At 62.2% G+C, this 55,501-nt stretch carries 58 protein-coding genes, 3 tRNA genes and 1 pseudogene (1 of these 62 cut by a window edge); 46 read left to right on the top strand and 16 right to left on the bottom strand.

Annotation, left to right across the window (positions count from 1 at the left end):
- Nucleotides 1–403: the 5' end (the start) of a TIGR01777 family oxidoreductase gene (locus ACJRW5_RS20590; protein WP_484572348.1), read on the bottom strand. The gene continues 500 nt to the left of window position 1, outside the view; only the first 403 of its 903 coding nucleotides appear in the window; it begins with the start codon at nt 401–403; its stop codon lies off the left edge, out of view.
- Between the two features lie 190 nt (nt 404–593).
- Between ACJRW5_RS20590 and ACJRW5_RS20585 the strand changes: the two genes are divergently transcribed.
- The 11 genes from ACJRW5_RS20585 (at nt 594) to ACJRW5_RS20535 (ending at nt 10,297) form a co-directional block, all read left to right on the top strand.
- Nucleotides 594–1,580: an NAD(P)/FAD-dependent oxidoreductase gene (locus tag ACJRW5_RS20585; protein WP_484572347.1), complete on the top strand. Its 987-nt coding sequence runs from the start codon at nt 594–596 to the stop codon at nt 1,578–1,580.
- On the top strand, nt 1,577–1,807 hold the full coding sequence (locus ACJRW5_RS20580; protein WP_484572346.1) for a TIGR02450 family Trp-rich protein: 231 nt from the start codon (nt 1,577–1,579) through the stop codon (nt 1,805–1,807). The genes ACJRW5_RS20585 and ACJRW5_RS20580 overlap by 4 nt, the downstream gene beginning before the upstream one ends.
- A 155-nt stretch (nt 1,808–1,962) precedes the next feature.
- Complete coding sequence (locus tag ACJRW5_RS20575; protein ID WP_484572345.1) at nt 1,963–2,913, top strand: YbgA family protein; 951 nt, start codon at nt 1,963–1,965, stop codon at nt 2,911–2,913.
- 4 nt (nt 2,914–2,917) lie between these two features.
- Entirely contained in the window at nt 2,918–3,874 is a 957-nt protein-coding gene (locus ACJRW5_RS20570) for a MerR family transcriptional regulator (RefSeq protein WP_484572344.1), read from the top strand.
- Entirely contained in the window at nt 3,862–5,298 is a 1,437-nt protein-coding gene (phrB, locus tag ACJRW5_RS20565) for a deoxyribodipyrimidine photo-lyase (protein WP_484572343.1), read from the top strand. Before ACJRW5_RS20570 ends, phrB begins: the two co-directional genes overlap by 13 nt.
- Nucleotides 5,295–5,717, top strand: coding sequence for a nuclear transport factor 2 family protein (locus ACJRW5_RS20560; RefSeq protein WP_484572342.1), 423 nt, complete (start codon nt 5,295–5,297; stop codon nt 5,715–5,717). The genes phrB and ACJRW5_RS20560 overlap by 4 nt, the downstream gene beginning before the upstream one ends.
- The gene (locus ACJRW5_RS20555) at nt 5,714–6,469 is read left to right on the top strand and encodes an SDR family NAD(P)-dependent oxidoreductase (RefSeq protein WP_484572341.1); all 756 of its coding nucleotides are present in this window, start codon (nt 5,714–5,716) and stop codon (nt 6,467–6,469) included. Before ACJRW5_RS20560 ends, ACJRW5_RS20555 begins: the two co-directional genes overlap by 4 nt.
- Nucleotides 6,466–7,713 carry an NAD(P)/FAD-dependent oxidoreductase gene (locus tag ACJRW5_RS20550; protein WP_484572340.1) on the top strand — a complete coding sequence of 416 codons (1,248 nt, stop codon included), beginning with the start codon at nt 6,466–6,468 and terminating at the stop codon, nt 7,711–7,713. The genes ACJRW5_RS20555 and ACJRW5_RS20550 overlap by 4 nt, the downstream gene beginning before the upstream one ends.
- A complete protein-coding gene (locus ACJRW5_RS20545; protein WP_484572339.1) occupies nt 7,713–8,513 on the top strand; it encodes a DUF1365 domain-containing protein in 801 nt (266 codons plus the stop codon). Before ACJRW5_RS20550 ends, ACJRW5_RS20545 begins: the two co-directional genes overlap by 1 nt.
- The gene (locus tag ACJRW5_RS20540; protein WP_484572338.1) at nt 8,500–9,774 is read left to right on the top strand and encodes a class I SAM-dependent methyltransferase; all 1,275 of its coding nucleotides are present in this window, start codon (nt 8,500–8,502) and stop codon (nt 9,772–9,774) included. Before ACJRW5_RS20545 ends, ACJRW5_RS20540 begins: the two co-directional genes overlap by 14 nt.
- Complete coding sequence (locus ACJRW5_RS20535) at nt 9,767–10,297, top strand: DUF2878 domain-containing protein (protein ID WP_484572337.1); 531 nt, start codon at nt 9,767–9,769, stop codon at nt 10,295–10,297. The genes ACJRW5_RS20540 and ACJRW5_RS20535 overlap by 8 nt, the downstream gene beginning before the upstream one ends.
- A gap of 136 nt (nt 10,298–10,433) precedes the next feature.
- Here the strand turns inward: ACJRW5_RS20535 and ACJRW5_RS20530 are convergent, their stop codons facing one another.
- The 6 genes from ACJRW5_RS20530 to hemA form a co-directional block, all read right to left on the bottom strand.
- Nucleotides 10,434–10,949: an acyloxyacyl hydrolase gene (locus ACJRW5_RS20530; RefSeq protein WP_484572336.1), complete on the bottom strand. Its 516-nt coding sequence runs from the start codon at nt 10,947–10,949 to the stop codon at nt 10,434–10,436.
- 87 nt (nt 10,950–11,036) lie between these two features.
- Nucleotides 11,037–11,828, bottom strand: a complete 792-nt coding sequence (gene murI, locus ACJRW5_RS20525; protein ID WP_484572335.1) for a glutamate racemase — start codon at nt 11,826–11,828, stop codon at nt 11,037–11,039.
- A complete protein-coding gene (locus ACJRW5_RS20520; protein WP_484572428.1) occupies nt 11,818–12,570 on the bottom strand; it encodes a molybdopterin-synthase adenylyltransferase MoeB in 753 nt (250 codons plus the stop codon). Before ACJRW5_RS20520 ends, murI begins: the two co-directional genes overlap by 11 nt.
- Before the next feature lie 4 nt (nt 12,571–12,574).
- Complete coding sequence (gene prmC / locus ACJRW5_RS20515; RefSeq protein ID WP_484572334.1) at nt 12,575–13,408, bottom strand: peptide chain release factor N(5)-glutamine methyltransferase; 834 nt, start codon at nt 13,406–13,408, stop codon at nt 12,575–12,577.
- Nucleotides 13,409–13,512: 104 nt separating this feature from the next.
- Nucleotides 13,513–14,595: a peptide chain release factor 1 gene (prfA, locus tag ACJRW5_RS20510; protein WP_484572333.1), complete on the bottom strand. Its 1,083-nt coding sequence runs from the start codon at nt 14,593–14,595 to the stop codon at nt 13,513–13,515.
- Nucleotides 14,592–15,872, bottom strand: a complete 1,281-nt coding sequence (hemA, locus tag ACJRW5_RS20505; protein WP_484572332.1) for a glutamyl-tRNA reductase — start codon at nt 15,870–15,872, stop codon at nt 14,592–14,594. Before hemA ends, prfA begins: the two co-directional genes overlap by 4 nt.
- Nucleotides 15,873–16,080: 208 nt before the next feature.
- Between hemA and ACJRW5_RS20500 the strand changes: the two genes are divergently transcribed.
- The 15 genes and pseudogenes from ACJRW5_RS20500 (at nt 16,081) to ACJRW5_RS20430 (ending at nt 27,183) form a co-directional block, all read left to right on the top strand.
- On the top strand, nt 16,081–17,808 hold the full coding sequence (locus ACJRW5_RS20500) for a tetratricopeptide repeat protein (RefSeq protein WP_484572331.1): 1,728 nt from the start codon (nt 16,081–16,083) through the stop codon (nt 17,806–17,808).
- Nucleotides 17,808–18,422, top strand: a complete 615-nt coding sequence (gene lolB, locus ACJRW5_RS20495) for a lipoprotein insertase outer membrane protein LolB (RefSeq protein WP_484572330.1) — start codon at nt 17,808–17,810, stop codon at nt 18,420–18,422. The genes ACJRW5_RS20500 and lolB overlap by 1 nt, the downstream gene beginning before the upstream one ends.
- 204 nt (nt 18,423–18,626) lie before the next feature.
- Complete coding sequence (gene ispE / locus ACJRW5_RS20490; RefSeq protein WP_484572329.1) at nt 18,627–19,496, top strand: 4-(cytidine 5'-diphospho)-2-C-methyl-D-erythritol kinase; 870 nt, start codon at nt 18,627–18,629, stop codon at nt 19,494–19,496.
- A gap of 26 nt (nt 19,497–19,522) precedes the next feature.
- Nucleotides 19,523–19,597: transfer RNA gene (locus tag ACJRW5_RS20485), tRNA-Gln, on the top strand.
- A gap of 55 nt (nt 19,598–19,652) precedes the next feature.
- A tRNA-Gln gene (locus ACJRW5_RS20480) sits at nt 19,653–19,727 on the top strand.
- Nucleotides 19,728–19,773: 46 nt separating this feature from the next.
- Nucleotides 19,774–20,715 (top strand): ribose-phosphate pyrophosphokinase, encoded by a 942-nt coding sequence (locus ACJRW5_RS20475; RefSeq protein ID WP_037046880.1) that lies wholly within the window; start codon nt 19,774–19,776, stop codon nt 20,713–20,715.
- A 105-nt stretch (nt 20,716–20,820) separates the two neighbouring features.
- A complete protein-coding gene (locus ACJRW5_RS20470; protein ID WP_484572328.1) occupies nt 20,821–21,435 on the top strand; it encodes a 50S ribosomal protein L25/general stress protein Ctc in 615 nt (204 codons plus the stop codon).
- 57 nt (nt 21,436–21,492) lie between these two features.
- Entirely contained in the window at nt 21,493–22,083 is a 591-nt protein-coding gene (gene pth / locus ACJRW5_RS20465) for an aminoacyl-tRNA hydrolase (RefSeq protein WP_484572327.1), read from the top strand.
- A 27-nt stretch (nt 22,084–22,110) separates the two neighbouring features.
- Nucleotides 22,111–23,211, top strand: a complete 1,101-nt coding sequence (ychF, locus tag ACJRW5_RS20460; protein ID WP_484572326.1) for a redox-regulated ATPase YchF — start codon at nt 22,111–22,113, stop codon at nt 23,209–23,211.
- Between the two features lie 864 nt (nt 23,212–24,075).
- The gene (locus ACJRW5_RS20455) at nt 24,076–24,990 is read left to right on the top strand and encodes a Kiwa anti-phage protein KwaB-like domain-containing protein (protein WP_484572325.1); all 915 of its coding nucleotides are present in this window, start codon (nt 24,076–24,078) and stop codon (nt 24,988–24,990) included.
- 10 nt (nt 24,991–25,000) lie between these two features.
- Nucleotides 25,001–25,270: a hypothetical protein gene (locus tag ACJRW5_RS20450; RefSeq protein WP_484572324.1), complete on the top strand. Its 270-nt coding sequence runs from the start codon at nt 25,001–25,003 to the stop codon at nt 25,268–25,270.
- 585 nt (nt 25,271–25,855) lie between these two features.
- Nucleotides 25,856–26,062, top strand: coding sequence for a type II toxin-antitoxin system RelE/ParE family toxin (locus ACJRW5_RS20445; RefSeq protein WP_484572427.1), 207 nt, complete (start codon nt 25,856–25,858; stop codon nt 26,060–26,062).
- Nucleotides 26,063–26,074: 12 nt separating this feature from the next.
- Nucleotides 26,075–26,371 (top strand): HigA family addiction module antitoxin, encoded by a 297-nt coding sequence (locus ACJRW5_RS20440; protein ID WP_484572323.1) that lies wholly within the window; start codon nt 26,075–26,077, stop codon nt 26,369–26,371.
- Nucleotides 26,372–26,458: 87 nt separating this feature from the next.
- Nucleotides 26,459–26,698 (top strand): annotated as a pseudogene (locus ACJRW5_RS20435) (helix-turn-helix domain-containing protein); the annotation flags it as partial.
- Between the two features lie 116 nt (nt 26,699–26,814).
- Nucleotides 26,815–27,183 (top strand): hypothetical protein, encoded by a 369-nt coding sequence (locus ACJRW5_RS20430; protein ID WP_484572322.1) that lies wholly within the window; start codon nt 26,815–26,817, stop codon nt 27,181–27,183.
- Nucleotides 27,184–27,261: 78 nt separating this feature from the next.
- Here ACJRW5_RS20430 and ACJRW5_RS20425 read toward each other — a convergent pair.
- Nucleotides 27,262–27,338: transfer RNA gene (locus tag ACJRW5_RS20425), tRNA-Met, on the bottom strand.
- A 223-nt stretch (nt 27,339–27,561) separates the two neighbouring features.
- Here ACJRW5_RS20425 and ACJRW5_RS20420 point away from each other — a divergent pair.
- Nucleotides 27,562–27,789, top strand: coding sequence for a hypothetical protein (locus ACJRW5_RS20420; RefSeq protein ID WP_484572321.1), 228 nt, complete (start codon nt 27,562–27,564; stop codon nt 27,787–27,789).
- 155 nt (nt 27,790–27,944) lie between these two features.
- On the opposite strand, the gene ACJRW5_RS20415 is transcribed toward ACJRW5_RS20420, so the two are convergent.
- Nucleotides 27,945–28,295 (bottom strand): excalibur calcium-binding domain-containing protein, encoded by a 351-nt coding sequence (locus ACJRW5_RS20415; RefSeq protein ID WP_484572320.1) that lies wholly within the window; start codon nt 28,293–28,295, stop codon nt 27,945–27,947.
- A gap of 137 nt (nt 28,296–28,432) precedes the next feature.
- On the opposite strand from ACJRW5_RS20415, the gene ACJRW5_RS20410 reads away from it, so the two are divergent.
- Nucleotides 28,433–28,606, top strand: coding sequence for a hypothetical protein (locus ACJRW5_RS20410; RefSeq protein ID WP_484572319.1), 174 nt, complete (start codon nt 28,433–28,435; stop codon nt 28,604–28,606).
- A 27-nt stretch (nt 28,607–28,633) separates the two neighbouring features.
- Nucleotides 28,634–29,080 (top strand): hypothetical protein, encoded by a 447-nt coding sequence (locus ACJRW5_RS20405; RefSeq protein ID WP_484572318.1) that lies wholly within the window; start codon nt 28,634–28,636, stop codon nt 29,078–29,080.
- Between the two features lie 130 nt (nt 29,081–29,210).
- Here the strand turns inward: ACJRW5_RS20405 and ACJRW5_RS20400 are convergent, their stop codons facing one another.
- Both ACJRW5_RS20400 and ACJRW5_RS20395 read right to left on the bottom strand, forming a co-directional pair.
- Nucleotides 29,211–30,125 (bottom strand): DMT family transporter, encoded by a 915-nt coding sequence (locus ACJRW5_RS20400; RefSeq protein ID WP_484572317.1) that lies wholly within the window; start codon nt 30,123–30,125, stop codon nt 29,211–29,213.
- Nucleotides 30,126–30,414: 289 nt separating this feature from the next.
- A complete protein-coding gene (locus ACJRW5_RS20395; protein WP_484572316.1) occupies nt 30,415–32,346 on the bottom strand; it encodes a bifunctional metallophosphatase/5'-nucleotidase in 1,932 nt (643 codons plus the stop codon).
- Between the two features lie 173 nt (nt 32,347–32,519).
- Here ACJRW5_RS20395 and ACJRW5_RS20390 point away from each other — a divergent pair, with 173 nt between their 5' ends.
- Entirely contained in the window at nt 32,520–32,684 is a 165-nt protein-coding gene (locus ACJRW5_RS20390) for a hypothetical protein (protein ID WP_484572315.1), read from the top strand.
- 112 nt (nt 32,685–32,796) lie between these two features.
- Here ACJRW5_RS20390 and moaE read toward each other — a convergent pair whose 3' ends face one another.
- The 5 genes from moaE to ACJRW5_RS20365 all read right to left on the bottom strand — a co-directional run bounded on the left by moaE (nt 32,797) and on the right by ACJRW5_RS20365 (nt 35,957).
- Nucleotides 32,797–33,252 carry a molybdopterin synthase catalytic subunit MoaE gene (gene moaE / locus ACJRW5_RS20385; RefSeq protein WP_484572314.1) on the bottom strand — a complete coding sequence of 152 codons (456 nt, stop codon included), beginning with the start codon at nt 33,250–33,252 and terminating at the stop codon, nt 32,797–32,799.
- 83 nt (nt 33,253–33,335) lie between these two features.
- A complete protein-coding gene (locus tag ACJRW5_RS20380) occupies nt 33,336–33,578 on the bottom strand; it encodes a MoaD/ThiS family protein (RefSeq protein WP_484572313.1) in 243 nt (80 codons plus the stop codon).
- A complete protein-coding gene (gene moaC / locus ACJRW5_RS20375) occupies nt 33,575–34,051 on the bottom strand; it encodes a cyclic pyranopterin monophosphate synthase MoaC (protein ID WP_119694652.1) in 477 nt (158 codons plus the stop codon). The genes ACJRW5_RS20380 and moaC overlap by 4 nt, the downstream gene beginning before the upstream one ends.
- A gap of 267 nt (nt 34,052–34,318) precedes the next feature.
- Entirely contained in the window at nt 34,319–35,710 is a 1,392-nt protein-coding gene (locus ACJRW5_RS20370) for a PhoH family protein (RefSeq protein ID WP_484572312.1), read from the bottom strand.
- A complete protein-coding gene (locus ACJRW5_RS20365) occupies nt 35,703–35,957 on the bottom strand; it encodes a hypothetical protein (protein ID WP_484572311.1) in 255 nt (84 codons plus the stop codon). The genes ACJRW5_RS20370 and ACJRW5_RS20365 overlap by 8 nt, the downstream gene beginning before the upstream one ends.
- Nucleotides 35,958–36,131: 174 nt before the next feature.
- On the opposite strand from ACJRW5_RS20365, the gene yaaA reads away from it, so the two are divergent.
- From yaaA to ACJRW5_RS20285, 16 genes are all read left to right on the top strand, one after another.
- Entirely contained in the window at nt 36,132–36,911 is a 780-nt protein-coding gene (gene yaaA / locus ACJRW5_RS20360; protein ID WP_484572310.1) for a peroxide stress protein YaaA, read from the top strand.
- 719 nt (nt 36,912–37,630) lie between these two features.
- Nucleotides 37,631–38,941 carry a GDP-mannose 6-dehydrogenase gene (algD, locus tag ACJRW5_RS20355; RefSeq protein ID WP_484572309.1) on the top strand — a complete coding sequence of 437 codons (1,311 nt, stop codon included), beginning with the start codon at nt 37,631–37,633 and terminating at the stop codon, nt 38,939–38,941.
- A 46-nt stretch (nt 38,942–38,987) separates the two neighbouring features.
- A complete protein-coding gene (gene alg8 / locus ACJRW5_RS20350; protein ID WP_484572308.1) occupies nt 38,988–40,469 on the top strand; it encodes a mannuronan synthase in 1,482 nt (493 codons plus the stop codon).
- A 26-nt stretch (nt 40,470–40,495) separates the two neighbouring features.
- On the top strand, nt 40,496–41,659 hold the full coding sequence (locus ACJRW5_RS20345; RefSeq protein ID WP_484572307.1) for a PilZ domain-containing protein: 1,164 nt from the start codon (nt 40,496–40,498) through the stop codon (nt 41,657–41,659).
- A gap of 10 nt (nt 41,660–41,669) precedes the next feature.
- Nucleotides 41,670–43,046 (top strand): alginate biosynthesis TPR repeat lipoprotein AlgK, encoded by a 1,377-nt coding sequence (gene algK / locus ACJRW5_RS20340; RefSeq protein ID WP_484572306.1) that lies wholly within the window; start codon nt 41,670–41,672, stop codon nt 43,044–43,046.
- A gap of 14 nt (nt 43,047–43,060) precedes the next feature.
- Nucleotides 43,061–44,500 carry an alginate export family protein gene (locus ACJRW5_RS20335; protein ID WP_484572426.1) on the top strand — a complete coding sequence of 480 codons (1,440 nt, stop codon included), beginning with the start codon at nt 43,061–43,063 and terminating at the stop codon, nt 44,498–44,500.
- An 11-nt stretch (nt 44,501–44,511) separates the two neighbouring features.
- Complete coding sequence (gene algG, locus ACJRW5_RS20330; RefSeq protein ID WP_484572305.1) at nt 44,512–46,047, top strand: mannuronan 5-epimerase AlgG; 1,536 nt, start codon at nt 44,512–44,514, stop codon at nt 46,045–46,047.
- Between the two features lie 11 nt (nt 46,048–46,058).
- A complete protein-coding gene (locus tag ACJRW5_RS20325; protein WP_484572304.1) occupies nt 46,059–47,489 on the top strand; it encodes an alginate O-acetyltransferase in 1,431 nt (476 codons plus the stop codon).
- 10 nt (nt 47,490–47,499) lie between these two features.
- Complete coding sequence (locus tag ACJRW5_RS20320; RefSeq protein WP_484572303.1) at nt 47,500–48,573, top strand: mannuronate-specific alginate lyase; 1,074 nt, start codon at nt 47,500–47,502, stop codon at nt 48,571–48,573.
- 134 nt (nt 48,574–48,707) lie between these two features.
- Entirely contained in the window at nt 48,708–50,159 is a 1,452-nt protein-coding gene (locus ACJRW5_RS20315) for an MBOAT family O-acyltransferase (protein WP_484572302.1), read from the top strand.
- Nucleotides 50,160–50,172: 13 nt separating this feature from the next.
- Nucleotides 50,173–51,306, top strand: coding sequence for an alginate O-acetyltransferase (locus tag ACJRW5_RS20310; protein ID WP_484572301.1), 1,134 nt, complete (start codon nt 50,173–50,175; stop codon nt 51,304–51,306).
- Nucleotides 51,307–51,331: 25 nt separating this feature from the next.
- Nucleotides 51,332–51,982, top strand: a complete 651-nt coding sequence (locus ACJRW5_RS20305) for an alginate O-acetyltransferase AlgF (RefSeq protein WP_484572300.1) — start codon at nt 51,332–51,334, stop codon at nt 51,980–51,982.
- Nucleotides 51,983–52,077: 95 nt separating this feature from the next.
- Complete coding sequence (locus ACJRW5_RS20300) at nt 52,078–53,514, top strand: mannose-1-phosphate guanylyltransferase/mannose-6-phosphate isomerase (RefSeq protein ID WP_484572299.1); 1,437 nt, start codon at nt 52,078–52,080, stop codon at nt 53,512–53,514.
- A gap of 145 nt (nt 53,515–53,659) precedes the next feature.
- On the top strand, nt 53,660–54,124 hold the full coding sequence (locus tag ACJRW5_RS20295; RefSeq protein ID WP_484572298.1) for a multidrug transporter: 465 nt from the start codon (nt 53,660–53,662) through the stop codon (nt 54,122–54,124).
- 73 nt (nt 54,125–54,197) lie between these two features.
- Nucleotides 54,198–55,028: an SDR family oxidoreductase gene (locus ACJRW5_RS20290; protein WP_484572297.1), complete on the top strand. Its 831-nt coding sequence runs from the start codon at nt 54,198–54,200 to the stop codon at nt 55,026–55,028.
- Nucleotides 55,025–55,393: a hypothetical protein gene (locus ACJRW5_RS20285; RefSeq protein WP_484572296.1), complete on the top strand. Its 369-nt coding sequence runs from the start codon at nt 55,025–55,027 to the stop codon at nt 55,391–55,393. Before ACJRW5_RS20290 ends, ACJRW5_RS20285 begins: the two co-directional genes overlap by 4 nt.
- The last annotated feature ends 108 nt before the right edge of the window (nt 55,394–55,501 follow it).

Here is a 55,501-nt window from a genome sequence, read left to right as displayed (position 1 = left end):
CATCGGTGACCGGCTGGGCCTGCTCATCCAGCTCACGCTCACCGCCGTTGCCGTACCAGCCGACTGCCGAGCCCGAAAGCAAAACGGCCGGGCGCTGCTGGCGGCCTTGCAGCCAAGCCAGCAGCTGTTCGGTGAGCCCGATACGACTGGCCCATAACAGCGCCTTGCGCTTGCTACTCCAGGGCTTGTCGGCAATCGGTGCACCGGCGAGATTGATCACGGCATCCAGAGGTTCTTCACCCAACTCTTCGAGCTTGGCGATGCCGCGCACATCCTCACCACAAAGCGCCGCGACCTGACTCGGTCGGAGACTCCAGACAGTCAGGCGGTGGCCCTGCTCGGCCCAGTGCGCGCAAAGCGCGCGACCAATCAGTCCGGTACCGCCGGTCAGCAGGATATGCATGGCATCGTCCTCGCATGGCAATGGAAGAAACTTCACCTTTAGTCTGGTTTATGCCGCGCAGACGTGCTGCGTTTGTCCTAAACCTTAAGGAAAGGAGTACCACGTTCGGCACAGCTATACATGAAAACATTCTTGTATAGCTTTTGTCCAAACCGTAGCCTGTAAAGCATTCAGCGCTGACGAGGTAACCATGAACGCACCCATCGCCATCATTGGCACCGGCATCGCGGGGCTCTCCGCGGCCCAGGCCCTGCATGCCGCAGGGCTGGAGATTGAACTCTTCGACAAGAGCCGCGGCAGCGGCGGACGCATGGCCAGCAAGCGCAGCGACGCTGGCAGCCTGGACTTGGGCGCGCAGTACTTCACCGCCCGTGATCGCCGCTTCGTCGAGGTCGTCCAGCAATGGCAAGCCCGTGGCTGGGTCGCGGAATGGACGCCAGGTCTCTACAACGCTCAGGACGGCCAGCTCAGTGCCTCGCCGGACGAGCAGCTGCGTTGGGTCGGCACCCCGCGCATGAGTGCGATCACCCGTGCCTTGCTCGGCGCACTGCCGGTGCATTTCAGCTGCCGCATCACTGAAGTCTTCCGTGGTGACCGTCATTGGAGCCTGCAGGATGCCGACGGCAACAGCCACGGTCCCTACAGCCACGTAATCATCGCCACGCCTGCCCCGCAGGCCAGCGCCCTGCTGGCCGCCGCGCCGAAGCTGGCCGGTGCCGCTGCAAGCGTGATCATGGAACCGACCTGGGCAGTGGCATTGGGCTTCGAGCATCCATTGGCCACGCATGTCGAAGGGTGCTTCGTGCAGGACAGCCCGCTCGACTGGCTGGCGCGCAACCGCAGCAAACCCGGGCGCGATGATCGTCTCGACACCTGGGTGCTGCACGCCAGCAGTGCCTGGAGCAAACAGCACCTGGATCTATCCAAGGAAGCAGTCATCGAGCAGTTGCACGGCGCCTTTGCCGAACTCATCGGCTGTGCCGTGCCGCCACCGAGCTTCACCATGGCACACCGCTGGCTGTATGCCCGCCCGGCGCAAGCGCACCAATGGGGCGCACTGGCCGATGCCGACCTGGGTCTCTACGCCTGTGGCGACTGGTGCCTGTCGGGACGGGTGGAGGGTGCTTGGCTCAGTGGCCAGGACGTTGCCCGGCGCCTGCTCGAGCACCTGCAATGAGTCTGCCTGGCACACGCAGGCTCAATCCGCGCAAGCTGCTTCTATCGAAATGGACGGCAGCGCAGCCGCGCAACCGCGAACGTCATTTCCTGGTCACCGAACTGCTGCGGGATGAAGAAGACAACATCCTCGGCGTTGAGCTGCAGGCCGTACTCACCCGTCGCAGCCAGCAACTCGACTGGCGGCAACTGCAAGACACCGAGCGCTGGCTGCAAGGCTGGCGCTAAGCGTCCCCCGCTCGCCCGTTCTGGGCGAGCGCATTCATCGTCGCGCAAAACAGTACCAAAGTTATACAAACAGATTGACTTGTATAACGGCACTTCTAAGATATACATAAATTGTACATAGATAAGTTTATGTACAAGATCTTGGAGGTCAGGTCATGCAAGCGAGCAAAGCCAAACTGGGCATCAGCGCCTGCCTGCTGGGCGCCGAGGTGCGCTACAACGGCGGGCACAAGTTGTCACGCCTGTGCAGTCGCAGCCTGAGCGAGCATTTCGACTTCATCCCCGTCTGCCCCGAGGTCGGCATTGGCATGTCGATTCCCCGCGAGCCGATTCGCCTGGTCGGCGACCCACTGGCCCCACGCGCAGTCGGTACCGTCGACCGTTCGCGTGACGTGACCGATGCCCTGAGTGCCTACGCCGAGCGCATGGCTCACGAACTGCAAGGCATCAGTGGCTACATCTTCATGCAGCAGTCGCCGTCGTGCGGGCTGGAGCGGGTCAAGGTCTACCAGGAAGGCGGACGCCCCAGCGAACCGGGACGCGGTATCTTCGCCGCCACCTTCTGCGCCCGTCACCCGGATCTCCCGGTGGAAGAAGATGGCCGCCTGAACGACCCGGTGCTGCGCGAGAACTTCATCACCCGCGTTTACGCCCACGCCGAATGGCAACGCCTGCTGCAGCAGGGGCTGACCCGCCGCGCTTTGATCGCCTTCCACTCGCGTTACAAGTACCTGCTGATGGCCACCGACCCGGCGCGCTACAAGTCACTGGGGCGCCTGCTCGGCAACCTCAGCCAGCACAACCTGGCCGAACTGGCGCCGCACTATTTCAGCGAGCTGATGAGTGCCTTGAAGAAGTGCGCCACACGCGGCACCCACAGCAACGTTCTGCAGCATTTGAGCGGCTACCTGAAACGCGCACTGAGCGCTGATGAAAAGCAGGAGATGCAACAACTGATCGGCCAGTACCGCGAAGGCATCGTGCCATTGGTGGTACCGCTGACCCTGCTCAAGCATCACTTCCGCCGCCACCCGGACCGCTACATCGCGGAGCAGGCCTACCTGCAACCGCACCCCGAGCCACTCAGCCTGCGCAATGCGCTGTAATGTCATGATCAGCGAAAGCATCGCCGGCGAAGAAACCGGCACGGATTACCGCCAGGCGCTCGACGAGGGTTATCTGCCGATTCGCGAGGTCGCGCGGAGCACCGGTATCAACGCCGTGACCCTGCGCGCCTGGGAACGTCGCTACGGTCTGATCGTGCCGTACCGCACGCCCAAGGGGCATCGTCTCTACTCCCCCGCCAACGTGGAGCGCATCCACGCGATTCTCGCCTGGCTGTCCCGCGGCGTGGCAGTCGGGCAGGTCAAGGCACTGCTGGATCACGGCCAGACACCTCAGGCACTCAGCACCGATAACTGGTCGCGGCAGCGCAACGAATTGCTGGGCTGCATCATCGAGCTCAACGAGCGGCGCCTGGATGATCGCTTCAATGCGGCCCTGGCCCTTTACCCCGCCAGTACCTTGGCGGAGCAAATGCTCTGGCCGCTGCTCGGTGATTTGCGCCAGCGCTGGCAAGGCCAGTTCGGCGCGCGCGCCGAGCAGGTGTTCTTCCTCTCCTGGCTACGCAGCAAACTGGCCACCCGCATCTACCACAGCAATCGCCAGCTCGGCGGCGCTCCTCTGCTGTTGATCAACCTGGGTGATGCGCCCATGGAGCCTGGTCTGTGGTTGTGCGCCTGGCTGGCCAGCGCCAGCGATTGCCCGGTAGAAGTCTTCGATTGGCCGCTGCCGGCCAATGAACTGCTGACGGCGCTTGAACAAATCGAACCGCGCGCCGTGCTGCTTTATGCCGAACAGGCGCTGGACGGCGCTCTGCTGCGCCGTCAGTTGCCGCGCCTGGCTGAACAATGCGCGGTGCCGCTACTGATCGCCGGCCCCGCCACTCACATCCACCGCGATGCGCTGAGCACGCTCGAGTCGGCCAGCGACCCGCTCGCCGCCCATGCCTGGCTGCTCCGCCAGGGTCTGCTCAGTGCTCAAGAGGTCACCCCATGCAACAACTGATGTGGTTTCGCAGCGACCTGCGCGTACAAGACAACACAGCCCTCAACCAGGCCATGCGCAGTGGCTCGACTATCGCCCTGTACCTCGTCACACCGGGCCAGTGGCAGCGCCACGACGATGCGCCCTGCAAGGTGGACTTCTGGCTGCGCAACCTTGCCGAACTGAGCAAGGCACTGGCGACTCTCAACGTGCCGCTACTGGTGCGTGAGTGTGCGGACTGGAGCGAGGTACCCGAACAGATCGCCGAGGTCTGTCACCAGCACAACATCCTCGCCGTGCACGCCAACGAGGAATATGGCATCAACGAGACGCTGCGAGATCAGCAGGTCGAAGCCTATCTGCGCCAGCAGGATATCGCCTGGCACAGCCATCTCGACCAACTGTTCTTCAAGCCTGGCAGCGTTTTGACCCGTTCCGGCGGCTACTTTCAGGTCTACAGCCAGTTTCGCAAGGTCTGTTACGAACGGCTGCACACCGCGCTGCCTGCCTTGATCGCACTGCCCAAGGCGCAGGCACCACTGGCCATCGGCAGTGATGCGATTCCCGATAAGGCCGACGGCTTTGCCTCTCCCAGCGACAGCCTGCGCCTGCTCTGGCCGGCCGGGGAGAAAGCCGCACTGCAGCGCCTGCAGCACTTCGCCGACGATCAGGTCAGCTACTACCAGGAGGAACGCGACTTCCCGGCCACGCCTGGCACCAGCCAATTATCAGCCTACCTGGCGGCTGGCGTGGTCTCACCGCGCCAGTGCCTGCACGCTGCACTGGCCGCCAACCAGGGCGAGTTCGACAGCGGCAATCCCGGCGTCGTTACCTGGATCAACGAACTACTCTGGCGCGAGTTCTACAAACACACCCTGGTCGGCTACCCGCGCGTATCGCGCCATCGTGCATTCCGCCTGGAAACCGAGGCGCTGCCGTGGCGTGACGCGCCAGAAGAGTTGGCCGCCTGGCAGCATGGCCGCACCGGCCTGCCGATCATCGACGCCGCCATGCGCCAGCTGCTGGCAACCGGCTGGATGCACAACCGCCTGCGCATGATCGTCGCCATGTTCCTGACCAAGAACCTGCTGATCGACTGGCGCGAGGGCGAGCGCTTCTTCATGCGCCACCTGATCGACGGAGACCTGGCGGCGAACAATGGTGGCTGGCAATGGAGCGCCTCCACCGGCACCGATGCAGCCCCCTACTTCCGCATCTTCAACCCGATCAGCCAGTCGCAGAAGTTCGACCCGGACGGCCAGTTCATTCGCCAATGGGTGCCGGAACTGGCCGAACTGAACAAGCGCGACATCCACGATCCGTCGGCGCTCGGCGGGTTGTTCGCCCCCCACGGCTATCCACGGCCAATCGTCGACCTGTCGCGCTCGCGCGAACGCGCCCTCTCCGCCTTCAAGAATCTGGGTGCGCGGGAGGTGCCGGCATGAGCGACTTTCTGCAGCATTTCGCCGAGCGCTTCGCCGCATTGAACAAGGACAACCTCGAGCTTTTGGACGAGCTGTACAGCGAGGACGTGCTGTTTCGCGACCCGCTGCATGAAGTGCATGGGCTGACAGCCGTGCGCAGCTATTTCGCCGAGCTGTACGCCAACGTTGAGGCACTGCATTTCGACTTTCACGGCTTCGATCAGGTCAGCGAAGGCCAAGGCTACCTGCGCTGGACCATGCGCTTTCGCCATCCGCGCCTGCGCGGGGGTGAAGAAATCGCAGTCGAGGGCTGCTCGCATCTGCTCTGGCGTGAGCGCGTCTATCAGCACCGTGATTACTTCGACGCTGGCGCGCTGCTCTACGAGCACCTGCCCGTGTTCGGCAGCGTGATCGCCTGGTTGAAACGGAGGCTTGCATGAAACGTATCTGGCTCACCGGCGCCAGCAGCGGCATCGGCGCCGCACTGGCTGAAGAGCTGCTGCGTGCCGGTCACTACCTGGCCGTCAGCGCCCGCAGCAGCGGCCCGTTGCAGGACCTGGCGACTCGCTATGGCGAGCAGGTGCTGGTGGCCCCGGGTGATCTGACCGACGCCGAGCAAGTACGCGCCATCGGTGAACGTATCGCTCAGCAGTGGGGCGCGCTCGATTGCGTGATTCTCAATGCCGGAACTTGCGAGTACATCGAGGTGCGCCAGTTCGAGGCAGCGATGATCGAACGGGTAGTCAGCACCAACCTGTTCGCCGCCAGCTACTGCATCGAAGCCGCCCTGCCCTTGCTGCGCAAAGGCAACCACCCACACCTGGTCGGTGTTGGCAGCTCGGTGACCTACCTGCCGCTACCGCGCTCCGAAGCCTACGGCGCGTCCAAGGCTGCCATCCGTTACCTGCTGCAAAGTCTGCGCATCGATCTGGCCGCCGAAGGCATCGATGTCACCCTGGTCAGCCCGGGCTTCGTCGATACCCCGCTGACGCAGAAGAACGACTTCCCCATGCCCATGCGCTGGCCGGTCGAGCGCGCCGCCCGGCATATCGCCGCACGCCTGGACAAGCGCCCGCACGAGATCGCCTTCCCTATTCCCTTCATCGCCCTACTGAAACTGCTTGGCAGTCTGCCCAGCAGACTGCAACTGGCCATAGGTCGCCGCCTGGCGCGCAACGAGGACAACGCATGAAAATCGCCATCGTCGGCAGCGGTATCGCCGGACTGACCTGTGCCTACCTGCTCAATCGCAAGCACGACATTCAGGTGTTCGAGGCCGGCGACTGGATCGGCGGCCACACCCATACCGTCGACGTTCGCCTGGACGGTCGCAGCTACGCCATCGACACCGGTTTCATCGTCTTCAATGACTGGACCTATCCCAACTTCATTCGCCTGCTGGAGCAGATCGGCGTCAGCTACAAGCCGACCGAGATGAGTTTCTCGGTCAGCGATCCGCACAGCGGCGTCGAGTACAACGGCCACGACCTCAATACCCTGTTCGCCCAACGCCGCAACCTGCTATCCCCGGCGTTCTGGGGCATGCTGCGTGACATCCTGCGCTTCAATCGCCAGTCGCAGGACGATCTCGCCAGCAAACGCATCGATGCCGACACCACGCTGGGTCAGTACCTGCAGCGCAACGGCTATGGCCGGCGCTTCATCGATCATTACATCGTGCCGATGGGATCGGCCATCTGGTCCATGTCGCTGGCCGACATGCTGAGTTTCCCGCTGCAGTTCTTCGTACGCTTCTGCAAGAACCACGGTTTGCTTTCAGTCAGCGACCGTCCGACCTGGCAGGTGATCGAAGGCGGCTCGCGCAGCTACATCACGCCCTTGACGGCCAGCTTCGCCGAACGCATCCGCCTCAACTGCCCGGTCAGCAGGGTCATGCGCGATCAGGACGGCGTCACCCTGCACAGCGCGGCCGGCACCGAGCGCTTCGACAAGGTGATCTTCGCCTGCCACAGCGACCAGGCCCTGGCCCTGCTTGAGCAAGCCAGCGACGCAGAGCGGGAAATCCTCGGCGCCCTGCCCTACGCCAGCAATGATGTGGTGCTGCATACCGATACGCGCCTGCTGCCCGAGCGCCAGCTGGCCTGGGCCAGCTGGAACTATCGCCTGGGCGGACCGAGCGACCAGGCTGCCGCCGTGACCTACAACATGAACATCCTGCAGGGCATCGAGAGCGATACCACCTTCTGCGTCAGCCTCAACCAGACGGCTGCCATCGACCCGGACAAGATTCTCGCCCGCTTCCAGTACGCCCACCCGCAATACAGCCTGGCCGGCAGCGCCGCACAGACGCGCTGGGAAGAACTGCTCGGTGCGCAGCACAGCTATTTCTGCGGCGCTTACTGGGCCAACGGTTTTCACGAAGATGGCGTGGTCAGCGCTCTGCGCGTGGCCCGCGCCTTCGGAGAGACGCTCTGATGCACAGTGCCCTGTACAGCGGCTGGGTGCAGCATCGCCGCTTCACCCCACGCGCCCATGCCTTTCGTTATCGCATGGGCCTGCTGTACCTCGACCTGGATGAACAGGCGCAACTGTTCGCCCTCTCGAAGCTGGCCGGCTCCAGCCGCTTCGCGCCCTTCGCCTTTCGTGAAACCGATTACCTGCCGGCATACACCCGCCAGGGCATGCCGCTGCACGAGGCAGTGCGCAACCGGGTAGAGGACGCGCTCGGCACTCGCCCCGAAGGACGCATCTGCGTACTGACGCAACCACGCAGCTGGGGCCTGGCCTTCAATCCGGTCAGCGTCTTCTACTGCCACGATAGCGAAGGGCGGCTGATGGCGATTCTCTGCGAGGTGAGCAATACGCCCTGGCGCGAACGCTATCACTACGTAGCCGCCGTCAGCGGCGAGGGCCACCAGCGAATCAGTGTGGACAAGGCCTTCCATGTCTCGCCCTTTCTGCCGCGCGAACTGCAGTACCGCATGAGTTTCAGCCCGGTGGGCGAACGGCTCGGCGTGCACATGGCCGACTGGCAGGGCGAGACCAAGGTATTCGATGCCAGCCTCAGCCTGCGGCGCACCGCCCTCGACCGCGCCAGCCTGCACCGCTACCTGCTCGGTTTCCCCTGGATGACCGGCAAGACCCTTGCCGCCATTTACTGGCAGGCCCTGCGCCTGCTGCTCAAGCGTATGCCGATTTTCGACCATACCCCCGCGGAAGGTAGCTTCCGCGTCGCCCGCCCGCACGTGAAGGACATGCCCCATGAAAAGTTCTAGCCTGACCGCCACCCGAAGCCTGGTTCGCAGCGGCAATGGCCTCGGTGCCAGCCTGTTGCGACGCGCCGTGATCCGCCAACTGCAGAACCTGCACCACGGCTTGCTGGTGATTCACGAGGCGGGCGACAGCCTGCATTTCGGCGACCCGCAGTCGCGCTTGAGAGCGGAGATCGTGGTGCACGACGCCGCGGTCTGGGGTCTGGTTGCCGGCAATGGCTCGATCGGCTCGGGCGAAGCCTATATCCACGGCTACTGGAGCACACCGGACCTGACAGCGGTGATTCGGGTATTCGTCGCCAATCTCGATGTGCTGGACGCCATGGAGGCGGGGCTGGCGCGCCTCGGCCGGCCACTGATCCAGGGCCTGCACTGGCTCAACCGCAATACCCGGCAGGGTTCGCGACGCAATATCGCCGCGCACTATGACCTGGGCAATGACCTGTTCGAGCAGTTTCTCGATCCGACCATGATGTACTCGGCGGCCATGTTCCTCAGCGAAAGCGACAGTCTGGAGCAGGCGCAGCTCAACAAGCTCGAGCGCATCTGCCAGAAACTGGCCCTGCAGCCCACAGACCACCTGCTGGAAATCGGCACCGGCTGGGGTAGCATGGCGATTCACGCAGCAACCCGTTACGGCTGCAAGGTGACCACCACCACGCTGTCGCGCGAGCAGTATGCCCACACCGAGCGGCGTATCCGCGAGCTGGGCCTGGAGGACCGCGTTACCCTGTTGCTGGAGGACTATCGCGATTTAGAGGGCCAGTACGACAAGCTGGTGTCCATCGAAATGATCGAGGCCGTCGGTCATCGCTTCCTGCCCACCTACTTCGCTCAGTGCGCGCGCCTGCTCAAGCCCGAGGGGCTGATGCTGCTGCAGGCCATCACCATCCGCGATCAGCGCTATGAGCAGGCATGCAGCTCGGTGGACTTCATCCAGCGCTACATCTTCCCCGGTGGCGCCCTGCCCTCGATGCAGAAGATGCTCGACGTGGTCACCCGGCATACCGACCTCAACCTGCACCACATGGAAGACTTCGGTCTGCACTATGCGCGTACCCTGCGCCTGTGGCATGACAACCTGCGCCAGGCGCGGCAGCGCCTGGAGCAACTGGGCTACGACGATTACTTCTATCGCCTGTGGGAGTTCTACCTCTGCTATTGCGAAGGCGGCTTCCTCGAACGCACCATTGGCACCGCACAATTGCTGCTGGCCAAGCCGGCGGCCCGTCCGGCTCCCCTGCTAGGAAACTTCGATGCCTAAACTGATCGCCAATGCCCTCCTGTTCCAGCTCGGCTGGCTGGTCTGCGTATTCGCAGGCGATGGCCCGTGGCTGCTGGTAGTGGCGGCGATCATCGCCGTGCATCTGCTGTGGGTCAGCAGTTGGGCGGCGGAAGGCAAACTGCTGCTCAGCGTGTTTTTCCTCGGCAGCGCGCTGGACAGTTTCCTGCTCAACCTTGGCCTCTTCGACTTCGGCGAGCCACGCCAGCTGATTCCGCTATGGCTGGCGCTGCTGTGGCTGTTGCTGGCCAGTACGCTCAATCATTGCCTGGCCTGGACGGCCAGGCCCTGGTGGCGCGCCAGCCTGCTCGGCGCCGTGGCTGCGCCGCTGTCCTACTACGGTGGAGCGAAGATCGCCGGCGTCGCCCTGCCGCTGGGCCCCTGGCCAACCCTGGCGATTCTGGCGCTGACCTGGGCAATCGTGATGCCGCTGCTGCACGGCTTCGCCAGGCTGTACCACGCACAGTACGAGCAGCGCCTGCGCAGCCAACGCGCGACCTTGTAACGGCCGTGCCACGTATCCGCAGTGATGTGGGAGGCGCTTTAGCGACGAGTTTTTATCGCGGCTAAAGCCCCTCCCACAGGAGCTGGTCGCGTCAGACCGCTTCTTATGTCAATGAGAGGAAATCCCGCAGCTCGCCTCAAAAACTCATGCGGTAATGCACGGTATAGGCTTCGGCGCCATCGTTCGGCTTCTTGATCCCGGCGTTGGAATAGTGGATCGCGCGCAGGCCGATTTCCTGATCGGCAAAGCGCAAACCCACACCGATGCGATCTTCGAACTGGAAGGAAGAACCCAGCTCGTTGCTTTCCAACTCAGTGCTGGAGAAAGCCGCAACACCGATGCCAGCCTCGATGTACGGGCGTACGGTCTGGCCAGCGAACTCATAAACGAATACCGGTGCGAAGGACAGGCTGTGATTGCTCGCCGTATCGTCGCCGTCCCAATAGGTGTACCCCAGATCCCAGTAGCCGGTCAGACGACCAACGCTGCTCTGCAGCCAGCTCTTTTCCCAGTCCCACTGTGCACCGAGACGGTACACCATCGTGGAATCCCCACTCTGCCCAATGGCTGCCGTGACATCTGCAGCCTGTGCGGCATTTACCGTTGCGCAAGCAAGGGTCGTAACAGCAGCAAGGGCGCACAACTTCTTCATGAGTCATTCCTTTTTGCGAATTTTTATCAGGCTCGTTGAACAATATAGAAGCACTCAATACAACGGAAAGCCTACAAGCAAAAAAATTCACATTAAAGACAGAACTTCGGCTTTTTCACCCAGCAAAATCGGCAATACTCGGAAAAGTTGCGCAGAGTCGCCGCTACTCCAGTAACGGCTCGGCTTGGCTGGCTGAGCGGCCAACAGGTCATGCTGCACCAATAGTCGCTGTAACTGACGCGCCACTGCAGCGCCGGTGTCGATCAGTGTCACCGTGGGCGGCACCAGCGTACTCAGTAGCGGGCGCAGAAAGGGATAATGGGTGCAGCCGAGAATCAGCGTATCGCAGCCTTCACTCAACAATGGTGCAACGTAGCCCTGCAACAACTCGCGGGTAGCTGGCGCCTCGAGCTCTCCCTCCTCGATACACTCCACCAAACCCGGACAGGGCTGAGTCACCACCCGCACATCACTGGCAAAGCGATCCAGCAGCGCCGCGAAGCGAGCACTCTTGAGCGTGCCGGTGGTCGCCAGCACACCCACCACGCCACTGCGGGTGGCCGCTGCGGCTGGCTTCACTGCCGGCTCCATGCCGACGATGGGCAACTGTGGATAACGCTCGCGCAACTCAGCAGCGGCGGCAGCCGTGGCGGTATTACAGGCCAGCACCAGCGCCTTGGCGCCGTGCGCCAGCAGGTGCTCGGTAATAAGCACGCAGCGTTCGCGAATGTACTCGGGGCTTTTCTCACCGTAGGGCACGTGACCGCTATCGGCGACATACAGCAGTGATTCGTTCGGCAGCAGCTGACGAATCTCACGCAATACCGACAGGCCACCGACGCCGGAGTCGAAAACGCCAACCGGCGCGTTACTGGGCATCGCCGCAAACGCCACAGGCGGGGTCACGCTTGACCCGCAACTCGCGAAAACGCGTACCCAGCGCATCGATAAGCAGCAGGCGTCCCACCAGCGGCTCACCGAAACCAGCCAGCAGCTTCAGCGCCTCCAGCGCCTGCAGGCTGCCCACCAGCCCTACCAGCGGGCCGACCACGCCAGCCTCGCTGCAGGTCAGCTCGGCCTCGCTGCCGTGGCCGTACAGGCAGTGGTAACAGGGGCTGGCCGCATTGCGTGGGTCGAACACCGAAAGCTGGCCTTCCAGGCGGATCGCCGCACCGGATACCAGCGGCTTGCCGGTTTTGACGCATGCAACGTTGACCGACTCGCGGGTGGTGAAATTGTCCGAGCAGTCCAGCACCAGGTCGACGGCGCTCACGGCGCTGGCCAGCGAGTCGGCATCCAGCGCCTGGCGATGCGGTACCAGATTGATCTGCGGGTTGATCGCCGCCAGGCGCGCCATGGCCGAATCCACCTTGGCCTGGCCGATACTCGCAGTGTCATGGGCGATCTGCCGCTGCAGGTTGGTCAGATCCACCGTGTCGAAGTCAGCCAGGTGCAACTCACCGACGCCGGCAGCAGCCAGGTACAGGGCCACGGGCGAGCCCAGCCCGCCCATGCCGACGATCAGCACGCGGCTTTGCTTGAGGCGCAGCTGCCCCTCTACGTCGATCTGTTTCAGCAGAATCTGCCGGCTGTAGCGCAGCAGTTCTTCATCGCTCAGCATCTGATCACTCACGGTCGAAACGTCCCAAACTGATGCGTTCATGCCCTGCCAGGTCGCGCTGGCTAACGACTTCGGCGAAGCCACCGTCGCGGAGCAAACCGCGCACCGCTTCGGCCTGATCGAAACCATGCTCCAGCAGCAACCAACCGCCGGCCAGCAGGTGCTGCGGCGCGGCCTGGATGATCGCACGAATATCGTCCAGCCCATCGTACCCCGCCACCAGTGCGCTGCTCGGCTCGAAGCGTACATCGCCCTCGGCCAAATGCTGGTCATCGCTGCGGATATACGGCGGGTTGCTCAGGATCAGCCCGTAGCGCTGCCCCGCCAACGCGGAGAACCAGTGGCTGTGCAGGAAGACGACATTGCCCAACTGCAGGCGCTGGCGATTACGCTCGGCCAGAGCCACCGCCTCCTCGACGCGATCCACGCCGGTCACCTGCCAGCCCGGCCGCTCGCTGGCCAAGGCCAGCGCGATGGCGCCCGTGCCGGTACCCAGATCGAGCACAGCCAGAGGTGTCGCCGGCAGCAGATCGAGGGCACTCTCTACCAACAGTTCGGTGTCTGGGCGCGGAATCAGAGTATGCGGGGCCACTTCCAGGTCCAGACTCCAGAAGCCCTGGTGGCCGAGGATATAGGCCACCGGCTCGCCCTGACGGCGGCGTTGCAGACTCGACTGGTACGAGGCCAATTGCTCGGCCTCCAGCTCGCGCTCCGGCCAGGTCCGCAGATAACTGCGCGGCTTGCCCAGCACATCGGCGAGCAGCAACTCGGCGTCCAGGCGTGGCGTGGGCGAGTCGGGCAGGTCGGCGGAATTGAGCAGGGTTTCGATGGTGACCATGGTGTTCTCGTAGCCCGGATGCAATCCGGGAAATCGGTCCCCGGACTGCATCCGGGCTACGGTTTGTGTGCGCTGCGTAGGGTGCGCCATGCGCACCGCAATACTCAATCGCCCAGCGCTGCCAACTGATCGGCCTGGTATTCGGCCAGCAGCGGCTCGATCACCGCCTCTACGCTGCCGGCAATCACTTCGTTCAGCGAGTACAGGGTCAGGTTGATGCGGTGATCGGTGACCCGGCCCTGCGGGAAGTTGTAGGTACGAATGCGCTCGGAGCGGTCGCCAGAGCCGACCAGCAGTTTGCGCGTGTCGGACATTTCCTTGTGCGCAGCGGCTTCCTGCTGATCCTGCAACTTGGCCGCCAGCCAGGCCATGGCCTTGGCGCGGTTCTTGTGCTGCGAGCGTTCTTCCTGGCACTCCACCACCGTGCCGGTGGGGATGTGGGTGATGCGAATCGCCGAGTCGGTGGTGTTGACGTGCTGCCCACCGGCACCGGAGCTGCGGTAGGTGTCGACGCGCAGATCGGCCGGGTTGATCTCGATGGCCGCCTGCTCGTCAGGTTCCGGCAGCACCGCCACGGTGCAGGCGGAAGTATGGATACGACCCTGGGATTCGGTTTCCGGCACGCGCTGCACGCGATGTGCACCGGACTCGAACTTGAGTTTGGCGTAAACGTTCTCGCCTTCGACGCGGGCGATCACTTCCTTGAAGCCGCCGTGCTCGCCCTCGTTGGCCGACAGCACCTCGACACGCCAGCCCTGACGCTCGGCGTAACGCGAATACATGCGGAACAGGTCGCCGGAGAAGATCGCCGCCTCGTCGCCGCCGGTGCCGGCGCGGATTTCCAGGTAAACGTTGCGCCCGTCGTTGGGGTCCTTGGGCAGCAGCATGCGTTGCAGCTTGTCTTCTAGGGTGGCCAGCGTTTCCTTGGCCTCGGCCACTTCCTCCTCGGCCATTTCGCGCACGTCCGGGTCGCTGTCCTTGAGCAGCGCCTGTGCGCCTTCGAGGTCCGCCTGAACCCTGCGCAGGTCGCGGAAGGTGGCGATTACCGGCTCGATCTCGGCATATTCCTTGGAGTAAGCGCGAAACTGGCTCTGCTTGGCGATCACTTCGGCGTCGCCGAGCAGCGCCGTGAGTTCCTCGAAGCGGTCGCTGAGGTTGTCCAGCTTGTTCAACAGTGAAGCTTTCATTGCAGACCTTTGTCCTGCGGCGCGCTCTCGTCGAGGGCGAACAATTCCTGGGCCAGGCTGAGCGCATCGATGCGCCCCTCGGCGGTAAGTTTCTTCATGCGCACGCTGGGTGCATGCAGCAGTTTGTTGGTCAGCCCGCGCGCCAGCTGGGCCAGCACATCTTCGGCATTGGCGCCGTTGACCAGTTGCCGCTGAGCCTTGGCCAGTTCTTCATCGCGCAGGCGCTCGGCCTGCTGCCGGTAGGCCCGGAGTACATCCACCGCGGCCAGCTCACGCAGGCGCTGCATGAAATCATCGGTGCCGGCCGCAACCAGTTCTTCGGCAGCCTGCGCCGCGCCCTGGCGGCTCTTGAGATTCTCTTCGATGACCTCGTGCAGATCGTCGACGGTATAGAGGTAGACGTCTTCCAGCTCGCCCACCTGCGGCTCGATATCGCGCGGAACGGCGATGTCGACCATGAAGATCGGCTTGTGCTTGCGCTTTTTCAGCGCACTTTCCACCGCGCCCTTGCCGAGAATCGGCAGCTGGCTGGCCGTGGAGCTGATGACGATATCGCTGTGCGCCAGCTCGTCGGGAATGTCCGACAGCAGCACGGCATGAGCGCCGAACTGCTCGGCCAGTTGGCTGGCACGCTCCAGCGTACGGTTGGCAACGACGATGCGCTTGATGCCCTGATCATGCAGGTGACGCGCCACCAGGCTGATGGTTTCGCCGGCGCCGATCAGCAGTGCCTGACTACGATGCAGGTCAGCGAAGATCTGCTTGGCCAGGCTGACTGCGGCAAAGGCAACGGACACCGGGTTCTCGCCGATGGCAGTGTCGGTGCGCACGGTCTTGGCGGTGCTGAACGTGGCCTGGAACAGGCGGCCAAGCAACGGTCCGACGGTGCCCGCCTCACGCGCAACGGCGTAGGCGGACTTGAGCTGGCCGAGAATCTGCGGCTCGCCGAGCACCATCGAATCCAGCCCGCAGGCCACACGCATCATGTGGCGCACGGCGTCGTCCTCGCTGTGCACGTAGGCACAGGCGCGCAGCTCATCGAGGCTCAGCCGGTGATAATCGGCCAGCCATTGCAGCACCTCGTCGCTGCTCAGCTGATCCTGCTCCAGATACAACTCGCTGCGATTGCAGGTAGAGAGAATCGCTGCCTCGCGACTGGGCGTCAGCCGGCACAGCTGCTGCAGCGCCTCGACCAGTTGCTCCGGGGTAAAGGCAACGCGCTCGCGCACCTCTACCGAGGCGGTCTTGTGGTTGATACCGAGGGCTATGAAGGCCATGCAGAGTCGCTGAGGGGCAATACGGGAGCCGGCAATTGTCCTACTTCGCCCTCGAGAGAACAACTCCCGCGACCTATTGTCCCAATAGACAGTTCGCCGCATCGTCCTGGCCAGTGGGCTTGCTCCCAGGCTTGTGTCATGATGCCGCGAACGTCGCAGGGCTCGAGCCGCACGGCCGGCGCCCCGGAATAACGCACGACAAGGCACTATGAACAGACCCCTCGCGTTAGTCACTGCAATTGCCCTTCTCAGCGGCTGCCAAACCTTCGCCCCCAGCGAGCCCGATGGCACGCCACCGGTGCAGGAAGCCGACCAGACCACCCAGCTGAAGCCAGACGAGTACGGCTCGTTCAGCCAGGAAACCCTGTTCGCCCTGCTTACCGCCGAACTGGCGGGGCAGCGCAATCGCTTCGACATCGCCCTGGGCAACTACGTGCAGCAAGCCAACGCCACCGGCGACCCCGGCGTCGCCGAGCGCGCTTTCCGCATCGCCGAATACCTCGGCGCCGAGCAGGCCGCACTGGACAGCGCACTGATCTGGGCGAGAAATGCCCCGGACAACATCGACGCGCAACGCGCTGCGGCCGTGCAACTGGCCCGTGCCGGGCGCTACGACGAATCCATGACCTACATGGAGCAGGTGCTGCAGCGCCAGGGCGACACCCACTTCGACTTCCTCGCGCTCTCTGCCGCGGAAACCGATCCGGACACCCGCGCCGGCCTGCTGCAAGGCTTCGACCACCTGCTGAGCAAGAACCCGGACAACAGTCAGTTGCTGTTCGGCAAGGCCATCCTCCTGCAGCAGGACGGCCGCAGCGAAGAAGCCCTGGAGCTGCTCGAAGATCGCTCCAACAACGGCAAGGAAGTCTCCCCGCTACTTCTGCAGGCGCGCCTGCTGCAAAGCCTGGGTCGTGGCGAGGAAGCGCTGCCGCTGCTGCAAAAAGGCATTCGCGAAAACCCGGACGACAAGCGCCTGCGCCTGACCTACGCGCGCCTGCTGGTCGAACAGGACCGCCTCGACGACGCCAAGGGCGAGTTCTCCAAGCTGGTGCAGGAAAACCCCAACGACGACGACCTGCGTTTCTCCCTGGCCCTGGTGTGCCTTGAGGCCGAAGCCTGGGAAGAAGCCATCGTCTACCTGGAAGAGCTGGTCGAGCGGCGCAGCCATGTCGACGCGGCACACTACAACCTGGGCCGTGCCTACGAAGAGCTGAACGACAACGACAGCGCCCTGCAGGAATACGGCATGGTCGGCCCAAGCAACGACTACCTGCCGGCGCAACAGCGCCAGGCCGAGTTGCTGTTCGCCCAACAGCGCAACGACGAAGCCAGCGCGCGCCTGACCCAGGCGCGCGACGCGCAGCCCGACTATGCCATCCAGCTGTACCTGATCGAGGCCGAGGGGCTGAGCAATCAGGGCCAGATCGACTCGGCCTGGCAGGTGATCAACCAGGGGCTCGAGCAGTTCCCTGATGACCTCAACCTGCTCTATACCCGCGCCATGCTGGCGGAGAAACGTGACGACCTGGCGCAACTGGAGCACGACCTGCGCTACATCCTCGAGCGCGAGCCGGATCACGCCATGGCCCTCAATGCCCTCGGCTACACCCTGGCCGACCGCACCACGCGCTACCAGGAAGCCCACGACCTGATCGAGAAGGCTCACCAGCTCAACCCGGACGACCCGGCGATTCTCGACAGCCTCGGCTGGGTCAGCTATCGCCTGGGCAACCTGGAGGAAGCCGAGCGCTTCCTGCGTCAGGCCCTGGAGAAGTTTCCCGATCACGAAGTCGCCGCGCACCTCGGCGAAGTGCTCTGGGCTCAGGGTAAACAGCGCGAAGCACGCAGCGTGTGGCGCGAAGCGCTGGCCGAGACGCCTGACAGCTCCATCCTGCGCGAGACGATTTCGCGCCTGACCGGTTCCGAGACCCTGTAATGCTTCGCCATCTACTCGTTTTCAGCCTGATCGCCCTGCTCGCCGGTTGCGCCGGCCTTACCTCGCACGAAGCGCTGGAAGGCCAGGGCGACCCGGCGCAGTGGAAAGCCCATAAGCAGCAGATCAGCCAGCTCGACGGCTGGCAGATAAACGGCAAAATCGGCATCCGCGCGCCCAGCGACTCAGGCAGCGCCACGCTGTTCTGGCTGCAACGTCAGGACTACTACGACATTCGTCTTTCCGGCCCGCTCGGTGGCGGCGCCGCCCGGCTGACCGGCCGCCCAGGCGACATCCTGCTGGAAGTGTCCAACCGTGGCCGCTACCGCGCCGAATCGCCAGAAGCCCTGCTGCGCGAGCAACTGCGCCTGGACCTGCCGGTCTCCAACCTGCTCTGGTGGATTCGTGGCCTGCCCGCACCGGAAAGCCGCAGCCGCATCACCCTCGACGGTGAAAGCCACCTGGCGCGCCTGGAGCAGGACGGCTGGAAAGTGGAATACCTGCGCTACACCGAACAAAACGGCTATGCCCTGCCGGAACGCCTGAAGCTTTACGGCCAGGATCTGGAGGTCACCCTGGTGATCAAGGACTGGCAGCCGCGTCAGTTGGGGCAGTAAGCCCGCACCCCAACCTTGTGGGAGAGGCCTCAGCCGCGACAGCGTCGGCGATGGCTCAGCGTTTCGGCTGAGCATTTCGCGGCTAAAGCCGCTCCTACAGGGGCTGCGGTCTTTGTAGGAGCGGCTTTAGCCGCGATGCGCCTGCCGAGGCATTTCCCGCATACAATCGCCCCCTATTCTCGCGACGACGCCCCTGCTCCGACCATGACCGCCATCCCCGCCCACGCCGAACTCACCCTGCCCGCCCCCGCCAAGCTCAATCTGATGCTGCATATCCTCGGCAAACGCGCCGACGGCTATCACGAGCTGCAGACACTGTTCCAGTTTCTCGACCACGGCGACGAGCTCGGCTTCGCCCTGCGCCAGGATGGCCAGATTCATCTGCACACGCCCATCGACGGCGTGCCGCATGACAGCAACCTGATCGTGCGTGCGGCCAGGCGCCTGCAGGACGTCAGCGGCACATCACTGGGCGCCGACATCTGGCTGGACAAACGCCTGCCCATGGGCGGCGGCATTGGCGGCGGCAGCTCCGATGCCGCTACCACGCTTGTCGGCCTCGACCATCTGTGGGGCACCCGACTGGGTGAGGATCGCCTGGCCGAAATCGGCCTGGCTCTGGGCGCCGACGTGCCAGTATTCGTACGCGGCCGCGCCGCCTTCGCCGAGGGTGTTGGCGAGCGCCTGACGCCCGTGGAGCTGGACGAACTCTGGTTCCTCGTCGCAGTGCCGCAAGTCTTTGTAAGCACTGCAGAAGTTTTCGGCTCGCCCGAGTTGACACGGGATACGCCGCCCATTAAAGTTCGCAGCCTTCTTGCGGGGGGTGGTCGAAACGACTGCCAGCCGGTTGTAGAGAAGCGTTATCCAGAAGTTCGTAACGCTTTGATCTTGTTGAACAAATTCGTTTCAGCTAGATTGACCGGCACTGGAGCTTGTGTATTTGGGAGCTTCCCAAATCGGGACGATGCTGATAAAGTCGCCCGCCAACTTCCAGGCACTCTGCCGAGCTTTGTCGCTCAAGGTCGCAACATTTCGATGCTGCACCGCAGGCTCCAAGCATTGGCCAAGAAGTGAATGCTCAGCATTCGGTTATACGATACAGGGGCGTCGCCAAGCGGTAAGGCACCAGGTTTTGATCCTGGCATGCGTTGGTTCGAATCCAGCCGCCCCTGCCATAACCTTCTCAGGAAGGTATCGATACCGAAGTAAACAGCATTCGACACTGAATATAGGGGCGTCGCCAAGCGGTAAGGCACCAGGTTTTGATCCTGGCATGCGTTGGTTCGAATCCAGCCGCCCCTGCCATTTTCCATACCCATCCAGGTATACCCTCAGCCGGCAGGTACTGCGCGTGTCCAAGATGATGGTCTTCACGGGGAACGCAAACCCCGATCTGGCGCGACGGATCGTTCGTCAGCTGCACATTCCCCTCGGCGATGCTTCGGTCGGACGTTTCTCCGACGGCGAAGTCATGATCGAAATCAACGAGAACGTCCGCGGCAAGGACGTATTCCTGATTCAGCCGACCTGTGCACCCACCAACGACAACCTGATGGAACTGGTCGTGATGGCAGATGCCTTCCGTCGTTCCTCGGCTACCCGCATCACCGCGGTCATCCCCTACTTTGGTTACGCCCGTCAGGATCGCCGTCCGCGTTCTGCTCGTGTGGCGATCAGCGCCAAGGTCGTGGCTGACATGCTCACCGTGGTCGGTATCGACCGCGTGCTGACCGTGGACCTGCACGCCGACCAGATTCAGGGCTTCTTCGACATCCCCGTCGACAACATCTACGGCTCGCCCGTACTGGTCGACGACATCGAAGATCAGCGTTTCGACAACCTGATGATCGTTTCCCCGGACATCGGCGGCGTCGTCCGCGCTCGGGCCGTGGCCAAGAGCCTGGGCGTCGATCTGGCCATCATCGACAAGCGTCGTGAGAAGGCCAACCAGTCCGAAGTGATGCACATCATCGGCGACGTCGAAGGTCGCACCTGCATCCTCGTCGACGACATGGTCGACACCGCCGGCACCCTGTGCCATGCGGCCAAGGCCCTGAAAGATCGCGGCGCTGCCAAGGTTTACGCCTACTGCACCCACCCGGTGCTGTCCGGCCGTGCGATCGAGAACATCGAGAATTCCTCGCTGGACGAGCTGGTGGTGACCAACACCATCCCGCTGTCCGCTGCAGCGCAGTCCTGCTCGCGTATTCGCCAGCTCGACATCGCCCCGGTCGTCGCCGAAGCGGTCCGCCGCATCAGCAACGAAGAATCGATCAGCGCGATGTTCCGTTAAGGAACCCGCTGACGTTAAGCGCCCCGCCTCGTGCGGGGCTTTTTGCCCTACCGCCCAAGGCTGGTCGCAAGCCTGCAGGCGGTTTGGTTATTTTGGAGAAGTGAAATGACTGTTGAATTTGCCCTGAATGCCGAAGTGCGTTCCGACCTGGGGAAAGGTGCGAGCCGCCGCCTGCGTCGTAACGTGTCCATGGTGCCTGCCGTGATCTACGGCGGCGAGAAAGCCCCGGCCTCGATCAGCCTGCTGGCCAAAGACCTGGCCAAGCTGCTGGAAAACGAAGCTGCCTTCAGCCACGTTCTGACCCTGGACGTTGCCGGCACCAAAGAAAGCGTTCTGATCAAAGCCCTGCAGCGCCACCCGGCCAAAGGCTTCGTTCTGCACGCTGACTTCGTTCGCGTCGTTGCCGGCCAGAAGCTGAGCGCCCACGTACCGCTGCACTTCATCAACGAAGCCAGCGCTGTTGGCGTCAAGAAAGGCGGCGGCGAAATCCTGCACTCGCTGAACGAAGTCGAAGTTTCCTGCCTGCCGAAAGACCTGCCGGAATTCATCGAAGTCGACATGGCTCAGGTTGCTGTTGACCAGACCGTTCACCTGTCCGACATCAAACTGCCGAAAGGCGTTGAGCTGGTTGCTCTGGCCCACGGCAGTGACCTGCCGGTTGCCAGCATCCACCTGCCGCGCGTTCGTGAAGAAGCTGCCGGCGAAGGCGCTGCCGAGTAATCGTCAGCTGGCCCGGCATGCGATCACGCCGGGCCAAATTCTCGAAAGGGCTCCTGTATGACTGCCGTACAACTGATCGTTGGCCTGGGTAACCCCGGCCCCGAATACGACCAGACCCGGCACAATGCGGGGGCCCTTTTCGTTGAGCGCGTCGCTGAGAGCCAACGCGCCAATCTCAGCGTTGATCGCAAGTATTTCGGCCTGGTGGGCAAGTTCAACCACCAGGGACGCGAAGTTCGTCTGCTCATCCCCACCACCTACATGAACCGCAGCGGCCAGTCCGTGGCGGCATTGGCCAATTTCTTCAAGATCAAACCCGAAGAGATCCTGGTGGCACACGACGAACTCGACATGCCCCCCGGCGTCGCCAAGCTCAAACAGGGCGGCGGCCACGGCGGGCACAACGGGCTGCGCGACATCATCGCCCAGCTCGGCAATCAAAATAACTTCCATCGCCTGCGGCTCGGCATCGGCCACCCGGGACACGCCAGCCTGGTCTCCGGCTACGTGCTCGGACGCGCCCCACGCAGCGAACAGGAACTGCTCGACAAGAGCATCGACTTCGCCTTGGACGTCCTGCCGGAAATACTCGCCGGCGACTGGACCGTGGCCATGCGCAAACTGCATAGCCAGAAGGCCAGCAAGTAACTCCAACCTTTTACCGAGGGTCACCCCATGGGATTCAATTGCGGCATCGTCGGCCTGCCCAACGTCGGCAAGTCCACCCTGTTCAACGCCCTCACCAAGTCCGGCATCGCCGCAGAAAACTTCCCCTTCTGCACCATCGAGCCGAACAGCGGCATCGTGCCCATGCCCGACCCACGCCTCGACGCCCTGGCCGAGATCGTCAAGCCAGAGAAAGTCATCCCCACCACCATGGAATTCGTCGACATCGCCGGCCTGGTAGCAGGCGCGTCGAAAGGTGAAGGCCTGGGTAACAAGTTCCTCGCCAACATCCGCGAGACCGACGCCATCGCCCACGTGGTGCGCTGCTTCGAAGACGAGAACGTCATCCACGTCGCCAACAGCGTCGACCCCAAGCGTGATATCGAGATCATCGACCTCGAACTGATCATGGCCGACCTCGACAGCTGCGAGAAGCAACTGCAGCGCGTGGCCCGCAGCGCCAAGGGTGGCGACAAGGAAGCCGTGGCGCAGAAAGCCCTGCTGGAAAAACTCATCCCCCACTTCACCGAAGGCAAGCCCGCGCGCAGCCTGCTGAAGAACCTGGGCGACGAAGAAAAACGCCTGGCCAAGACCTTCCACCTGCTGACCACCAAGCCGGTGATGTACATCGCCAACGTCGCCGAAGATGGCTTCGAGAACAACCCGCACCTAGACGTGGTGAACGCCATCGCCGAAGAAGAAGGCGCCATCGTGGTGCCGGTGTGCAACAAGATCGAAGCCGAGATCGCCGAGCTGGACGATCTGGAAGAGATGCAGATGTTCCTCGAAACCATGGGCATGGAAGAGCCGGGCCTGAACCGCGTGATCCGCGCCGGTTACTCGCTGCTCAACCTGCAGACCTACTTCACCGCCGGGGTGAAGGAAGTACGCGCCTGGACCGTGCGCATCGGCGCTACGGCCCCGCAGGCCGCCGCCGTGATCCACACCGACTTCGAGAAAGGCTTTATCCGCGCCGAAGTGGTCGCCTATGACGACTTCATTGCCTTCAAGGGCGAAGGCGGTGCCAAGGAAGCCGGCAAATGGCGCCTGGAAGGCAAGGACTATATCGTCAAGGATGGCGACGTGATGCACTTCCGCTTTAACGTTTGATCGTTGTAGGCAGTGCATAAACAAAACCCCGCCTTGGCGGGGTTTTGTTGTTTTTGGGGCTATGGAATCACCAGGTAGCGGCTAGCGCGAACTGGGCATTATGAATCCGCTACGAGCCGCCCCGCTGGGCCAGAGAGCCCCATAAAGCGGGGCTTCCAGCCCTTCCCTAAGCTGGCTAGACCAGTCCTCTCCAGAAAATTAGACCAATGTAGTCACCAGCCCTATTTACGCGCAGCCTGACACGCGCTAGCGTAGTGGCCATATGCCCAGACAGGGACGTCCAGATCATGCAATTTAGAATATTTTCTGCATTCCTTATATTTATGGGGTCCTATTTCCCCCTCGCAATCATATTAGCTATTCAGGACATCCCTTTTTCTTGGTGGTCTCTTGACCTCTGCAACCCCCAAAATATATCCAACTGTTCTTTTATCCCTTTCGAAAATCCATTACCTGCCCTTGCCTTTGTACTATTCACCGCTCTTTGTTGCGGCCTAGCATTCTATGTACTGAAAAAAGTAAGACATCCATTTGATGTTCAGATAATCAACTCAAAGCCAATCCCTAACGACATAATTAATTATGTATTCCCCTATGTCGTGTCTTTCATGGGCATAAGCTATTCAGAACCACAAAACCTTATTGGCTTCGCCGTCTTTTTGTGCTGGATGTTTGCAATCTCATATAAGTCCGGCCAAATAATCATGAACCCACTTCTACTAATGTTTGGCTGGACTCTATATGAGTCAACAATAAAATTTAACAAAGAGGAAAAAATCGTTCGCGCACTTAAACAAGGCCCCCTATGTAAAGGCGAACAAAAAGCAGCAACAATTCAGGACTTTTATTTAATGAGGGACTAACATGCAGGCCGCATTTGATTCGCTCCGTCAATTTAACTATGCTGAAGCAACAGTACATTTATGGTCTTTCAAAGACAGTTCAACTGCTGCAAAATATACAGCATTCTACGTTCCATCAGACGAGACGCTTGAAACTCAGTTAAAAAATTTTGCCATCAGTGAAATGCAAAGAATTACCGAGTTTTCAGGATACACATACATTTCGCAAACCAATGAAAACAGCTGTTTAGTAATTGATCAGCAAGTCACAGACTTCCCTAACCTTCAGGCCTTGGTTGACCGTCCAGAGGCAGATCATAGAATACCTGAACTTAAAAACCTCATAGGTTCAAATGGCTATGTAGTAAAGTTTAGTGAAAATGGGGAAACTGTATATGCAATCAAACGTTCATCATCATCTTGGAAGACCGCTTACTCCAAAAAATTTCTTAACGTAATCTTTGAAGATGGAGAGCTAATAGCCATTGAAAACAACGCCTTTAGCATAGAGAAAAATTTCGACTTCTATGCAAAAGGCGGCGTTATTTATATCGCAAACAAACGAGCATTTGAGTCTGCTGCAAAATATAAAGCAGCGTATTTGAACGCTTTCGCCGACCTTCAAAACGCCCCAGATTTCAGTGCACTTTTTACGGATTTAACCCCGATCATCAATTACGTGGGCAGCAATTCCATCCAACTTCGCCGCATGGCAGTAGTGGAGGAAAAGAATTTATTTGCAGACCCTAATTTTTTACCAACCCTTCAGCAGGTTAGCATCCGCCGGGGCTGGGGCTTAAATTTTGACAATGCTACCGGCCGTTTGATCCCGTGTGAAGGCACAGCAAGGACTATAATCCAGCTTCTGCTAGACCTTCGCTTAATGAGCGAGATAACCAATATAAATTACGACGTCCCTGACGCAGTTCAAATCTAAGGACCCCAGCATGACTGTATATTGCGTCACCTATGATTTAAAAGCGCCTGGAAAAGACTACACACCAGTACACGACTACCTTAAGCAATTTGCTTACTGCAAGAATTTAGAGTCATTCTGGCTTATCGACACCACAAAAACATCTGCAGAGATACGTGATGATCTACGCAATTTATCAGACAGCAATGATGTTTTCTTTGTCGCTCGACTACAAGGAAGTTGGGCATCTCTAAATTATGGATGTGGAGACTGGCTCAACAGTAAAAATAGAAATTGGTAGCGTGTTGTTTTTTTGAAGGTGCGGCATTAAAAACCGCTTATTAATGCCGCTAACCTTCACTAGCCTTTGACGCCTTTACCTCTACTTCTTGCCGCCATTCCTTTAGCCCATTACTACACTGAAGGTTACAAAGTCAAAATAAGGCTTCCCGCCATATAGTAGGGAAAAGGGGACAGATTTATTTATCCCGCTGTCAACCATGCTCAGATATGACGCTCTGACGCAGATTCATCGGATGATAGCGCTCGGCAAGTTCCAAAACCAACACACTCAGCGCTCAAGGCATCAGCCTGCTGGACTGGCAAGGCGACCTGTGGATCTCCCAGCGCGATATGCCGAGCTTCGCCCCACCGCCAGCAACCGGCGAATGCTCGCTACGCGCCCTACTCAATCGCTGGTGGCGCTGATGGCCAACGCGCCCGGCGTGGAAAACCATCACAGATAAAAAGCGCTGGTGTCGGAATATGGCTGACGCGCATGATCAGATTAACGCTTAACGTTAAGGATTAACGCATGATCCTGAGTTTCAGATGCGCAGAAACCCAGGCTCTGTTTGAGTGAGGAAGCTCCAGACGCTGGGCCAACATTCTCAATGTGGCCACGCGGAAACTGCCGATGCTGAATGCAGCCGTTGAGCTGCGCGACCTCCGCTCTCCGCCAGGCAACCGGCTGGAGCAGCTACAGGGCAATCGAGCAGATCAACACAGCATCAGAATCAACGATCAATGGCGAATCTGCTTTGTGTGGACTGCCGCTGGCCCTACACAAGTCGAAATCGTCGACTACCACTGAGAAGGTGGCTACATGGCTATCAACGGCATGCGCCCCGTTCATCCTGGCGAAGTGCTACGCGAAGAGTTCCTTGAACCGCTGGGCATGACCCCAGCCGCACTGGCTCGTGCTCTGCATGTGTCGGCGCCGACCATCAATGACATCGTGCGCGAGCGGCGTGGCATTACCGCCGATACGGCGATTCGGCTAGGCCGCTACTTCGACACCTCAGCTCAATTCTGGATGAACTTGCAGACTGAGTATGCCCTGGCGGCAACTTATGCCGAGTCAGGCGCAGCCATCGAGCAGACCATTGAGCGCTACAGATAGCGAGCTGACCAATCCGGTAAATGCCGTTGTGGTTCGCTTCGTTGGCCCACACGCCCAGTACGATCAGCTTTACGCGGAGACTGCGTGATGAACATCAAGCCCATTCGCACCGAGCAAGACTACACAGCTTCGATGGCGCGCATTGACGAGCTGTGGGGCGCAGAGATTGGTACGCCTGAAGGTGATGTACTCGAAGTGCTGGCTCTGCTTGTGAGCAAGTACGAAGACGAGCACGCCCCGATGCCGCCGTCCGACCCTATCGAAGCCATCAAATTTCGCATGGATCAGCAGGGCCTGACGCCACGCGACCTTGAGAAAAAGACAGGAAAAGGAGACTGATTTCTTAGAGTTCATGCAAATGAAACCGCAACGCCTCTGAGTGCCATCGACAGCCTCAATGCAAGCGTTTAACCTGCCGGCCTTCGCCATCAAGGATGAACCACGTGAAAACATTACTACTGCTGATAGCCATCGCCGCCGGTGGCTATTACGTCTATAACGAGCACTTCTCCGTTGCCGCCATCACTGTCGATAGCTACCAAGCTTTGCTGAAGAAGTCAGAGGGCACAAGCGTAAGCCTCGACGAGGTTAAGCTCGGCGCCAACAACCTTGCAGCCTTCATCTGCAGCGACCCCAGCTACCAGGTTACAGGCGGCTCGACGCCGGCCAACTGCATGGCGCGTTACGAGAACTACCGGGAAATGTGCGAAAACCGCATCTTTGGCCAGTCCCCACAGAGCTTTGCCAGCAAGCCCGAGGTGATAGCCATCGCCAAGCGCTACGCTTCATGCGTGGGAGCGACCGGCAGCTAAGCGAAAAAGGCGCCGCTCTGGCGCCTTTTCATTGGGCAAACAAAAAGGGGTTAGCTTGCGCTAACCCCTTGAAATTTATGGTGGCTACACCGGGACTTGAACCTGGGACATCAGCATTATGAATGCTGCGCTCTAACCGACTGAGCTATGTAGCCAACGGCGCGCATTGTCCGCGTCTCGCCTATCGCTGTCAACCCCAGATCATCGATAAATTTACGTTTTATCAAGCGGTTAGGCTTCGCCGGTGGCGGTGCGCCGAATCGCTCGTTTCTGAGCCCACGGCTCAGCTCTCAACCGCTCGGACGGTGCTTGCCGGGCTGTCGGCCGATGCCGGAAAATCCGCATCCAGCAGGCTGCAGCGTCGTCGCGCGCTGGCCCATGAACCAGGAGAATACCTTGAGAGCGAGAGACGACTTCGACGATCTACGGGCAGAGCGCGATATGCCAACGCGCTACCGCAACGAACCCAACCGTTTCGCCGGGCTGTGGAAGCAGATCGCGCTTGGTATCGTCGTCGGTTACAGCGTGCTGGGCATCATCAGCGCGGTTGCCTGGATGCTTATCGCCCAGGTTGCGCTAAGCAGCCTGTCGATCTCCCTGCCCTGACAGGCTGTTGAAAAACTACCTACGTTGGCAATACTGCGTTAAAAACGCCCTCAAAATGCTCATTTACAGCACGTAAACTCCGCTTTTTCGGTCGTTTTTGCGGGGCCGCCATCGGTATTGTCTTGCCTACCTCGCCTGCGTTTTTCAACGGCCTGCTAGCGCCCGCACCATTGCCCCTCACAGGGCACGCCATCATTGTCGCCATCCATCTTGGTGCCTGGGCAGTTGCGCAGGAAGTAGGTGGCTTCGGCGCAGGAAGTCATTTGCGAGCAGTGGGTGCGGCCATCACAGCGGTAGTTGCTGCTGGCCACCTGGGTCGCGGGTTGACTGGTGGAGGAGCGCCGACTGTCCCGCGAGAAGATGGACGCGCCGGGCTGGCTGACTACCGGGTTGTCCATGACCGAACCGTCGCTGGCGATATTGCTGATGACCGGGCTGCCGGGCTTGCTCAGGTAAAACTGCCAGACGGCGCCGCCCAGCAACAGGATGATGATCAGTTTCTTCATTGCGCAGTCCCTTGCCTGATTTGCGTGGGTGCCAGTATTGGCTCAGCGAGCCGACAAATCCAGAGGCTCACATTGACGCTTGCCATCCCCTACCCGTCTGTTCATCCTGCCCCATCATTTACCTAGCGAGCCCTGTCATGACGCCCATCCAGAATATCGGCCTGGCGCTATTCGTTCTGCTGTCCATCGGTGTCGCCATCGGGCACAGGACCGAGTGCGCCGACGGCCGAGTGGTAGAAACCTACCTGGCCAAGGGGCTGGCTTCGCAATTACTGGGGCATGATCTTTGCGAGCAATCGCGGCAGCCCTGACCCGATACCTCATTAAGGAATGATGTAATGAAAAAGCTCGTCTTGTTTGTCAGCTGCGGTCTTCTCGGCGCCTGCGCCAACCTGGGCTCGCAGCCTGCAGTGCCGGTCACCTCGCCCGTGGTGCAGGCGTTCCGCGATATCTGCCTGCAAACAGCGCCGAGTTTTGCCGAGGCGCATCGCGTGGCGCGTCAGCACGGCATCAGCGAGATGACCGACATGGGCTTCGCCACCGTTGGCTTCAATGCCGACAAGAGTATGAGTATCCAGGTGAAGGCCAGCCATGAGTGCGCGGTCACCAGCGAAGCGCAACAAGACGATACCCTGACGAACCAGTTGCTGACGGCAGCTGCGGTAAACGCCGGCACCACGGTACCGCGCAAGGTGCCGGTGAAGATGGTGATCGCCGGGCAGGCGTTCATCCTGATGCACGATCGCAAAGGCGGTGAAGCCTTCGTGATGCTGAAGCCGGAGTGAGCGCCTTTTTCATCCGCTGACGTTGAAAGGCAGATCGGTAAAGCGTGCTCCACCCCACGCGACTGATCGCTGGTACCCCCTGCTGTAGGAGCCGCATCCCGGGGCGAAGCGTTCGCGGCGAGGGCCGCTCCTACAGTTTTTTACCTGGCCGCGTGGCGAGCAGCAGGCCGCCGAAGATCATCGCCGCGCCAAGCCAGTGATAGGCCTGCAAGCTCTCGCCCAGCAGCACCCAACCCAGCAACGCGGTGAACACCGGCATCAGGTAGTTGGTCAGCGCCGCCTTGGCCGCGCCCATTACACGGATACCGTGATTCCAGGCCAGGTAGGCCAACAGCGAGGCGAATACGGCCGTGTAGGCGACAGCCGAGAGGTTGGCGGCGTTGAGCAGCAGATGAGCGCCCTGGCTCAGCTCGTACAAATAGAAGGGCAGGATCAACGGTACGCCGAGCAGGATAAACACGCCGAGCAGCGCCAGCGGCGGGATCGGCTGCAGGTAGCTGGCCCAGCGCCGCAGCAGCAACGAGTACAGCGCCCAGTCGACCACGGCCAGCAGCATGATCAGGTCGCCCCGGTTGAACGACAGGCTGGCCAGGCGGCTCCATTGCCCCTGGCTGATCAATACCGCCAGACCGGTTACGGCCACCAGCATGCCCCACCAGGCACGGCGTGCCGGCCATTCGTTGAGCAACAAACCAGCGCCGATGAAGGTCACCAGTGGCAGACAGGTGTTGACCAGCGAGATGTTGATCGCCGCCGTCGTCTGCGCAGCGCTATAGAGCAGCGAGTTGTAGCCGGCGATCCCCAGACCACCGAGTACCAGCAGACGCCAACCGGCATTGCACACCGCAGTGCGATGGCGCCACAGCGGGATGACGACGAAAGGCAGCAGCAATGCCAGCGCCAGGCACCAACGCCAGAAAGCCAGCGTGAACGGGGCAATTTCACCGGCGAAGGCTCGCGCAACCAAAGCGTTGCCTGACCAGCAGAGGTTGGCCAGCAGCAGGCCGAACAGCGCCAGCGGGCGCGAATGATTGAGGACAGTCATAGGGCGGACATCGCCGTCATGGCGCGGCTTTTATTCGAGTGAAGGTGGGCCGGGTGTGCGCGGTCAGCGAACGAACAGTGCTGAGCGATCATTGCATAGCTTCCGAATCAGGCGGCTTTGCACCATACGGAGGCACGCAATGCTTGGCAAGGTGGCGGGCCGTTGGGTGCGCTATGCACGCCAAGCCAACGGAGTTATGACGTTCAGGCCGGCGCGCCCGGAAAGTAAGGGCGCGTTGTGCGAGCTTGAAGGTCGAGTAGCGCGTCGTTCCTGGTGCGCGCGGCGCACCCTACGGCCGTGAACGCTGACTGCGGCGGCGCAGCGGGCGAGTCAGCAGCCAGAGAATCAACAGCACGCAGGCCAGGACTACCGCACTGACGCCCCACTGCATGAGCCCAGCCAGACGGAACATCTCGGCCGGATGCAGGCTGGGGGCGCGCACCATGCGAGCCTCGGCCGCAGTACCTGTGGTGGGGATGTCGGCCAGGCCGTCGCCGTCGAGATCCGGCAGGCTGCGGATATGATCGAGCAGCGCCTGCCACTCCTTGAGTTCCTGCACGCCGTCCTTGTCGGGGTCCTGATCAACGATGGCATCCTCGATGCGCGGCAGCGGGCGGCCTTCGGCGTCCTTGGGAATCACATCGAGCAGGCCCTTGGTCAGGTCCGGCACGAGCCAGGTAAAGCTGCCGACGTAGCTGGTGGCGCCGATGCTGAAGAGGCGTGCATCATCGAGATCCAGATCGCGGTAGCCCTTGACCGGGTCACCAATCTCGATGCGACTGATGCGGTCGAACGGCACGCGCCAGGGATTGTAGGTGAAGCGCACTCCGGAAACCCGAGGGTAATAGCTGTCGCTATCGCGCAATTGATAAGCCAGCAACAGCACTTCGAGCAGCGATTTGATTTCACGCGCGCTGACGTAGGCCTTGATCATCGGGTAGCCAGGCTCGTTATCAAACTGGCCAATGCCCAACGGCGCGATACGGAACAAGTCGGAGACATTCTGCACACCGTTGCGTCCCTTGAGCAGGTCATCGCGAATGGTGCCGTTACCGGTGAAGGCCAGATCAGCATCGACCGCATGACGCAGCGCATCGGTCACCAGGTTGGCCAGGGTGTGCTCGCTGAAGTCTCGCCCCAGGCTCTGGTCGACCCTGGCCAGCGGCTGGTCGAAGCGATAGCCCTTGGGCGTGAGCATGTGCTCGCTGACCACCTGTTTGAAGTCTTCCACCTTGGCGGTGATGGCTGAGTCGCCAGCGATGCTGTCATTGATCGGATGCAGGCGGTAGTCGCGCACACGCGGCACACCGTCATCGCCGAGGGTCATGCGCAACTCGCCGAGGTACTGGATTTCCGAACCGGCCTGCACCACCGGGGTATGTCCGTTGACCAGCACTGGCTGTGGCAGGGCCACATGGGAATGACCACCGACGACGATATCGATGCCTGGCACCTGCTCGACCAGCTCCACTTCTTCGCCGCGCCAGCTGCCATCGGCCTGCTGAGTGACGCCCATGTGCGAGAGCAGGATCACCACCTCGGCACCCTCCTCGCGCAGCCTGGCCACGGTTTCCTTGGCCGTGGCGACCGGGTCGGCGAAGGTCAGCGGCTTGATCATCGGGCTGACCGCCACGGCGTTGTTGCCGAGCAAGCCGAACAGACCGAAGCGAATGCCGCCACGCTCGATCAACCTGTACGGCAGGATGCGTCCCGCATCGAAATGCGCCTGCAGACTATCGTCGGCCTTGTTCGCCGGGTCGAAACGCATATTGCTCGACAGCAACGGCAGCAGCGCATCGCCCTTGGCCTTGTGTGCAGCACTGATCATCGCCGCGAGGCCAGCCGGGCGGAAATCGAATTCGTGGTTGCCGATCACCGCCGCGTCGTAACCCAGCTCGCTCATCAGACGCAGCTCGCTGCCCATCTCACGGGCGATGGTGTGAAACAGCGTGCCCATGGTGAAGTCGCCGCCATCGAGCAGCAGCAGGGGCTGCTCGCCAGCGGCCGCGCGACGCTCATTCAACAGGGTGGCCAGGCGCGCGACACCGCCGACCGTGCCGTCATCGTCCACGGTCGCGGGGCTGTATTCGTTGTTGGGCCCGAAACCGAGCAGACGCGACTGCCAGTCATTGCTGTGCAAGATGGTGAAATCACGCTCGGCAGCGGACAACGGCGCAGCGCTCAACAGGCCGGCGAGCAGGAGGGAGGGAAGCAGGCGCATGGACGATCCTTGACGATGACTGCGCAGAGTATGGAGCAGGCCGAAGTGCTAGACAGCGACCAATCGGGACGTGAGCTGTCGCCAATCGAGTCAAAAATTCATTGCCGCAGATCAGCACCCAAGCCAGACGGAGGGACTAGGCTGTATACAAGGCTAGGACGTGGAGAAGAACCATGGACCACTATCACCTGATGCTGTTACTGCTGATCGGCGGCTTTCTGTTGCTGGGCGTGGGTTTCAACTTTCGCGATCATGAATGGGGCGTACGCGTGCTGGGGCTTGGCGTACTGCTGATGCTGGTGCCGATCGCGCTGCGGGTACATCTGGCGTTGGCGTAGGCAGATCGCGGCCAGCGGTGCGCGCCGGATCATGATCAGCCTGAGGTCAGGCGTAGCGGGCACGGTTCCCGCACTGCATACCATGCGCACTGGGCGTTATGCGGTCATGCCCCTACGGCTTTTGCCAGCGCTGCGCGGCGCTCTGGTCGCTGCAGCGGCCTTCGACCCAACGAGGGCCTTCGCTGGTGTCTTCCTTCTTCCAGAACGGCGCGCGGGTTTTCAGATAATCCATGACGAAGTTGCAGGCATCGAAAGCGGCCTGGCGATGCGCGCTGCTGGTGCCGACGAAGACGATGGGCTCACCTGGTTCCAGACGACCAATGCGGTGAATGATCTCGATCCCCACCAGCGGCCAGCGCTCGCGCGCTTCATCGGCGATCTTGGCCAGGGCCTTTTCGGTCATGCCGGGAAAGTGTTCGAGGAACATGCCACCGACTTCGCGCCCTTCGTTGAAGTCGCGTACATACCCCACGAAGGAGACCACCGCGCCGATACCGAAGTTGGCGGCATGCAGGGCATTGAGCTCGGTGCCGGGATCGAAGGGTTGGCTTTGTACGCGGATGGTCATGCAGGGATTCTCGTTTGGCGGGACGTTTTCAGTTCGCTTTGGAGGGCTGGAGCGGAACGCTGCCCGGCCGCTCTACAGCCGTATCAGCCGCCGGTCACGGTGGGGAAGAAGGCCACTTCATCACCTTCGGCCAGCGGCTCGTCGAGGCTGCACAACTCCTGATTGCGCGCGCACATCAGGTTCTGTTCGCCCAGCACTTCCCATTCGCCGCCGCGCGCGAGCAGATGCAGGCGCAGGTCGTCGAGAGTGGCGAAGTCGCCGCTGAGTTGTTCGTCGTCGCGGCCCAGGGCTTCACGGTAGCGAGCGAAGTACTGCACGCGGATCATGCTTGTTCCTCCAGCTTGTAGTGACCGCTCTTGCCGCCGAGTTTCTCCAGCAGGCGCACCTGCTCGATGACCATGCCGCGATCCACGGCCTTGCACATGTCATAAATGGTCAGCGCGGCGACGCTGGCGGCAGTCAGTGCCTCCATCTCGACACCGGTTTGCCCGGACAGTTTGCAGCGTGCGGTGATATGCACGGCGTCATCGCCCTCGGCGCGCAACTCGACCTTGACGCCGGTGAGCATCAACGGGTGGCACAGGGGGATCAGATCGCTGGTTTTCTTCGCCGCCTGGATGCCGGCGATGCGCGCCACGGCGAACACGTCGCCCTTGGGGTGCTCGCCAGCGACGATCATCTGCAGGGTGGCGGGCAGCATGCGCACGCGCGCTTCGGCGGTGGCTTCGCGGAAGGTGGTCGCCTTGTCGGTGACGTCGACCATGTGCGCGCGGCCTTGGGAATCGAGGTGGGTCAGCACGGGAAAGCTCCTGGCGGGAATCGGCCGATTGTAAACCTGCAAGTCAGGATTTCGTAGCCCGGATGCAATCCAGGACCAGAGCGGCAAAATCCCCGGATTTCATCCGGGCTACTGACGGCATTCGGCGACACAACTACTGTAGGAGCGGATTTATCCGCGATCATCGCGGCTGAAGCCGCTCCCACGAGACCTGTAGAAATTCGTTGATGCAGACTAAAACGCCCCTGCTCTTGCGAGCAGGGGCGCCAGTGTTTCACAGCTACAGGGTTACATATGACTTTCCGCGTATTCCGCGAGGACCGAGCGCGGTACGCCTTGCAGGGTGATGTGTACGCCGTGAGGGAAGTCCTTGAAGCGTTCGGTGAGGTAGGTCAGGCCCGAGCTGGGCGCCGACAGGTAAGGCGTATCGATCTGCGCCAGGTTGCCCAGACACACCACTTTCGAGCCGCTGCCGGCACGGGTGATGATGGTCTTCATCTGGTGCGGCGTGAGGTTCTGACACTCGTCGATGAGGATCAGGCTCTGCTGGAAGCTACGCCCGCGGATGTAGTTGAGCGACTTAAATTGCAGCGGCACCTTCTGCAGGATGTAGTCGACACTGCCGTGAGTGCTTTCGTCCTCCATGTGCAGCGCCTCGAGGTTGTCGGTGATCGCTCCGAGCCAGGGCTCCATCTTCTCCGCCTCGGTGCCGGGCAGGAAGCCGATTTCCTGATCCAGCCCCTGCACGCTACGGGTGGCGATGATTCGCCGATAGCGCTTGCTGACCATGGTCTGCTCGATGGCTGCGGCCAGCGCCAGGATGGTTTTGCCGGAACCGGCTGCGCCGGACAGGTTGACCAGGTGGATCTCTGGATCGAGCAGCGCGAACAGCGCCAGCGCCTGATGAATGTCGCGCGGTTTCAGGCCCCAGGCTTCCTGATGCAGCAGCGGCTCCTGATGCATGTCGAGGATCACCAGCTCGTCGCCCTTGATCGCCTTGATCCAGCCAACGAAGCCTTGCTCATCGAGAATGAACTCGTTGATGTGCACCACCGGCAGGTTGTCGGTGAGCTGTACGCGGTGCCAGGTGCGGCCGTGGTCCTGGCGGGTGTCGACCTTGCTCACACGCTCCCAGAACGAGCCGGGCAGGTCGTGATAGCCCTTGGACAACAGCGAAACGTCATCGACCAGTTGGTCGGTGTGGTAATCCTCGGCGTCGATGCCACAGGCACGCGCCTTCAGACGCATGTTGATGTCCTTGGTCACCAGCACCACGGACAGCCCGGGGTTGCGAGACTTCAGCTCCACCAACTGGTTGATGATCTTGTTGTCGTTGAGGTTTTCCGGCAGCCAGGTCACCGGCGCCGCGCTTTTGCTCATGAGGATGGAAAGACGCCCGCAAGGGCCGCTCTTGCCGCGCTGGATCGGTACGCCGTACTCGACGTCTTCAGGTTCGGCGCCAGCGAGGATCTGGTCGATCAGGCGGATTGCCTGGCGGCATTCGGCGGCGACGCCATGCTTGCCGGATTTCAGTTTGTCGAGTTCCTCCAGCACCGTCATCGGGATCGCGACATGGTGTTCTTCGAAGTTCAGCAAGGCGTTGGGATCGTGGATCAGGACATTGGTGTCGAGGGCGTAGAGGGTTGGAGCGGTGGGCTTGGAGCGTCCGTGGTCATCCATACTCGGTCACCTTCTTGTCGTAGCCGGGCGACGCAATACCAGGGGCGGTGCTGCGCCGGACAGAGACCGCCGATTTTTCAGATCGGGGCCGAAAGGTGGCAAGCAAGGTGAGGGCCAATGGCCGCCACCTGTCTGCAGGTTTCGGCGGTCTTGCTTTTTTATTACCCCAATTCGCATGACAGAAAAATGTTTTTTTCTCGAACCGGGGGTTTATTTGTCGGTGCGACAGATAGCGCTTGGCGGTCACGCAGGACACCGTTACAGTCCGAAGTCCTACCCAGTACCTTGTGCTGACCCTGCGCACCGCCTTGCGTCATCGACGCGCCAACACTGTGCAGATGCTTCTCTCAATCGCCCCGATAGGTGGTCACGCCTGACGCCAGCTTCTAGAATCGCCGTCACGCTTTCTGGAGACCTGCCCATGCTGATGGTGATTTCACCGGCCAAGACCCTCGACTACGAGACCCCGCCAGCCACCCCGCGCTTCACCCAACCCGAACACCTCGACCATGCTCAGGAACTGATCAATCAGTTGCGCGAGTTCAGCCCGGCCCAGATTGCCGAGCTGATGGGGCTGTCCGACAAGCTCGCCGGCCTCAACGCGGCACGCTTCGGCAGCTGGGAGCGGCCGTTCAACCCCTCCAACGCCAAGCAGGCGCTGCTGGCATTCAAGGGCGACGTGTATACCGGCCTCAACGCCGAGGACTTCTCAGAAGAGGATTTCGACTTCGCCCAGGCTCACCTGCGCATGCTCTCCGGCCTGTATGGCGTGCTTCGCCCGCTGGACCTGATGCAGGCCTACCGCCTGGAAATGGGCACCAAGCTGAATAATGATCGCGGCAAGGACCTCTATGCCTTCTGGGGTGAGCGCATCAGCGGCTGGCTCAATGCAGCGCTGCAGGCCCAGGGCGATGACGTGCTGCTCAACCTGGCGTCGAATGAATACTTCGGTGCGGTCAAGCGCAAGGCCCTGAACGCACGCATCATCGATACCGAGTTCAAGGATCTGAAAAACGGCCAGTACAAGATTATCAGCTTCTACGCCAAGAAAGCTCGTGGCCTGATGGCACGCTATGTGGTCAAGGAACGCCTGACCGACCCCGAAGGCCTGAAGGACTTCAACTACCAGGGCTACCGTTATTCGGCCGAGCATTCCAAGGCTGACAGCCTGGTTTTCCTGCGCGACCAGCCACAAGACTGATCCGCCTTGTCAGCCGAGCCCATGCACCGCTCATCGGCTGCTGCATGGGTTTGGCCGCTGCGCTTGCCGGCCTGCTCCTTTCCTGAGTTCTCTTCCCCGCACCGCTCGCGGCGCCCTGAACGCCACGTCTGGCAAAAATTCCCTTCCCGTTACGCTTGATTCTCAAAAACCTGTTTGCCATCACAGTTTTAGCGCGAGGGCACTTTCCGTAGAACTTATTGCCTTTCTTAGTTATCGGATAGTTTCGCGTTAATTAACCTGCAGTGTGCCATCATGCATTTTGCAAGTTGCCAGCATATTGCAATCAAATTATCCGTTCAGCTCCGGTTCAGCTTCAGGACGAACGGTAGGAACTATCCGAAAGGCCCACGACTCATACAGCCCGTAACACATTTCAATACATAACTTTCTTATCACTTGAACCTGCCGAATTGCGAATTAACTTTCGCCGGACAGCTTCGCCCGAACGAAAGTTACCGTATTTCAGAGGGAGATACGCAAACCCGTAAGATTACTGACATAGAGGCCTCTAGCGAGGCGGAAACTGCAACATCAAAGGGCCACTCTCCATATAAAGGCCTGCATTTGGTGCCACTTCCGGCGCCCCACTTAACTTATGCCTGAATGAACTTGCTCACATCCAAAACAGCAAGTTCACGGATTAGTTTTGGCCATAAGGCCAGTATTTGAAACTGCATCATACGGACGAGGTGAATACCATGCGAATCAGTATCTTCGGTTTGGGTTATGTAGGCGCAGTTTGCGCCGGCTGTTTGTCGGCACGCGGCCATGACGTGATTGGTGTGGATATTTCCGCGCACAAGATCGACCTGATCAACAACGGTAAATCGCCCATCGTCGAACCGGGCCTGGAAGAACTGCTGCAACAGGGTCTGCGTCAGGGTCGCCTGCGTGGCACCACCGATGTTGCCGCTGCAGTACTGGAAAGCGACGTATCGTTCATCTGCGTCGGCACGCCGAGCAAGAAGAACGGCGACCTGGAGCTGAACTACATCGAGGGCGTGTGCCGCGAAATCGGCATGGCCATGCGCGACAAGAACGAGCGTCACACCGTGGTGGTACGCAGCACCGTGCTGCCAGGCACCGCGAAGAACGTGGTACTGCCGATTATCGAAGACTGCTCGGGCAAGAAGGCCGGCGTCGACTTCGGCCTGGCGGTGAACCCCGAATTCCTCCGCGAAAGCACCGCGATCAAAGACTACGACTTCCCGCCGATGACCGTCATCGGTGAGCTGGACAAGGCCTCCGGCGATCTGCTGGAAAGCATCTACAGCGAACTCGACGCACCGATCATCCGCAAGGACATCGAAGTCGCCGAGATGATCAAGTACACCTGCAACGTCTGGCACGCCGCCAAGGTCACCTTCGCCAACGAGATCGGCAACATCGCCAAGGCGGTCGGCGTCGATGGTCGCGAGGTGATGGACGTGGTCTGTCAGGACCACAAGCTCAATCTCTCCAAGTACTACATGAAGCCCGGCTTCGCCTTCGGCGGTTCCTGCCTGCCCAAGGACGTGCGCGCCCTGAACTACCGCGCCGGCAGCCTGGACGTGGAAGCACCGCTGATCGGCTCGCTGATGCGCAGTAACGCCGCCCAGGTGCAGAAGGCCTTCGACATCATCTCCAGCCACGAATCGCGCAAGGTCGCCCTGCTCGGCCTGAGCTTCAAGGCCGGTACCGACGACCTGCGCGAAAGCCCACAGGTGGAGCTGGCGGAAATGCTCATCGGCAAGGGCTTCGACCTGAGCATCTACGACCGCAACGTCGAGTACGCCCGTGTCCACGGCGCCAACAAGGACTACATCGAGTCGAAGATCCCGCACGTGTCCTCGCTGCTCAACAGCGACCTGGAAGACGTGGTGGCCAAGGCCGACATCATCGTCCTGGGCAATAGCGACGAGCGCTTCGCCAAGCTGGTCGAACAGGCGCCGAGCGGCAAGCGGGTGATCGATCTGGTCGGCTTCATGCCCCACGCCAGCAACGGCGTGGCCGAAGGCATCTGCTGGTAAGGGCCGAGTGTGCCCGCGCCTTGCGCGCGGGCACCGAGAGACGCATATGGACAAGCTCAAGAACGGCCTCAACGAAGCCAGCGGCTGGCTGCTCTACCTCAGCCTGCTGATGCTTCTGGCCCTGGCACTGCCACGCACGGTGTTCGACCCCGAATCGCGGGACTTCCTCCTGCTCATCGGTATCGTCGGCATCTGGCGCTATTCCATGGGCGCCATGCACTTCGTGCGCGGTTGCCTGTTCCTCTATCTGGTGTACCCCTGGTATCGCCGCAAGGTGCAAAAACTCGGCAAGGATGCCGCCCCTTCTCACGCGTATCTGCTGGTCACCAGCTTCCGCATCGAGGCACTGACCACCGCCATGGTCTACCGCTCGGTGATCCGCGAAGCCATCGACTGCGGCTACCCGACCACCGTGGTCTGCTCGATCGTCGAGCTCTCCGACGAGTTGCTGATCAAGAACCTCTGGGCCCAGGCCGAGCCGCCGGCACACGTCAAGCTGGATATCGTGCGCATCCCCGGTACTGGCAAGCGTGACGGTCTGGCTCACGGCTTCCGTGCCATCTCCCGGCAAATGCCGGACCGCGATGCGGTAGTGGCGGTGATCGATGGTGACACAGTGCTCGAGCCCGGAGTGGTGAAGAAAAGCGTGCCCTGGTTCAAGCTCTTCCCCAATGTCGGCGGCCTGACCACCAACGAGTTCTGCGAGGTGCGTGGCAGCTACCTGATGAGCGAGTGGCACAAGCTGCGCTTCGCCCAACGTCACCTCAACATGTGCTCGATGGCGCTGAGCAAGCGCGTGCTGACCATGACCGGGCGCATGTCGGTATTCCGCGCCAGCGTGGTGACCGACCCTGAGTTCATCCGCGATGTGGAGAGCGACCACCTGGAACACTGGCGCCTGGGGCGCTTCCAGTTCCTGACCGGCGACGACAAGTCCAGCTGGTACAGCCTGATGCGCCTGGGCTACGACACCTTCTACGTGCCGGATGCCGCGATCAACACGGTCGAGCACCCGCCGGAGAAGAGCTTCATCAAGGCCAGCCGCAAGCTGATGTTCCGCTGGTACGGCAATAACCTGCGGCAGAACTCGCGCGCCCTGCGTCTGGGCATGGGTCGCCTTGGCGCCTTCACCAGCCTGGTGCTGTTCGACCAGCGCGTATCGATGTGGACCTGCATCCTCGGCCTGTGCGTGGCGATCATCGCCAGCATCAAGTACAGCCTGATGTACCTGCTGATCTACCTGCTGTGGATCGGTACTACGCGCCTGATCCTGACCCTGCTGCTGATGTTCTCCGGCCACCGCATCGGCCCGGCCTACCCGGTGCTGCTCTATTACAACCAGATCGTCGGTGCGCTGGTGAAGATCTACGTGTTCTTCCGCCTCGACCAGCAATCCTGGACACGCCAGAACACCAAGCTCAACCGTGGCCTGTCCAGCTTCGCCAACTGGTTCAACAGCTGGTCGTCGCGCGCCATGACCTTCTCTGCCGCCTCTGTCTTCATCGCCGCGCTGTTGGCGCTGGTGTGACCGTACTCGAATAGGAAATAGCCACCATGAACTCCGTCGCCAATCTCAACGTCGTCCATGAGTCCGAAGCCCAGCGCCAACATGCCCGCGTCAAGCTACCCGGACGCCTGCGCTATACCAACGCCCAGCGTGACCGCATCGACGCACGCCTGCAGGATGTTTCTGCCGGCGGCTTCAGCTTCACCAGCGAGAACACCTCGCACAAGGTCGGTGACTTCCATCGCGGCCAACTGCAGTTTCAACTCGACAGCCTGGTACTGGGTCTGGATATCGAGTTTCAGGTGACCTCGGTACAACCCGAACACAATCGCGTCGGTTGCCAGTTCCACGGCCTGGGCGCCCGCGAGGCGGCAGCGCTGCGCCACCTGATCAGTGCCCACCTCGCTGGTGAGCTGGTCAATGTCGGCGAAGTGCTACACATCCTCCAGCGCGACAACTTCACCAAGGCGCGCAAGGGCGGCTCCGGCGGCGGCATGGGCGTATTCGGCCGCCTGCGTGCAGTGACCTTCAGCGGCGCCATCTTCCTCATCGGCCTGGCCGCCTTCGGCTACATCGGCAAGTCGATCTACGGCCTGTACTTCGTCACCCATGCGCAGTCGGCACAGATCAGCCTGCCGGCACTGCAGGTGACCATGCCACGTGAAGGCAGTGTGCAGAGCCTGGCCCAGCCTGACGGGGTAATCGAGAAAGGCGCGCCGATCGCCACCTTCACCACCAGCATGCTGGAAATGCTCAAGGGCCACCTGGGTGACGACCAGCTCGAACCGGAGCAGATCGAAGCGCTGTTCGCCCGTGAAATGCAGGGCACCCTGACCAGCCCGTGCAACTGCAAGATCTCCCGTCAGCTGGTGGCCGACGGTCAGTTCGCCAGCAAGGGCGACGTGATCTTCGAGCTGGTGCCACAGGATGGCGTCGCCACCGTCAGCGCCAGCTTCCCCTACCGTCACCTGGAGCAGGCGCGCCCCGGCACGCCGGTGAGCTTCAAAGTGGCAGGCGAAGATCAGGCACGCCACGGCAAGATCGTCAGCAGCAGCCTGCACGACGGTGGCCTGAGCTCGGACATCCGCGTGGTGATCAAGCCGCAGGACACCCTGCCCGCCAGCCTCGCCGGGCAGCCGGTGGATGTGGTCATCGACCGTGGTCCGTCGCTGGGCTGGCTGGTCGACCGCGCAGTCGCGGCAGGTCGATAAGGAGATCGCCGTGAGCATGCCTCTTCTTCGCCCCGCCCTGCTCGGCCTAGCCGTCAGCGCCACGCTGGCCGGTTGTGCCGGCCTGCCGGATGAGCGCCTGGCCCGCGAAGCCCTGCACAGCGGCGACCAGCAGACGGCCGAATGGCACTTCCGCCAGCTCGCCGAGATGGGCTACAGCGATGCGCAGATCGGCCTGGCCGACATCTACGCCGCCAATGGCCAGACCCAGGACCTGGATGAGGCCGAACGCATCTATCGCCAGGCTCAGGACGGCTCGCCACGGGCTCAGGCACGTCTCGGCAAGCTGCTGGCGCGCAAGCCCGGCAGCACCCTGGCCGAGCGCCAGGAAGCCGCCGAGCTGCTGGAAAGCGCCAGCCGCGCTGGCGAGCCCAGCGCGCTGCTGCCGCTGACCGAACTCTACCTGTTCTACCCACAGGACTTTCCCGCCATGAACATCGCGCAACGTATCCAAGACTGGCGCCAGGAAGGCCGGCCGCAGGCCGAGCTGGCGCAGATTCTCCTGTACCGCACCGATGGCACCTACGACCAGCACCTGGGCGAGATCGAACGCATCTGCCAGGCACGCCTGGCCAGCAACGACGCCTGCTATGCGGAACTGGCGACCGTGTACCAGAAACAGAATCGCGAAGACGATCGCGAAGCACTGATTGAGCAACTGCTGGGCGGCTACCGCAGCGGCAACGTCTCGCCCAATCAGGTCGAGTCCGTGGCCCAGGTGCTCAGCGACGCCGAGCTCGGCCAGCCGCAACCGCAGCGCGCCCAGGAGTTGCTCGAAACCATCGCCCCGGACTACCCGGCCGCCTGGGTCAGCCTGGCGCGCCTGCTCTACGACTACCCCGGGCAAGGCGATACCGAGACCCTGCTCGGCTACCTGGACAAGGGCCGCGACGCCGCCCTGCCGCGTGCCGAACTGCTGCTCGGGCGCCTGTACTACGAAGGCAAGCTGCTCCCCAGAGAGCCGCACAAGGCCGAAGAACACCTGCGCAAGGCTGCGCCCAGCGAGCCCAGCGCCAACTACTACCTGGGGCAGATCTACCTGCGCGGTTACCTCGGTGAGGTCTATGCGCAGCAGGCGCTCGATCACCTGCTCAGCGCTGCGCGCGCCGGCCAGCTCAGCGCCGACTTCGCCCTGGCGCAGATGTTCAGCCAGGGCCGCGGCATCAAGCCTGACCCGGTCAACGCCTATGTCTTCAGTCAGCTGGCCCTGCCGCGCAATACCCCACCGACCGTCGAACTGGCGCAGGCCGTGGCCGGAAGCCTGACACCGGCGCAACTGGCCGAGGGCCAGCGCCTGCTGCGCGAGGAGCGCGATGCACGCGGCATCGTCCTGCAGCAACAGGCCGCTCTGCAGGCGAGCCAGCCATGAACAAGGATTCACGCATGCAGTTGAACAAGATCGTCAGCCAGCTGGGCCTGAGTGCCAGCCTGCTGGCTGCGAGTTCCGCCTGGGCGGCGGATGCGCCGAAGAACTTCGGCCTGGATGTGAAGATCACCGCACAGTCGGAAGACGACCGTGACCTCGGCACCCGCGACGGCGGCGATGTCAGCGGTCTGGGTCTCGACCTGCGCCCCTGGGCTTACGGCGAGCGCGGCAACTGGAGCGCCTTCGCCATGGGCCAGGCGGTCACCGCCACCGACACCATCGAAACCGACCCGCTGCAGGACGACGGCGAAGACAGCACGCAGCGCAGCGATGCGCGCCAGCCGGACAAGAACTACCTGGCCATGCGCGAATTCTGGGTCGACTACGCCGGTATCACCGCCTACCCCGGCGAGCACCTGCGCGTCGGCCGCCAGCGCCTGCGCAGCGATGACGGCGCGTGGATGGACAACAACATCGAAGCGATTCAATGGCAGTTCGATACCACCCTGTTGCGCGCCAAAGTCGGCGTTGCCGAGCGCTTTTCCGAATACCGCACCGACCTCGATGACCTGGCGCCAGAAGACGAGGACCGCAGGCATTTCTTCGCCGGCCTCGACTACCAGTGGACGCCCGGCCACCGCATCGGCGCCAACCTGCACCACAGCCGCGACGACGGTCACCTGGCGCGTCCCGGCGAGCGCATCGACGAGTTGAGCAAGCGTTACACCGGCGACCTGACCTGGTTCGGCCTGCATGCCGACGGCGGCTTCTTCGAGCGCGACTCGCGCAACCGTCTCAACTACTGGGCACAACTGACCTGGCTCAAGGGCGATACCGACCAATTGCAGCAGGAAGTGGTCGGTAGCGATCGGATCGCCACCGGCTCACGCAGCCAGGACGTGGATGCCTGGGCGGTCGATCTCGGCCTGCGCTATGCCCTCGACGACAACTGGAAGATCGGCGCTGCCTACTCCCGTGGTAGCGGCGGTGGCGACGAGAACGAATCCAAACAGTTCATGCAGACCGGCCTGGAGAGCAATCGAGCCAACTTCACCGGCGTCGAGTCACGCCTGCACCGCTACGGCGAGGCCTTCCGTGGCGAACTGTCGAACTTGCAGGTGGCCAGTGCCTTCAGCTCCTGGGAGCTGAACGAGGACTACGACGCCAGCGTCGTCTACCACCGTTTCTGGCGCGTCGACAGCGATCAGGACGTCGGCGACAGCGGTATCACCGCGCCGCTGCAGGACGGTGAAAAAGACATCGGCCAGGAAGTCGACCTGGTGCTGACCCGTTATTTCAAGCAGGGCCTGCTGCCGGCCGCCGTGGCCGAACAGCTGGATGACCGCTCGGCCCTGGTGCGCCTGCGCGCCGGCGTATTCCTGCCCGGCGATGCCTATGGCAGCGGCACCGACTCGGTGATGCACCGCGCCTTCGTCGACTTCATCTGGCGCTTCTGAGGGATCGGACCATGCAACCCAACGGCTTAGCCTTACCCCTGCTGCTCGGCGCGCTATGCCTCACTGCGCCGCTGGCCCAGGCCAACCCGCAGGAACACCAGTTCGACTACCGCGTACGCAGCGCGCCGGCAGACGAACTGCACATGGAAGCACCCGAGCTGCCGGACCTCTCCGGTTACACCACACAAGCCGTGCTGGCCAAGATTCCGCGCGAGCACAAAGGCAAGGTGGTGGTACGGCGCATGCTGCGTCAGGACGCGCTGAAGGACTTCACCGGCGGTAACGAGCGCCTGCGTGAATGGATCAAGCGCCAGCAGGGCATGCCCCATGCAATCTTCATCGAAGGCGGCCTGGTCACCGCGCAGGACCTGGCCAAGGCCCTGCCCGACAGCCAGTTCGCCGAGCAGCAGCCGGGGGTGTATATCGCCCGCCTGCCTATCGTCGTCGCCGAAGGTGCAGCGCTGCATGTCGGCAAGGAAACCCGCGAGCTGCGCCTGTCGCAGGAGCGCGGCTCGTTCCTGGTCAACGACGGCATGATGTTCCTCACCGATACCCGCGTCACCGCCTGGCGCGAGGCGGACAACGGCCCGGCGACCATGCGCGATGACGGCAAGGAGTTCCGCCCGTTCCTGGTGTCCTGGGGCGGTAGCGAGCTGTACATCGCCGGCAGCGTGCTGACCAGCCTGGGCTACGACAACTCCAAGTCCTACGGCGTGTCGATCACCCAGTACACGCCGAACATGCACGAACGCCTGCAACGGGAAGAACCGACCGGCTGGCTGATCGACTCGGAATTCGTCGACCACTGGTACGGCTTCTACTGCTACGAAGCGCAGAACGTGGTGATCAAGGGCAACACCTACCGCGACAACATCGTCTACGGCATCGACCCGCACGACCGTTCGCACGGCCTGATCATCGCCGAGAACAAGGTCTTCGGCACCAAGAAGAAGCACGGCATCATCATTTCGCGCGAGGTCAACGACAGCTGGATCATCAACAACGAGAGCCATGACAACAAGCTCTCCGGGGTGGTCATCGACCGTAACAGCGAGCGCAACCTGATCGCCTACAACCGCGTGCACAGCAACCACTCCGACGGCATCACCCTGTACGAAAGCGGCGACAACCTGCTGTGGGGCAACCAGGTGCTGCGCAACCAGCGCCACGGCATCCGCATTCGCAACAGCGAGAACATCCGCCTCTACGACAACCTGTCGGCGATGAACCAGCTGACCGGCGTGTACGGCCATATCAAGGATCTCTCCGACACCGATCGCGACCTGGATCTCGACCCGTTCGATACCAAGATCTCGATGATCATCGTCGGCGGCACCCTGGCCGCCAATGGCTCCAGCCCGATCAACATCGACTCGCCACTTTCCGTGGAGATGTACCGCGTGAAGATGCTCGCGCCGAGCAAGAGCACCGGCATCCAGCTCGCCGGCATCCTCGGCGAGAAACAGGACGAGATCCTCGACCTCATGCTGCGCCAGCGCCTGCCCGTGCTGATCGATCCGATCGAGCCCGAGCCGATGACCAACTGACGAGGCCTCCCATGACTGCATACACACTCAAGACCCTGGCCCTGGCAGTGACCTGCGCCGCCTTCGCCAGCAACCTGCAGGCCGAAGAACGCCCGGCGCCGCAATATCAGGTGCAAGACTGCTGCTCGCTGTGCCCGGCTGCGCATGACGCCAGCCGCTACACCACCAACTATATGAAGAACTTCGTCACCCTGATGGATGCCGACGAGGGCTGGCTGTTCCGCAGCGTCGAAGATCTACGCACCGAGTTCGGCACCAGCGAAGTCGGCTACCAGCGCCTCAAGGAGCTGCGCGACGGCCTCAAGCAGCGCGGCGTCGAGCTGGTGGTGGTCTATCAACCGACCCGCGGCCTGGTCAATCGCGACAAGCTGCGCCCCGCCGACTACCAGCGTTTCGACTACGACAAGGCCCTGCGCAACTACCGCCAGACCCTCAACCGCTTCGAGCAGTTGGGCATCTGGGTACCGGATCTGAGCGGGCTGACCGACGAGCACAGCGAGCAGGAATTCTACTTCCGCCGCGACCAGCACTGGACGCCTTACGGCGCCGAGCGCACTGCGCGCCTGGTGGCCGAGACGGTCAAGCGCATTCCCGGTTTCGAAGACATCCCGCGCAAGGAGTTCGTCACCCAGCGCGTCGGCCTGATGGGCAAGACCGGCACCATGCAAAACGTCGCCAGCCAGCTGTGCGGTACCGGTTACGCGGTGCAGTACGTCGATCAGTTCATCACCGAACCCAAGGACGCCAGCGACGGTGACGCCCTGTTCGGTGACGAGAGCAGCCCGAAGATCACCCTGGTCGGCACCAGCCACAGCGGCAAGAACTACAACTTCAGCGGCTTCCTCGAACAGTACCTGGGCACCGACGTGCTCAACGCCGCCTTCCCGGGCGGCGGACTGGAAGGCGCGATGCTCGAGTACCTGGCCAGCGAGTCGTTCCAGAACGACCCGCCGCAGATTCTCATCTGGGAATTCTCGCCGCTCTACGACCTGGCCTCGGACAAGATCCATCGCCAGCTGATGGCCACCCTGAACAACGGTTGCAGCGGCCAGACCGAACTGCTGAGCAGCGAAAAACGCCTGCATCCGGGCAGCAACGAGGTGCTGGTCAACGGCGAGAGCAAGCTGCTGACCCTGCGCGGCAACCGCCACCAGCTCGACCTGCGTTTCAGCGATCCGTCGGTCAAGCGCGTCGACGCCACCATCTGGTACCTCAACGGCCGTCGCGAGCAGCTCAAGCTGGAAAAGCCCAACACCGTCGATACCGACGGGCGCTTCGCCGTGGAGCTGCGTGACGAGCCGGGCTGGGGCGAGGAGAACTTCTTCGCCCTGGAAATCCAGAAGCCCGAAGACAGTGATGAGGACCTGAAAGTCCAGGCCAGCCTGTGCCAGCGCCCCAGCGGGCCCAACCAGCAGGTCGCGCAGCACAGCGCGGACGACTGAGGAGGCCACCATGCCCATGCGACTCGCCCCACTCACGCTCCTGACCCTGCTGCTCAGCGCCCCGGCCTTCGCCGCGCTGCAACCGCCGGCCGGCTACTACGCCGCCGTCGGCCAGCGTGACGGCAAGGCGCCGGTCTGCGCGGCGGTGCCTCGCCCCTACACCGGCGAGCTGCAGTTCACCAGCAAGTACGAAGGCTCGAACAGTGCCCGCGCCACGCTCAACCGCAAGGCCGAGAAGAACTTCCGCGAGCAGACCTCGGCCATCACCCGCCTGGAAAAGGACGCCGGACGGATGATCACCAACTACATGCGTACCGGTCAGCAAGGGCACCTGGATTGCGCCGTGGAGTGGCTCGACCAGTGGGCCAGTGCCGATGCGCTGGAGTCCGAGCAGTTCAACCATACCGGCAAGTCGATGCGCAAATGGGCGCTGGGCAGCCTGGCTGGCGCCTGGCTGCGCCTGAAGTTCTCCGAGTCGCAACCGCTGGCCGCCTACCCGCAGCAGAGCGCACGCATCGAAGCCTGGTTCACCCGCCTGGCCGAACACACGGTGCGTGAATGGAGCGACCTGCCGCTGCGCAAGATCAACAACCACAGCTACTGGGCGGCCTGGTCGGTGATGGCGGTGGCCGTCATCGCCGATCGCCGCGATCTGTTCGACTGGTCGGTCGGTCAATTCCGCGTGGCAGCCGGTCAGGTCGATGGCGACGGTTACCTGGAAAACGAGATGCGCCGCAGCCAGCGCGCCCTGGCCTATCACAACTACGCCCTGCCGCCGCTGGCGATGATCGCGGCATTCGCCCAGGCCAACGATGTCGATCTGCGCGACGAGAACCACGGTGCCCTGCAACGCCTGGCCGAACGGGTGCTGCAAGGCGCCCGCGACCCCGCCGTCTTCGCCCGCCGCAGTGGCGCCAAGCAGGACATGGCGGAACTGCGCAAGGACTACAAATACGCCTGGCTGGCGCCCTATTGCAGCCTCTATGCCTGTGACGAGCAGGCTCGCGAACTGAACCAGGAGATGGGGCCGTTCAACAGCTTCCGCCTCGGTGGTGAAGTGACCCAGGTATTCGAAAAACCGTAGGAGCGGCTGGGCGGCATTCCGCTTTAGCCGCGATTTTCGCGGATGAACCGGCTCCTACAGGACGTAACAAAACAAACCCTCCGCTCGCGGGGGGAAAGGGGGGCGCTGCCCCGGCTGTTCACGGAGAAGCACGGATGGTCTTTTCATCCAACGTATTTCTGTTCTTGTTCCTGCCGATCTTCCTCGGCCTGTACTACCTGTGCCCGAATCGCGGGCGCAACCTGCTGATCCTGATCGGCAGCTACACCTTCTACGCCTGGTGGCGGGTGGATTTCCTCCTGCTGTTCGCCGCCGTGACCCTGTGGAACTACGGCATCGGCCTGCGCATTCACGCCCACGCCGGCACCCAGATGGCACGCCGATGGGTGGTCGCCGGGGTGGTCGGCAACCTGGCGACCCTGGGCTACTTCAAGTACGCCAACTTCGGCGTGGCCAACATCAATGCCGTGCTCGAATCCATGGGCCTGGAACCCTTCGTGCTGACCGCGGTGATCCTGCCGATCGGTATCTCCTTCTATATCTTCCAGTCGATCAGCTACCTGATCGATGTATACCGCAAGGACACCGAACCAACGCGCAACCTGATCAACTTCGCGGCCTTCATCGCCCTGTTCCCGCAGCTGATCGCCGGCCCGGTGCTGCGCTACAAGGACCTGGCCGACCAGTTCACCGACCGCACGCACAGCCTGGACAAGTTCAGCGAAGGCGCCACGCGCTTCATGCAGGGCTTCGTCAAGAAGGTGTTCATCGCCGACAGCCTGGCGCCGCTGGTCGACCATTGCTTCGCCCTGGACAACCCGACCACCGGCGAAGCCTGGCTGGGCATGATCGCCTACACCGCACAGCTGTACTTCGACTTCTCCGGCTACAGCGACATGGCCATCGGCCTCGGCCTGATGATGGGCTTTCGCTTCATGGAGAACTTCAACCAGCCCTATATCAGCCAGTCGATCACCGAGTTCTGGCGACGCTGGCACATCAGTCTGTCCACCTGGCTGCGCGACTACCTGTACGTGCCGCTGGGCGGCAACCGCCACGGCACCTTCAACACCTACCGCAACCTGTTTTTGACCATGCTGCTGGGCGGTTTCTGGCACGGCGCCAACTGGACCTTCCTGATCTGGGGCGCCTGGCACGGCACCTGGCTGGCCATCGAGCGGGCGCTGGGCGTCAAAGCCGCCGCCACGCAGTTCAACCTGTTCAAGTGGGCCTTCACCCTGCTGCTGGTGATGCTCGGCTGGGTGATCTTCCGCGCCGAGAACCTGGAGGTGGCCGGGCGTATGTACGCCGCCCTGTTCGCCTTCGACGACTGGCACCTGAGCGAACTGACGCTGGCGCGCATCACCGGCCTGCAGATGACCACGCTGGCCCTGGCCTGGATCGTCATCGCCCTGTGCGGCGCCCGGCAGTTCCTCGCCGGCCGTCGCCACGAGCCGGGGCTGACCCTGGCCAGTGCCGGCGTTGCCCTGCAGGCCATCGACCTGCGCACGGTCGCCCTGCGAGGTGCCCTGCTCCTGCTGTTCTGCGCCTCGCTGCTCAAGCTCTCGGCGCAGAGCTATTCCCCCTTCCTCTACTTCCAGTTCTGAGCGGAGGCCGATGATGAACCGCCCCATCAAGACTCTCTATGTCGTGCTGTTCAGCCTGCTGCTGCTGCCGGTCAGCTTGCTCGCACTGGCCAAGCTCGCCGACTACCGCATGCCAGCCAAACCCAGCGTGCTGGACGGCGGCCTGGCCAAGAGCATCGAGCACCACTATGACGAGCACTTCCCCCTGAAGCAGGCCGGCATCAACCTCTGGGCCGCGCTGGAGTACCTGGCCTTCGGTGAGGGTCGCAGTGGCCTGGTGATCGGTGATGGCGGCTGGCTGTACTCGGACGAGGAGTTCGACCCGGTACCCGACGCCCAGCGCCAGATGCGTGACAACCTGGCGTTGATCCGCGGCGTGCAGCGTCAGCTGGAACAACGTGACATCCACCTGCTGCTGGCCATCGTCCCGGCCAAGACCCGCCTGTACCCGGAACACACTGGCGAGCACCACCCCAGTGCCATGCAGGCCAGCCTCTATCCGCGCTTTCATCATGCAGTGCGCGATGCCGGCATCGCCGCACCCGACCTGCTTGGCCCTCTGCAGGCCGGCAAGGACGAAGCGCCGATGTTCCTGCGTACCGATACCCACTGGACGCCACAGGGCGCCGACGTCACCGCGCGCGCACTGAGCGAAGTGGTGCGCAGTGCAGTACAGCTGCGCGGCGAGCCCCAGCAGTTCGTCACCGAGACGGTGACCACCCGTGCACATCAAGGCGACCTGACCCGCTTCCTGCCGCTGGCCCCGCTGTTCGAAAACCTGCTGCCCAAAGCCGATCAGTTGCAGCAACGCGAAACCCACAGCGCCGAGGCCGGCAGCGCCGACCTGTTCGGCGACAGCGATATGCCGGTGGCCCTGGTCGGCACCAGCTACAGCGCCAACCCGGCATGGAACTTCGCCGGTGCCCTGCGCCAGCACCTGCAGCGTGATCTCGGTAACTACGCCGAGGAAGGCGAAGGCCCGCTGGTGCCAATGCTCAAGTACCTGCAGAGCGACGAATTCGCGGACAACCCGCCGCAGCTGGTGATCTGGGAATTCCCCGAGCGCTACCTGCCAATGACCAGCGATTTCACCGATATCGACCCGCAATGGCTCGCCACCCTCAAGGCTGGTGGCGAGCGCCAGGGGCTGGCTGCAGCCAGCCGCTGATTCATCCCCCAAGGAGGACTATCCGATGAACAAACCAACCACTCTACGTCGCTTCACCCTGGGCGCCTGCGCCCTGGCTCTCGGCCTCGGCATGCTGCAGGCGCACGCCGCCGATGATGGCGCGCTCTACGGGCCCAAGGCGCCCAAGGGTTCGGCCTTCGTCCGCGCTTACAACGCCAGCAGCGCCGAACTGGACGTCAGCGTCGGCGAGGCCCAGCTCAAGCAGGTCTCGCCACTGGGCTCGAGCGATTTCAAATTCCTTCCGGCTGGTAGCTACCAGGCTCAGGTCGGCAATGCCCAACTGCCGGTGCAACTGCAACCCGAGCACTACTACACCCTGGTCAGCCAGACCGGCGCCAAACCGCGTCTGGTCGAGGAGCCGGCCTTCACCAGCCGGCAGAAAGCCATGCTGCGCGTGCAGAACCTCAGCGACAGCACCCTCAGCCTGAAGACTGCCGACGGCAAGACCGCAGTGGTCGCCGATGTGAAGCCAGACGGTCGCGGTGACCGCGAGATCAACCCGGTGAAGGTCGGCCTGGCGCTGTTCGAGGGTGAACGCAAGGTCGCCGACCTCAAGCCGGTCACGCTGGAGCGCGGTGAGGTGGTCAGCCTGTTCGTCACCGGCGGCCAGGGCAAGTTGTCGCCGGTATGGGTCAAGCGCCCCATCGACGGTTAAGCAGTGAGTTTGTTTAGAACAAGGAAAACGGCGGGCACACGCCGCACCGACACGACACGGGCACTTACCTTGCAAATTCGATCAGGAGAGACACCATGACCCCCATCATCCTTTCCGGTGGCAGCGGCTCGCGACTCTGGCCTCTTTCGCGCAAGCTGTATCCCAAGCAGTTCCTCGCCCTGACCGGTGAGCGCACCCTGTTCCAGCAGACCTTGCAGCGTCTGTCCATCGAAGGCATGCAGCCACCGGTGCTGGTGTCCAACCAGGAGCACCGCTTCATCGTTCAGGAGCAACTGGAGCAGATCGGCCAGCAGGCGCAATTGCTGCTGCTCGAGCCCTTCGGCCGCAACACCGCGCCAGCCGTGGCCATGGCCGCCCTGCAGCTGGTTGCCGAGGGTCGCGATGAGCTGATGCTGGTGCTGCCGGCCGACCACGTGCTGGACGATCAGCAGGCCTTCCGCCAGGCACTGGCGCTGGCCACCGTGGCCGCCGAGAAAGGCGAGATGGTGCTGTTCGGCGTCCCGGCCAACCGCCCGGAAACCGGCTACGGCTACATCCTCGGCCAGGCCGACAGCGAACTGCCCGACGGCGTCGCGCGCGTCGCCAGCTTCGTCGAGAAGCCCGATGCCAAACGCGCCACCGAGTACGTGAAAAGCGGCGACTACTACTGGAACAGTGGCATGTTCCTGTTCCGCGCCAGCCGCTTCCTCGAAGAGCTCAAGCACCACGACGTGGATATCTACGACACCTGCCTGCTGGCCCTGGAGCGCAGCCAGCGCGAAGGTGAACAGGTCGCCATCGACCCGGCCACCTTCGCCTGCTGCCCGGACAACTCCATCGACTATGCGGTGATGGAGAAGACCGATCGCGCCTGCGTGGTGCCGCTGTCGGCAGGCTGGAACGACGTCGGCAGCTGGTCGTCGATCTGGGAAGTGCACGACAAGGACGACGCCGGCAACGTCACCAAAGGCGACGTGGTGGTCGAAGACAGCCGCAACTGCCTGATCCACGGCAATGGCAAGCTGGTATCGGTACTGGGCCTGGACGATATCGTCGTGGTGGAGACCAAGGACGCCATGATGGTGGCGCACAAGGATCGTGTGCAGGACGTCAAGAAACTGGTCGGCAAGCTCGACGAACAAGGGCGTTGCGAAACCCAGAACCACTGCGAGGTTTACCGCCCATGGGGCTCGTATGACTCGGTGGACATGGGCGGCCGCTTCCAGGTCAAGCACATCACCGTCAAGCCGGGTGCGCAGCTCTCATTGCAGATGCACCACCACCGCGCCGAGCACTGGATCGTGGTCTCCGGCACTGCCCGCGTGACCTGCGACGACCGTGAGTTCCTGCTCACCGAGAACCAGTCCACCTACATCCCGATGACCTCGGTGCATCGCCTGTCCAACCCGGGCAAGATCCCGCTGGAAATCATCGAGGTGCAGTCCGGGACCTACCTGGGCGAGGACGATATCGAGCGTTTGGAAGATGTGTACGGCCGTAGCGATGCAGTAGCCGCCGGCGCCGCACATTGAGCTGTTCGTAGCCCGGATTGCATCCGGGCTACGCCCCTGCGCCGTGACCACCTGCGCGGCTGTCACACCCTGCGACAGGCCGCGCGGTTACCCTGAGAAAGCACCTTGTGTACGATGAGCGCAGACCTCCTCAAGGACTGTCCTCATGCTGTTCGGTGTCGTACTCGTCATTACCTGGCTGATTCTGCTGATCCGCTATCCGACCAAGGCGTTGCCGGTGTCGATGGCTGCGCTGGTTGGTCTCGGCCTGGTCGCCACCTGGGTGCTCTGGCAGGAAAGCCGCGACGAGCGCTACCTTGCCCATCTCGAACTGCGCCTTGGCTACGATCCGCAACGTTGCCCTGCCGACCGCCCGCTGGCCATCGATCTGAAGAACGGCAGCGATGCCGCTCTGCTGGAGCTGCGCTGGGAAGTCGCCGCCTACCGTCCTGGCAACGCCACCAACCTGGCCCAGCGCCTGTACGAATCACCCAGCTACCGCGGCCCCGGTGAGCTGCTGCCCGGCGCCAGCTGGAGCGACTGCATGCCGCTGCCCGAGCTGCGTAGCGGCTACCGCCCGTCTACGCTGGATTTTCGTGCCGAACGCCTGCAGGGCAAGTTCATCCGCTAAGTAGGGTGCGCCGTGCGCACCAATGATTCGGCACGATGGTGCGCACGGCGCACCCTACCCAAGGAACCCCACCATGCCTCAACCCAGCGTTCTGATTACCGGCTGCTCCAGCGGCATCGGCCGCGCCCTGGCCGACGTCTTCAAGGCCGGCGGCTACGCGGTCTGGGCAACGGCGCGCAAGGAAGCTGACCTGGCCGAGCTGCAACAAGCCGGGTTCCACGCCGTGCAACTCGACGTCAACGATGGCGACGCCTTGCAACAGCTGGCTACGCGCTTGAACGAAGAGATCGGCGGTCTCGACGTGCTGATCAACAACGCCGGTTACGGCGCCATGGGCCCACTGCTGGACGGTGGTGTGGAGGCCATGCACAAGCAGTTCGAAACCAACGTGTTTTCCATCGTCGGCGTGACCCGCGCGTTCTTCCCGTTGCTGCGCCGCAGTCGTGGCCTGGTGGTGAACATTGGCAGCGTCTCCGCCGTACTGGTAACCCCTTTCGCCGGCGCCTACTGCGCCTCCAAGGCGGCGGTGCATGCATTGAGCGATGCCCTGCGCATGGAACTGGCGCCCTTTGCCATCGAGGTGATGGAAGTGCAGCCAGGGGCCATCGCCTCCAGTTTCGGCGCCAGCGCCAGCCAGCAGGCCGAAGCACTGATCCGCCAGGACTCGCCCTGGTGGCCGCTGCGTGAGGGCATCCGCGCCCGCGCCAAGGCCTCGCAGGACAACCCGACCCCGGCCAGCGACTTCGCCGCGCAACTGCTGGCCGCCGTGCAGCGCGACAAACGCCCACGCCTGCTGCGCCTGGGCAATGGCAGCCGTGCCCTGCCGCTGCTTGCCGCCTTGCTGCCTGGCGCTCTGCTGCAACGGGTGCTGAGCAAGCGCTTCGGCCTGACGCAAGCACTATGAGCCAGAGCCTGCAACTGCGTTATTACGTCGCCGCAGGCGTGATCGCCGCTGTACTGCTGAACCTGTTGCTGCGTACTTTCGTGCGCCTCGGCGGGGTGTTCACCACCCTGCTCATCGCCGCAGCCATCGCAGCCGGTTTGGCGCTGGTGTTCCACTGGCGCACTGGGCGTGCACCAAGCAACACCGAGCGCTGGCGCTTTACCCTGCTCTACGGCAGCGTGCTCGGGCTGCTCTATCTGGGATTGCTGGCGATGATGTACCTGCAGGACACACCCAGCCCTATGGGTCTGTTTCTCTTCAGCCTGCACTACCTCTGCTACCCGGTGCTGGCCTGGCTGGCCTTTTCGCCACGCTACGGCCGTTGATAGCGAGCCTGCGCTCCTACAGTGGACGGAAATAATATTCAGGGCCGCGGCGCGTAGACAGCACCAAGCCTGTCCACCAGAACCCGTCGCGGCTAAAAAACACACAAT

It is taken from the genome of Pseudomonas pichavaramensis, from assembly GCF_050473265.1.
Taxonomy (GTDB): domain Bacteria; phylum Pseudomonadota; class Gammaproteobacteria; order Pseudomonadales; family Pseudomonadaceae; genus Aquipseudomonas.
The sequence above is the reverse complement of the archived record's forward strand: the minus strand, read 5'-3'. Positions and strand labels throughout refer to the sequence as shown.

Bases quoted from the DNA above. Each gene is read 5' to 3' on its own strand.
- ACJRW5_RS20320 (WP_484572303.1), top strand. From the start codon at position 47,500: ATGCCCATGCGACTCGCCCCACTCACGCTCCTGACCCTGCTGCTCAGC.
- ACJRW5_RS20290 (WP_484572297.1), top strand. From the start codon at position 54,198: ATGCCTCAACCCAGCGTTCTGATTACCGGCTGCTCCAGCGGCATCGGC.
- murI (WP_484572335.1), bottom strand. From the start codon at position 11,828: ATGCCCAGTAACGCGCCGGTTGGCGTTTTCGACTCCGGCGTCGGTGGC.
- ACJRW5_RS20570 (WP_484572344.1), top strand. From the start codon at position 2,918: ATGATCAGCGAAAGCATCGCCGGCGAAGAAACCGGCACGGATTACCGC.
- ACJRW5_RS20455 (WP_484572325.1), top strand. From the start codon at position 24,076: ATGCAGGCCGCATTTGATTCGCTCCGTCAATTTAACTATGCTGAAGCA.
- ACJRW5_RS20380 (WP_484572313.1), bottom strand. From the start codon at position 33,578: ATGATCCGCGTGCAGTACTTCGCTCGCTACCGTGAAGCCCTGGGCCGC.
- hemA (WP_484572332.1), bottom strand. From the start codon at position 15,872: ATGGCCTTCATAGCCCTCGGTATCAACCACAAGACCGCCTCGGTAGAG.
- ACJRW5_RS20500 (WP_484572331.1), top strand. From the start codon at position 16,081: ATGAACAGACCCCTCGCGTTAGTCACTGCAATTGCCCTTCTCAGCGGC.
- ispE (WP_484572329.1), top strand. From the start codon at position 18,627: ATGACCGCCATCCCCGCCCACGCCGAACTCACCCTGCCCGCCCCCGCC.
- pth (WP_484572327.1), top strand. From the start codon at position 21,493: ATGACTGCCGTACAACTGATCGTTGGCCTGGGTAACCCCGGCCCCGAA.
- ACJRW5_RS20310 (WP_484572301.1), top strand. From the start codon at position 50,173: ATGAACCGCCCCATCAAGACTCTCTATGTCGTGCTGTTCAGCCTGCTG.
- ACJRW5_RS20580 (WP_484572346.1), top strand. From the start codon at position 1,577: ATGAGTCTGCCTGGCACACGCAGGCTCAATCCGCGCAAGCTGCTTCTA.
- algD (WP_484572309.1), top strand. From the start codon at position 37,631: ATGCGAATCAGTATCTTCGGTTTGGGTTATGTAGGCGCAGTTTGCGCC.
- ACJRW5_RS20545 (WP_484572339.1), top strand. From the start codon at position 7,713: ATGCACAGTGCCCTGTACAGCGGCTGGGTGCAGCATCGCCGCTTCACC.
- ACJRW5_RS20415 (WP_484572320.1), bottom strand. From the start codon at position 28,295: ATGAAGAAACTGATCATCATCCTGTTGCTGGGCGGCGCCGTCTGGCAG.
- ACJRW5_RS20400 (WP_484572317.1), bottom strand. From the start codon at position 30,125: ATGACTGTCCTCAATCATTCGCGCCCGCTGGCGCTGTTCGGCCTGCTG.
- ACJRW5_RS20300 (WP_484572299.1), top strand. From the start codon at position 52,078: ATGACCCCCATCATCCTTTCCGGTGGCAGCGGCTCGCGACTCTGGCCT.
- ACJRW5_RS20315 (WP_484572302.1), top strand. From the start codon at position 48,708: ATGGTCTTTTCATCCAACGTATTTCTGTTCTTGTTCCTGCCGATCTTC.
- algG (WP_484572305.1), top strand. From the start codon at position 44,512: ATGCAACCCAACGGCTTAGCCTTACCCCTGCTGCTCGGCGCGCTATGC.
- ACJRW5_RS20520 (WP_484572428.1), bottom strand. From the start codon at position 12,570: ATGCTGAGCGATGAAGAACTGCTGCGCTACAGCCGGCAGATTCTGCTG.
- ACJRW5_RS20540 (WP_484572338.1), top strand. From the start codon at position 8,500: ATGAAAAGTTCTAGCCTGACCGCCACCCGAAGCCTGGTTCGCAGCGGC.
- ACJRW5_RS20325 (WP_484572304.1), top strand. From the start codon at position 46,059: ATGACTGCATACACACTCAAGACCCTGGCCCTGGCAGTGACCTGCGCC.
- ACJRW5_RS20450 (WP_484572324.1), top strand. From the start codon at position 25,001: ATGACTGTATATTGCGTCACCTATGATTTAAAAGCGCCTGGAAAAGAC.
- ACJRW5_RS20555 (WP_484572341.1), top strand. From the start codon at position 5,714: ATGAAACGTATCTGGCTCACCGGCGCCAGCAGCGGCATCGGCGCCGCA.
- ACJRW5_RS20575 (WP_484572345.1), top strand. From the start codon at position 1,963: ATGCAAGCGAGCAAAGCCAAACTGGGCATCAGCGCCTGCCTGCTGGGC.
- ACJRW5_RS20370 (WP_484572312.1), bottom strand. From the start codon at position 35,710: ATGGATGACCACGGACGCTCCAAGCCCACCGCTCCAACCCTCTACGCC.
- ychF (WP_484572326.1), top strand. From the start codon at position 22,111: ATGGGATTCAATTGCGGCATCGTCGGCCTGCCCAACGTCGGCAAGTCC.
- ACJRW5_RS20390 (WP_484572315.1), top strand. From the start codon at position 32,520: ATGGACCACTATCACCTGATGCTGTTACTGCTGATCGGCGGCTTTCTG.
- ACJRW5_RS20335 (WP_484572426.1), top strand. From the start codon at position 43,061: ATGCAGTTGAACAAGATCGTCAGCCAGCTGGGCCTGAGTGCCAGCCTG.
- prfA (WP_484572333.1), bottom strand. From the start codon at position 14,595: ATGAAAGCTTCACTGTTGAACAAGCTGGACAACCTCAGCGACCGCTTC.
- ACJRW5_RS20585 (WP_484572347.1), top strand. From the start codon at position 594: ATGAACGCACCCATCGCCATCATTGGCACCGGCATCGCGGGGCTCTCC.
- ACJRW5_RS20345 (WP_484572307.1), top strand. From the start codon at position 40,496: ATGAACTCCGTCGCCAATCTCAACGTCGTCCATGAGTCCGAAGCCCAG.
- ACJRW5_RS20470 (WP_484572328.1), top strand. From the start codon at position 20,821: ATGACTGTTGAATTTGCCCTGAATGCCGAAGTGCGTTCCGACCTGGGG.
- phrB (WP_484572343.1), top strand. From the start codon at position 3,862: ATGCAACAACTGATGTGGTTTCGCAGCGACCTGCGCGTACAAGACAAC.
- moaE (WP_484572314.1), bottom strand. From the start codon at position 33,252: ATGACCATCCGCGTACAAAGCCAACCCTTCGATCCCGGCACCGAGCTC.
- ACJRW5_RS20550 (WP_484572340.1), top strand. From the start codon at position 6,466: ATGAAAATCGCCATCGTCGGCAGCGGTATCGCCGGACTGACCTGTGCC.
- ACJRW5_RS20440 (WP_484572323.1), top strand. From the start codon at position 26,075: ATGGCTATCAACGGCATGCGCCCCGTTCATCCTGGCGAAGTGCTACGC.
- alg8 (WP_484572308.1), top strand. From the start codon at position 38,988: ATGGACAAGCTCAAGAACGGCCTCAACGAAGCCAGCGGCTGGCTGCTC.
- ACJRW5_RS20560 (WP_484572342.1), top strand. From the start codon at position 5,295: ATGAGCGACTTTCTGCAGCATTTCGCCGAGCGCTTCGCCGCATTGAAC.
- ACJRW5_RS20305 (WP_484572300.1), top strand. From the start codon at position 51,332: ATGAACAAACCAACCACTCTACGTCGCTTCACCCTGGGCGCCTGCGCC.
- ACJRW5_RS20410 (WP_484572319.1), top strand. From the start codon at position 28,433: ATGACGCCCATCCAGAATATCGGCCTGGCGCTATTCGTTCTGCTGTCC.
- yaaA (WP_484572310.1), top strand. From the start codon at position 36,132: ATGCTGATGGTGATTTCACCGGCCAAGACCCTCGACTACGAGACCCCG.
- ACJRW5_RS20530 (WP_484572336.1), bottom strand. From the start codon at position 10,949: ATGAAGAAGTTGTGCGCCCTTGCTGCTGTTACGACCCTTGCTTGCGCA.
- ACJRW5_RS20535 (WP_484572337.1), top strand. From the start codon at position 9,767: ATGCCTAAACTGATCGCCAATGCCCTCCTGTTCCAGCTCGGCTGGCTG.
- prmC (WP_484572334.1), bottom strand. From the start codon at position 13,408: ATGGTCACCATCGAAACCCTGCTCAATTCCGCCGACCTGCCCGACTCG.
- ACJRW5_RS20285 (WP_484572296.1), top strand. From the start codon at position 55,025: ATGAGCCAGAGCCTGCAACTGCGTTATTACGTCGCCGCAGGCGTGATC.
- ACJRW5_RS20420 (WP_484572321.1), top strand. From the start codon at position 27,562: ATGAACCAGGAGAATACCTTGAGAGCGAGAGACGACTTCGACGATCTA.
- ACJRW5_RS20395 (WP_484572316.1), bottom strand. From the start codon at position 32,346: ATGCGCCTGCTTCCCTCCCTCCTGCTCGCCGGCCTGTTGAGCGCTGCG.
- lolB (WP_484572330.1), top strand. From the start codon at position 17,808: ATGCTTCGCCATCTACTCGTTTTCAGCCTGATCGCCCTGCTCGCCGGT.
- ACJRW5_RS20405 (WP_484572318.1), top strand. From the start codon at position 28,634: ATGAAAAAGCTCGTCTTGTTTGTCAGCTGCGGTCTTCTCGGCGCCTGC.
- ACJRW5_RS20295 (WP_484572298.1), top strand. From the start codon at position 53,660: ATGCTGTTCGGTGTCGTACTCGTCATTACCTGGCTGATTCTGCTGATC.